The 55,763-nt window shown below is 44.5% G+C and carries 67 protein-coding genes and 1 pseudogene (1 of these 68 running past the window's edge); 23 read left to right on the top strand and 45 right to left on the bottom strand.

Annotation, left to right across the window (positions count from 1 at the left end; all coding sequences use genetic code 11):
* Positions 1-980 carry the beginning of an ATP-binding protein gene (locus OQJ86_RS06640; protein ID WP_265987261.1) on the bottom strand. The gene continues 1,366 nt to the left of window position 1, outside the view, so 980 of the gene's 2,346 nt are visible here — the first part of the coding sequence; its start codon is at positions 978-980; its stop codon lies beyond the left edge, outside the window.
* A gap of 400 nt (positions 981-1,380) precedes the next feature.
* On the opposite strand from OQJ86_RS06640, the gene OQJ86_RS06635 reads away from it, so the two are divergent.
* Positions 1,381-2,973: an ABC-F family ATPase gene (locus OQJ86_RS06635; RefSeq protein WP_038872740.1), complete on the top strand. Its 1,593-nt coding sequence runs from the start codon at positions 1,381-1,383 to the stop codon at positions 2,971-2,973.
* A 284-nt stretch (positions 2,974-3,257) separates the two neighbouring features.
* On the opposite strand, the gene OQJ86_RS06630 is transcribed toward OQJ86_RS06635, so the two are convergent.
* A complete protein-coding gene (locus tag OQJ86_RS06630; RefSeq protein ID WP_038875099.1) occupies positions 3,258-4,082 on the bottom strand; it encodes a formate dehydrogenase accessory sulfurtransferase FdhD in 825 nt (274 codons plus the stop codon).
* Positions 4,083-4,402: 320 nt separating this feature from the next.
* On the opposite strand from OQJ86_RS06630, the gene OQJ86_RS06625 reads away from it, so the two are divergent.
* The 10 genes from OQJ86_RS06625 to cobB all read left to right on the top strand — a co-directional run bounded on the left by OQJ86_RS06625 (position 4,403) and on the right by cobB (position 14,257).
* Positions 4,403-4,867, top strand: a complete 465-nt coding sequence (locus OQJ86_RS06625; RefSeq protein ID WP_042600795.1) for a DUF3305 domain-containing protein — start codon at positions 4,403-4,405, stop codon at positions 4,865-4,867.
* Positions 4,857-5,495 carry a DUF3306 domain-containing protein gene (locus OQJ86_RS06620; RefSeq protein ID WP_265987260.1) on the top strand — a complete coding sequence of 213 codons (639 nt, stop codon included), beginning with the start codon at positions 4,857-4,859 and terminating at the stop codon, positions 5,493-5,495. The genes OQJ86_RS06625 and OQJ86_RS06620 overlap by 11 nt, the downstream gene beginning before the upstream one ends.
* 310 nt (positions 5,496-5,805) lie before the next feature.
* Positions 5,806-7,467 carry a 4Fe-4S dicluster domain-containing protein gene (locus OQJ86_RS06615; protein WP_005441573.1) on the top strand — a complete coding sequence of 554 codons (1,662 nt, stop codon included), beginning with the start codon at positions 5,806-5,808 and terminating at the stop codon, positions 7,465-7,467.
* A gap of 9 nt (positions 7,468-7,476) precedes the next feature.
* Positions 7,477-8,109, top strand: a complete 633-nt coding sequence (locus OQJ86_RS06610; protein ID WP_265987259.1) for a TorD/DmsD family molecular chaperone — start codon at positions 7,477-7,479, stop codon at positions 8,107-8,109.
* A 73-nt stretch (positions 8,110-8,182) separates the two neighbouring features.
* On the top strand, positions 8,183-8,383 hold the full coding sequence (locus OQJ86_RS06605) for a twin-arginine translocation signal domain-containing protein (RefSeq protein ID WP_005427585.1): 201 nt from the start codon (positions 8,183-8,185) through the stop codon (positions 8,381-8,383).
* 10 nt (positions 8,384-8,393) lie between these two features.
* Positions 8,394-11,249 carry a formate dehydrogenase subunit alpha gene (locus OQJ86_RS06600; protein ID WP_265987258.1) on the top strand — a complete coding sequence of 952 codons (2,856 nt, stop codon included), beginning with the start codon at positions 8,394-8,396 and terminating at the stop codon, positions 11,247-11,249.
* Positions 11,250-11,260: 11 nt separating this feature from the next.
* Positions 11,261-11,869, top strand: coding sequence for a formate dehydrogenase FDH3 subunit beta (gene fdh3B / locus OQJ86_RS06595; RefSeq protein WP_005427693.1), 609 nt, complete (start codon positions 11,261-11,263; stop codon positions 11,867-11,869).
* A gap of 13 nt (positions 11,870-11,882) precedes the next feature.
* On the top strand, positions 11,883-12,935 hold the full coding sequence (locus OQJ86_RS06590; RefSeq protein ID WP_039977855.1) for a formate dehydrogenase subunit gamma: 1,053 nt from the start codon (positions 11,883-11,885) through the stop codon (positions 12,933-12,935).
* The gene (locus tag OQJ86_RS06585) at positions 12,919-13,335 is read left to right on the top strand and encodes a hypothetical protein (protein WP_038875061.1); all 417 of its coding nucleotides are present in this window, start codon (positions 12,919-12,921) and stop codon (positions 13,333-13,335) included. Before OQJ86_RS06590 ends, OQJ86_RS06585 begins: the two co-directional genes overlap by 17 nt.
* 190 nt (positions 13,336-13,525) lie before the next feature.
* Positions 13,526-14,257, top strand: a complete 732-nt coding sequence (cobB, locus tag OQJ86_RS06580; protein WP_045493699.1) for a Sir2 family NAD+-dependent deacetylase — start codon at positions 13,526-13,528, stop codon at positions 14,255-14,257.
* Positions 14,258-14,436: 179 nt separating this feature from the next.
* Here the strand turns inward: cobB and OQJ86_RS06575 are convergent, their stop codons facing one another.
* From OQJ86_RS06575 to potA, 5 genes are all read right to left on the bottom strand, one after another.
* Positions 14,437-15,474, bottom strand: a complete 1,038-nt coding sequence (locus OQJ86_RS06575) for an extracellular solute-binding protein (protein ID WP_038875062.1) — start codon at positions 15,472-15,474, stop codon at positions 14,437-14,439.
* A 243-nt stretch (positions 15,475-15,717) separates the two neighbouring features.
* On the bottom strand, positions 15,718-16,749 hold the full coding sequence (locus tag OQJ86_RS06570; RefSeq protein ID WP_265987257.1) for an extracellular solute-binding protein: 1,032 nt from the start codon (positions 16,747-16,749) through the stop codon (positions 15,718-15,720).
* 102 nt (positions 16,750-16,851) lie between these two features.
* Positions 16,852-17,622: a spermidine/putrescine ABC transporter permease PotC gene (gene potC, locus OQJ86_RS06565; protein WP_005389180.1), complete on the bottom strand. Its 771-nt coding sequence runs from the start codon at positions 17,620-17,622 to the stop codon at positions 16,852-16,854.
* A complete protein-coding gene (gene potB / locus OQJ86_RS06560) occupies positions 17,622-18,482 on the bottom strand; it encodes a spermidine/putrescine ABC transporter permease PotB (protein ID WP_265987256.1) in 861 nt (286 codons plus the stop codon). The genes potC and potB overlap by 1 nt, the downstream gene beginning before the upstream one ends.
* Positions 18,463-19,578 carry a spermidine/putrescine ABC transporter ATP-binding protein PotA gene (gene potA, locus OQJ86_RS06555; RefSeq protein WP_009706100.1) on the bottom strand — a complete coding sequence of 372 codons (1,116 nt, stop codon included), beginning with the start codon at positions 19,576-19,578 and terminating at the stop codon, positions 18,463-18,465. Before potA ends, potB begins: the two co-directional genes overlap by 20 nt.
* Positions 19,579-19,979: 401 nt before the next feature.
* Between potA and OQJ86_RS06550 the strand changes: the two genes are divergently transcribed.
* The 4 genes from OQJ86_RS06550 (at position 19,980) to ttcA (ending at position 23,378) form a co-directional block, all read left to right on the top strand.
* Complete coding sequence (locus OQJ86_RS06550) at positions 19,980-20,777, top strand: hypothetical protein (RefSeq protein WP_038872759.1); 798 nt, start codon at positions 19,980-19,982, stop codon at positions 20,775-20,777.
* Positions 20,770-21,606 (top strand): glucosaminidase domain-containing protein, encoded by an 837-nt coding sequence (locus OQJ86_RS06545; protein WP_265987255.1) that lies wholly within the window; start codon positions 20,770-20,772, stop codon positions 21,604-21,606. The genes OQJ86_RS06550 and OQJ86_RS06545 overlap by 8 nt, the downstream gene beginning before the upstream one ends.
* Positions 21,607-21,623: 17 nt before the next feature.
* On the top strand, positions 21,624-22,286 hold the full coding sequence (locus tag OQJ86_RS06540; RefSeq protein ID WP_038872917.1) for a DUF2987 domain-containing protein: 663 nt from the start codon (positions 21,624-21,626) through the stop codon (positions 22,284-22,286).
* Positions 22,287-22,484: 198 nt separating this feature from the next.
* A complete protein-coding gene (gene ttcA / locus OQJ86_RS06535) occupies positions 22,485-23,378 on the top strand; it encodes a tRNA 2-thiocytidine(32) synthetase TtcA (protein ID WP_038872920.1) in 894 nt (297 codons plus the stop codon).
* A 125-nt stretch (positions 23,379-23,503) separates the two neighbouring features.
* Here the strand turns inward: ttcA and uspE are convergent, their stop codons facing one another.
* The 10 genes from uspE to ccoN all read right to left on the bottom strand — a co-directional run bounded on the left by uspE (position 23,504) and on the right by ccoN (position 32,497).
* Positions 23,504-24,451, bottom strand: coding sequence for a universal stress protein UspE (gene uspE / locus OQJ86_RS06530; RefSeq protein ID WP_038872922.1), 948 nt, complete (start codon positions 24,449-24,451; stop codon positions 23,504-23,506).
* Positions 24,452-24,638: 187 nt separating this feature from the next.
* Positions 24,639-25,385 carry an FNR family transcription factor gene (locus OQJ86_RS06525; RefSeq protein ID WP_038872924.1) on the bottom strand — a complete coding sequence of 249 codons (747 nt, stop codon included), beginning with the start codon at positions 25,383-25,385 and terminating at the stop codon, positions 24,639-24,641.
* A gap of 90 nt (positions 25,386-25,475) precedes the next feature.
* On the bottom strand, positions 25,476-26,153 hold the full coding sequence (locus OQJ86_RS06520) for a sulfite exporter TauE/SafE family protein (RefSeq protein ID WP_038881923.1): 678 nt from the start codon (positions 26,151-26,153) through the stop codon (positions 25,476-25,478).
* A 9-nt stretch (positions 26,154-26,162) separates the two neighbouring features.
* Entirely contained in the window at positions 26,163-26,327 is a 165-nt protein-coding gene (ccoS, locus tag OQJ86_RS06515; protein ID WP_010447939.1) for a cbb3-type cytochrome oxidase assembly protein CcoS, read from the bottom strand.
* Positions 26,328-26,342: 15 nt separating this feature from the next.
* The gene (locus OQJ86_RS06510; RefSeq protein WP_265987254.1) at positions 26,343-28,706 is read right to left on the bottom strand and encodes a heavy metal translocating P-type ATPase; all 2,364 of its coding nucleotides are present in this window, start codon (positions 28,704-28,706) and stop codon (positions 26,343-26,345) included.
* 4 nt (positions 28,707-28,710) lie between these two features.
* Positions 28,711-29,187 carry a FixH family protein gene (locus OQJ86_RS06505; RefSeq protein ID WP_038881926.1) on the bottom strand — a complete coding sequence of 159 codons (477 nt, stop codon included), beginning with the start codon at positions 29,185-29,187 and terminating at the stop codon, positions 28,711-28,713.
* Between the two features lie 89 nt (positions 29,188-29,276).
* Complete coding sequence (gene ccoP, locus OQJ86_RS06500; RefSeq protein ID WP_038881927.1) at positions 29,277-30,251, bottom strand: cytochrome-c oxidase, cbb3-type subunit III; 975 nt, start codon at positions 30,249-30,251, stop codon at positions 29,277-29,279.
* The gene (locus OQJ86_RS06495) at positions 30,251-30,427 is read right to left on the bottom strand and encodes a cbb3-type cytochrome oxidase subunit 3 (RefSeq protein ID WP_009706108.1); all 177 of its coding nucleotides are present in this window, start codon (positions 30,425-30,427) and stop codon (positions 30,251-30,253) included. Before OQJ86_RS06495 ends, ccoP begins: the two co-directional genes overlap by 1 nt.
* A gap of 9 nt (positions 30,428-30,436) precedes the next feature.
* Positions 30,437-31,057, bottom strand: coding sequence for a cytochrome-c oxidase, cbb3-type subunit II (gene ccoO, locus OQJ86_RS06490; protein ID WP_038872939.1), 621 nt, complete (start codon positions 31,055-31,057; stop codon positions 30,437-30,439).
* Positions 31,058-31,069: 12 nt separating this feature from the next.
* The gene (ccoN, locus tag OQJ86_RS06485; RefSeq protein WP_033006505.1) at positions 31,070-32,497 is read right to left on the bottom strand and encodes a cytochrome-c oxidase, cbb3-type subunit I; all 1,428 of its coding nucleotides are present in this window, start codon (positions 32,495-32,497) and stop codon (positions 31,070-31,072) included.
* Between the two features lie 256 nt (positions 32,498-32,753).
* Between ccoN and OQJ86_RS06480 the strand changes: the two genes are divergently transcribed.
* The 4 genes from OQJ86_RS06480 (at position 32,754) to OQJ86_RS06465 (ending at position 37,020) form a co-directional block, all read left to right on the top strand.
* Positions 32,754-33,110: a hypothetical protein gene (locus OQJ86_RS06480; RefSeq protein ID WP_038881928.1), complete on the top strand. Its 357-nt coding sequence runs from the start codon at positions 32,754-32,756 to the stop codon at positions 33,108-33,110.
* 113 nt (positions 33,111-33,223) lie between these two features.
* Entirely contained in the window at positions 33,224-34,411 is a 1,188-nt protein-coding gene (locus tag OQJ86_RS06475) for an FIST signal transduction protein (protein ID WP_042600809.1), read from the top strand.
* Positions 34,401-36,131, top strand: a complete 1,731-nt coding sequence (locus OQJ86_RS06470; RefSeq protein WP_265987253.1) for an ATP-binding protein — start codon at positions 34,401-34,403, stop codon at positions 36,129-36,131. The genes OQJ86_RS06475 and OQJ86_RS06470 overlap by 11 nt, the downstream gene beginning before the upstream one ends.
* 442 nt (positions 36,132-36,573) lie before the next feature.
* The gene (locus OQJ86_RS06465) at positions 36,574-37,020 is read left to right on the top strand and encodes a phage protein (protein WP_265987252.1); all 447 of its coding nucleotides are present in this window, start codon (positions 36,574-36,576) and stop codon (positions 37,018-37,020) included.
* A 15-nt stretch (positions 37,021-37,035) separates the two neighbouring features.
* Here OQJ86_RS06465 and OQJ86_RS06460 read toward each other — a convergent pair whose 3' ends face one another.
* From OQJ86_RS06460 to OQJ86_RS06345, 24 genes and pseudogenes are all read right to left on the bottom strand, one after another.
* Positions 37,036-37,512 carry a hypothetical protein gene (locus OQJ86_RS06460; protein ID WP_265987251.1) on the bottom strand — a complete coding sequence of 159 codons (477 nt, stop codon included), beginning with the start codon at positions 37,510-37,512 and terminating at the stop codon, positions 37,036-37,038.
* 10 nt (positions 37,513-37,522) lie between these two features.
* Complete coding sequence (locus OQJ86_RS06455) at positions 37,523-38,428, bottom strand: endonuclease/exonuclease/phosphatase family protein (RefSeq protein ID WP_323054495.1); 906 nt, start codon at positions 38,426-38,428, stop codon at positions 37,523-37,525.
* Between the two features lie 213 nt (positions 38,429-38,641).
* Positions 38,642-39,163, bottom strand: a complete 522-nt coding sequence (locus OQJ86_RS06450; protein ID WP_265987249.1) for a hypothetical protein — start codon at positions 39,161-39,163, stop codon at positions 38,642-38,644.
* Between the two features lie 64 nt (positions 39,164-39,227).
* Positions 39,228-39,410: a hypothetical protein gene (locus OQJ86_RS06445; protein ID WP_265987248.1), complete on the bottom strand. Its 183-nt coding sequence runs from the start codon at positions 39,408-39,410 to the stop codon at positions 39,228-39,230.
* On the bottom strand, positions 39,391-39,618 hold the full coding sequence (locus tag OQJ86_RS06440) for a hypothetical protein (RefSeq protein WP_265987247.1): 228 nt from the start codon (positions 39,616-39,618) through the stop codon (positions 39,391-39,393). The genes OQJ86_RS06445 and OQJ86_RS06440 overlap by 20 nt, the downstream gene beginning before the upstream one ends.
* Positions 39,619-39,631: 13 nt before the next feature.
* Positions 39,632-40,045 carry a structural protein gene (locus tag OQJ86_RS06435; RefSeq protein ID WP_407029172.1) on the bottom strand — a complete coding sequence of 138 codons (414 nt, stop codon included), beginning with the start codon at positions 40,043-40,045 and terminating at the stop codon, positions 39,632-39,634.
* Between the two features lie 53 nt (positions 40,046-40,098).
* Positions 40,099-41,211, bottom strand: coding sequence for a hypothetical protein (locus tag OQJ86_RS06430; RefSeq protein ID WP_265987246.1), 1,113 nt, complete (start codon positions 41,209-41,211; stop codon positions 40,099-40,101).
* A 1-nt stretch (position 41,212) separates the two neighbouring features.
* Positions 41,213-41,953, bottom strand: coding sequence for a hypothetical protein (locus OQJ86_RS06425; protein ID WP_265987245.1), 741 nt, complete (start codon positions 41,951-41,953; stop codon positions 41,213-41,215).
* Positions 41,950-42,468, bottom strand: coding sequence for a hypothetical protein (locus OQJ86_RS06420; RefSeq protein ID WP_038889209.1), 519 nt, complete (start codon positions 42,466-42,468; stop codon positions 41,950-41,952). The genes OQJ86_RS06425 and OQJ86_RS06420 overlap by 4 nt, the downstream gene beginning before the upstream one ends.
* Positions 42,469-42,855 (bottom strand): hypothetical protein, encoded by a 387-nt coding sequence (locus OQJ86_RS06415; RefSeq protein WP_038889208.1) that lies wholly within the window; start codon positions 42,853-42,855, stop codon positions 42,469-42,471.
* Positions 42,840-43,037 (bottom strand): hypothetical protein, encoded by a 198-nt coding sequence (locus tag OQJ86_RS06410; protein WP_038889207.1) that lies wholly within the window; start codon positions 43,035-43,037, stop codon positions 42,840-42,842. Before OQJ86_RS06410 ends, OQJ86_RS06415 begins: the two co-directional genes overlap by 16 nt.
* The gene (locus OQJ86_RS06405) at positions 43,034-43,177 is read right to left on the bottom strand and encodes a hypothetical protein (RefSeq protein ID WP_102388836.1); all 144 of its coding nucleotides are present in this window, start codon (positions 43,175-43,177) and stop codon (positions 43,034-43,036) included. The genes OQJ86_RS06410 and OQJ86_RS06405 overlap by 4 nt, the downstream gene beginning before the upstream one ends.
* The gene (locus OQJ86_RS06400; RefSeq protein WP_038889384.1) at positions 43,177-43,488 is read right to left on the bottom strand and encodes a hypothetical protein; all 312 of its coding nucleotides are present in this window, start codon (positions 43,486-43,488) and stop codon (positions 43,177-43,179) included. Before OQJ86_RS06400 ends, OQJ86_RS06405 begins: the two co-directional genes overlap by 1 nt.
* A gap of 15 nt (positions 43,489-43,503) precedes the next feature.
* Positions 43,504-44,331, bottom strand: coding sequence for a major capsid protein P2 (locus tag OQJ86_RS06395; RefSeq protein WP_042602305.1), 828 nt, complete (start codon positions 44,329-44,331; stop codon positions 43,504-43,506).
* On the bottom strand, positions 44,331-44,459 hold the full coding sequence (locus tag OQJ86_RS06390; RefSeq protein WP_038889205.1) for a hypothetical protein: 129 nt from the start codon (positions 44,457-44,459) through the stop codon (positions 44,331-44,333). Before OQJ86_RS06390 ends, OQJ86_RS06395 begins: the two co-directional genes overlap by 1 nt.
* Before the next feature lie 123 nt (positions 44,460-44,582).
* A pseudogene (locus tag OQJ86_RS06385) lies at positions 44,583-45,342 on the bottom strand (hypothetical protein).
* Positions 45,314-45,763: a hypothetical protein gene (locus tag OQJ86_RS06380; protein WP_265987244.1), complete on the bottom strand. Its 450-nt coding sequence runs from the start codon at positions 45,761-45,763 to the stop codon at positions 45,314-45,316. Before OQJ86_RS06380 ends, OQJ86_RS06385 begins: the two are co-directional and overlap by 29 nt.
* A complete protein-coding gene (locus OQJ86_RS06375) occupies positions 45,753-46,286 on the bottom strand; it encodes a hypothetical protein (protein WP_265987243.1) in 534 nt (177 codons plus the stop codon). Before OQJ86_RS06375 ends, OQJ86_RS06380 begins: the two co-directional genes overlap by 11 nt.
* Entirely contained in the window at positions 46,279-46,590 is a 312-nt protein-coding gene (locus tag OQJ86_RS06370; RefSeq protein ID WP_042602301.1) for a hypothetical protein, read from the bottom strand. Before OQJ86_RS06370 ends, OQJ86_RS06375 begins: the two co-directional genes overlap by 8 nt.
* Positions 46,591-46,749 (bottom strand): hypothetical protein, encoded by a 159-nt coding sequence (locus OQJ86_RS06365; protein ID WP_167371695.1) that lies wholly within the window; start codon positions 46,747-46,749, stop codon positions 46,591-46,593.
* 56 nt (positions 46,750-46,805) lie between these two features.
* Entirely contained in the window at positions 46,806-48,662 is a 1,857-nt protein-coding gene (locus tag OQJ86_RS06360) for a hypothetical protein (RefSeq protein ID WP_265987242.1), read from the bottom strand.
* A gap of 2 nt (positions 48,663-48,664) precedes the next feature.
* Complete coding sequence (locus OQJ86_RS06355) at positions 48,665-49,048, bottom strand: hypothetical protein (RefSeq protein WP_265987241.1); 384 nt, start codon at positions 49,046-49,048, stop codon at positions 48,665-48,667.
* A complete protein-coding gene (locus OQJ86_RS06350; protein ID WP_265987240.1) occupies positions 49,045-49,311 on the bottom strand; it encodes a hypothetical protein in 267 nt (88 codons plus the stop codon). The genes OQJ86_RS06355 and OQJ86_RS06350 overlap by 4 nt, the downstream gene beginning before the upstream one ends.
* The gene (locus tag OQJ86_RS06345) at positions 49,308-49,499 is read right to left on the bottom strand and encodes a hypothetical protein (protein ID WP_042602297.1); all 192 of its coding nucleotides are present in this window, start codon (positions 49,497-49,499) and stop codon (positions 49,308-49,310) included. The genes OQJ86_RS06350 and OQJ86_RS06345 overlap by 4 nt, the downstream gene beginning before the upstream one ends.
* 142 nt (positions 49,500-49,641) lie before the next feature.
* On the opposite strand from OQJ86_RS06345, the gene OQJ86_RS06340 reads away from it, so the two are divergent.
* Both OQJ86_RS06340 and OQJ86_RS06335 read left to right on the top strand, forming a co-directional pair.
* Positions 49,642-49,908, top strand: a complete 267-nt coding sequence (locus tag OQJ86_RS06340) for a helix-turn-helix domain-containing protein (RefSeq protein WP_042602296.1) — start codon at positions 49,642-49,644, stop codon at positions 49,906-49,908.
* A 111-nt stretch (positions 49,909-50,019) separates the two neighbouring features.
* On the top strand, positions 50,020-50,490 hold the full coding sequence (locus OQJ86_RS06335) for a helix-turn-helix domain-containing protein (RefSeq protein ID WP_265987239.1): 471 nt from the start codon (positions 50,020-50,022) through the stop codon (positions 50,488-50,490).
* Between the two features lie 96 nt (positions 50,491-50,586).
* Here the strand turns inward: OQJ86_RS06335 and OQJ86_RS06330 are convergent, their stop codons facing one another.
* From OQJ86_RS06330 to matP, 4 genes are all read right to left on the bottom strand, one after another.
* Positions 50,587-51,801, bottom strand: a complete 1,215-nt coding sequence (locus OQJ86_RS06330; protein ID WP_265987238.1) for an HDOD domain-containing protein — start codon at positions 51,799-51,801, stop codon at positions 50,587-50,589.
* A 131-nt stretch (positions 51,802-51,932) separates the two neighbouring features.
* Positions 51,933-52,256, bottom strand: coding sequence for a hypothetical protein (locus OQJ86_RS06325; protein ID WP_038881993.1), 324 nt, complete (start codon positions 52,254-52,256; stop codon positions 51,933-51,935).
* Between the two features lie 113 nt (positions 52,257-52,369).
* A complete protein-coding gene (locus tag OQJ86_RS06320; RefSeq protein WP_038881990.1) occupies positions 52,370-52,681 on the bottom strand; it encodes a DUF3634 family protein in 312 nt (103 codons plus the stop codon).
* 11 nt (positions 52,682-52,692) lie between these two features.
* The gene (gene matP / locus OQJ86_RS06315; RefSeq protein WP_265987237.1) at positions 52,693-53,142 is read right to left on the bottom strand and encodes a macrodomain Ter protein MatP; all 450 of its coding nucleotides are present in this window, start codon (positions 53,140-53,142) and stop codon (positions 52,693-52,695) included.
* A 211-nt stretch (positions 53,143-53,353) separates the two neighbouring features.
* On the opposite strand from matP, the gene OQJ86_RS06310 reads away from it, so the two are divergent.
* Both OQJ86_RS06310 and fabA read left to right on the top strand, forming a co-directional pair.
* A complete protein-coding gene (locus OQJ86_RS06310) occupies positions 53,354-54,994 on the top strand; it encodes a S16 family serine protease (protein WP_038881988.1) in 1,641 nt (546 codons plus the stop codon).
* 70 nt (positions 54,995-55,064) lie between these two features.
* A complete protein-coding gene (fabA, locus tag OQJ86_RS06305; protein ID WP_038872958.1) occupies positions 55,065-55,583 on the top strand; it encodes a bifunctional 3-hydroxydecanoyl-ACP dehydratase/trans-2-decenoyl-ACP isomerase in 519 nt (172 codons plus the stop codon).
* Positions 55,584-55,763 lie beyond the last annotated feature (180 nt).

Raw genomic sequence — 55,763 nt, 5'->3', positions numbered from 1 at the left:
CTGTAGATCCAAGAATAAATGGTGCCTTTGCCTAGTGTTCGAATCGAGATTTGCAAAATCACGCCTGCGACAATCGCGCTCCATACATAGCGACGAATGGTCGATAGACGCAGCGCAATCACTTCTTGGCTGGTACTGCGACTGTTACGGTAAGCAAACTCTAAAATGAAGCTGATGGCAATAGAACCACCCAACACCCACCACGTGAAGATCTCGAGAATGATCAAATGCTGCAAGCTCGGGATTTCTGATAGCACGCGAAGAGAAAGCGTAATTGCAATCAACCACGCAATTGCTCTGTGCGCGCGGCTAATATACCAAATCAAACGAACCCAGATTGGCGGTTTAGCGACGTTATCTAGCTGCGTTTCGCGGAATAGGGTAATGATGCGCTTGCTATTGGTTAGCCACCACACCAAACCGAAGTAGATAAACAGCACTTTGATGCCAGCCCAAACGACCGGAATCGGTGAAATCAGAATTTCTTTAATCAGAGATTGGAAAGAACGAATCTGGAAGAACACCAAATATTCAACGTTAAGCTGAGTCTGACGCCACTCTTGCTTAAACTGCGTGACACCATAAGGACCAAAACCGGTCAATTTGTCGTGCGTGATCGGGTCGGTCAGCTCTAACAAACGTTCTTTGCTTTGACCTAGGCTGTTGACCGTAAGGTAACTGGATTGCGTCTCAAACCATTCTTTGTCTTCACCAGACTCACGGAATGTCTTTAAGTGTTGATCAAAGATAAGGGTTTGTTTGCGCTGCTCACTCATTACTGCATTGAGCAATTGGTTGACCTTACGTTTGTCTTGGTCAGACATAAACAAAGGTTCTGGCAGCTTGTTGATCTCTTGAGTGATCTCTTGTGCCACAGGGAGGATTTGAGGCTCAGGTTGGAATTCGTACTCCCACTCAGCGTGAGCAGGTAAAGAAAGCACGAGACCGACTAGCATTAAAATGCGCGCCATGAAATGCATAAAATTCTCTTAAAACTTATAAGGTTAGAGTTAGTGTAGTTGCTTTATCGCGATATGCGAGTTTTACCCAATGACCGTGCGTGATGTTGCGATTTCCTTTGAGAAACGGATGCTTAATAAAGGAATAACGTACGGAATTGATAAAAGGGGACGCACTATAAACCCAATTTCATGGGGTATGTCAATGGTTAGTCATGACGGATTTATGTCTCAGTTTTGAGTCGGTTAGAGTTAGAGACCTTAAAGTAGGCGCGGTTTATGTTAGCCAAATCTCAAAATTCAGCCCGCTAAAGAATGCTTTTTCTCATTAATTAATAAAAACAAAACTTGAAGTGTGTAGCCTTAAGCAGTAACGTTGCGCGGTTTTTCCCAATAAACTTGAATTGCTAAGGTAAAGGTTTTGATTTCCACAGCGAATATTACTCAACAATTTGGCGCTAAGCCGCTATTTGAAAACATCTCAGTTAAGTTTGGCGAAGGTAACCGCTACGGCTTAATCGGGGCTAACGGTTGTGGTAAATCAACCTTTATGAAAATCCTGAGTGGTGAGCTAGAGCAAACTAGCGGTAACGTAAGCTACGATCCGAACGAGCGCGTTGCAAAACTGAACCAGGATCAGTTCGCATATGAAGAGTTCACGGTTATCGACACGGTAATCATGGGCCATAAAGAACTATGGGAAGTGAAGCAAGAACGTGACCGCATTTACTCTTTGCCAGAAATGAGCGAAGAAGACGGCATGAAAGTGGCTGACCTTGAAGTTCAGTTCGCGGAAATGGACGGTTACATGGCCGAGGCGAAAGCGGGTGAGTTGCTTCTCGCTGTAGGTATCCCAATGGAGCAACACTTCGGTCTAATGAGTGGAGTGGCGCCAGGCTGGAAACTTCGTGTGCTTCTAGCGCAGGTTCTCTTTGCTGACCCTGATGTGATGCTTCTTGACGAACCAACCAACAACTTGGATATGGATACTATCCGTTGGTTGGAAGACACGCTAAACGCGCGTAACTGCACCATGATCATCATCTCGCACGACCGTCACTTCCTAAACTCAGTATGTACGCACATGGCTGACTTGGATTACGGTGAACTACGTGTTTACCCAGGCAACTACGACGAGTACATGACAGCGGCTTCCCAAGCTCGTGAACGTCTGCTGAACGACAACGCGAAGAAGAAAGCACAAATCGCTGAACTACAAACGTTCGTTGCGCGTTTCTCTGCAAACGCATCGAAAGCAAAGCAAGCGACATCTCGTGCGAAGCAAATCGACAAGATCAAACTGGACGAAGTGAAAGCGTCTAGCCGTCAAAACCCATTCATTCGTTTTGAACAGTCTAAAGAGTTGTTCCGTAACGCTCTGATTGTTGAAAACCTAAGCCAAGGTTTTGAAGACGATCTGTTTGCTAACTTCAATGCGATTTTTGAAGTCGGTGAGCGCGTTGCAATCATCGGTGAGAACGGTGTGGGTAAAACAACCCTACTAAACACACTTGCTGGCGTACTAGAGCCACGCTCTGGTGAGTTCAAATGGTCTGAAAACTCAAACATTGGCTACTACGCGCAAGACCATGCGCATGACTTTGCAGAAGATATGAACCTGACAGATTGGATGGGCCAATGGCGTCAAGAAGGCGACGACGAGCAAGTGGTTCGTGGTTTCCTAGGTCGTATGCTGTTTGGTCAAGACGACATTAAGAAGTCAGTAAAAGTACTGTCGGGTGGTGAGCAAGGTCGTATGTTGCTTGGTAAGCTAATGATGCACAAACCAAACATGCTGCTAATGGACGAACCAACCAACCACATGGATATGGAATCTATCGAATCATTGAACACGGCACTAGAGCAGTACAAAGGCACATTGTTCTTCGTATCGCACGACCGTGTATTCGTAGACTCACTAGCTACGCGTATCATCGAAATCCGTGATGGTAAAATCACAGACTTCAAAGGCACTTACTCTGAGTTCCTAAAATCTCGTGGTATTGAAGGCTAATCCTTCTTCCGAATAAAGAAAAAGACCTCATCGCGAGGTCTTTTTTTATGTCTATTCTTTGTGAGCGCTAATTCTTTGCTAGCGCTAGGTTGTGGCGTTCAATCCTTAAATTGCCTCATTAGATAAGCATAAATGCCAACGAGCCCGAAAGTAATGATCATCGAAACGATGATACCGCTTGGGGTGAGTAGATAATTCCACAGTTGATCGTTGTTCATCGTTCACATCCTTTGTGAATCCATATGATTGTTTAAGTCTAACTCATTTGGCGACCTAATGATGAGTTATTGATTTCCCTTTACGTCAAAATCAATTTTCTCTGCGCCTGTGAATACTTGGAAACGTAAACCTTTAGCACGAGCGATAGTGGTAATACCAAACTTCTTGGCTAGATCTAAGCCCATTTGCGTAACGCCAGAGCGAGACAGCAAAACTGGAATGCCCATTTGAGCGACCTTGATTACCATCTCTGATGTAAGGCGACCAGTTGTGTAGAAAATTTTATCTTCGCCGGTTTCTTGGTTAAGCCACATTTCGCCCGCGAGGGTATCAACAGCATTGTGGCGACCAACATCTTCCACAAATGAAAGTACTTTATCGCCTTTGCACACTGCACAGCCATGAACTGCACCAGCTTTCTTGTAAGTGTCATTATAGTGCGTCAACGCTTCTAACGAGGTGTATATCTCAGACTGTTTGAGTGGCATTTGTGGTACTTGATAATCTTCAAGCTGCTTCATTACGTTGCCGTACATAGTGCCTTGACCACAACCAGACGTGACGGTCTTCTTCTTCAATGCACCTTCAAGATGTTCAATGTTCTCTTTGGTGATAACCGCAGCTGTGTGCGTTTCCCAATCGATAATCACAGATTCAATCGCTTCAGGATCTGACAAGAAGCTCTGGTTCTTCAAATAACCCAATACAAGTGCTTCTGGGCGAGAACCGAGTGTCATCAGTGTGACAATCTCTTTCCAGTTCAACATGACGGTAAGAGGGCGTTCACACGCAATTTGCTTAGTCAACTTCTCACCGTATTCGTCAAACACTTCTACTTCGATGGTTTGTAGGGGATTTTCACTGGTTTTAATAATGTTTGGTTTTACCACAGTCATGTCCTGATGAATGAGAGAGCTCATGGACGCTCTCATTGATGGGTTCTTTTGTCTTAACAAGGATTACAAAGCAATTCTCATTCCAAAATAGCGGGTGTAAATGAAATTGCGAGGCTTTACGTCAAATGTCTGCTAAAACTGAGAGTTCGCAGTAATGACACAGACTCACACTGACGGCTAGACTAATTTTGTATAGAGAGAAAAGTGAGTTTGATTTGGCGCGTTTATTGCTTTGTAACGCTAAAATGGTTGAAAGCAAAGTACAAAATGTCCTTTTCTGTCTTCAAGCCTACATAGAACAAACTGGATGAGTTATGTCGAATACGAAAGAGTTCGAGAACAAATACGAAAAAACAGAAGATTCATGGCCAATTGGCGTTGATTTGGTAGAACACGAAATCAGCACTGGGATTTGGGTTACGACTCAATGGCAGCTTGCAGGTTTTGAAATCACGCCAACGGATGAGACTCAAGATGTGTGTTTACTGCAACTGCATAAAGATGAGCGCACTGATTACCGATTTAATCTAAGTTCTCAGCAACCTAAGTTGTTTTTAATTATGGATAATGTGGATTCTGGTGAAAAACCAATAATTCAATTGCTTACTGCCTCTCAAACGGTTGCTGCACAATATATGGATGGCGATAACCTAGTGTTGTCCAATGATATGCCATTAGCCATTCAAGCTTGGATGGAAGCCTTTATTGGGCGCCACGGTGAGTTGTTAGAAGTAAGACGCAAGAAACGCAAAGGAGCGGGTAGAGCAAATGGCAACTAGTTTTTTTAGCCGTTGGTCGAAACGTAAATTAGAAGAAACCACAACCGAGCCTACAGACGAGAAGGTTGTGGAGCCTGTTGAATCTACTGAACCAGAAACCGCGCAAGCTCATGAAGACTTAAGTACTGAAGCGCAAACATTGGCTACCGAGGCTTCTGTTAGTGAGACTGAAGCTAAAGGAGCAATGGCTCAAGAAGCATCAAGCGAAACTACTGATTCTGAAGAGATGTCCGTAGCGCAGCTATTGGTGTCTGAGGCCTCAGAGAGCGTTAAGAAAGCCGCACTGCGTAAGATGTTCTTATCAGAAGAGTTTAACGTTCGTGATGGCTTGGATGATTACGATGATGACTACAGTAACCTCAAGTCGCTTTCTGAAGGGGTGGCTGAAACACTTCGTGATTGGGTAAAAGAGAAAACGGAAGAAGAACCAACAGAAGAAACGACACAATCAACCGAATCTCATGAAGAAAGTGATATTGAATCGGCTGATGTAGAACTTGCTGAAGGTGCCGAAATTCCCGAAGAACAAAAAGAACTGGATATAAATACAGTATCTAGTGAAAATGATATTCCAGAGACAAAACTAGCCCCTGAAGAGGTGGGACAAAATATACCACACAAAGAATAGGTACATTTTGACTAAACGCTCAATGAACCGGCTGAGACAAAATGTCCCAGTCGTTTTTTTTATCCCTACTATTTCTAAGATAAATAGCTAACCTGTTGAAAATTAGTTGATATTTAATTGGCACGACATTTGCTGCCTGTTGCTCATTACCATTCTTGTTGAAGTTAGACCATTTGCCCAACAGGCAGTGATAACCCGGGTGGGACTACCTAAAAGGGGTAGTTACTGACGAGTTAATCAGCAGAATTGCCTGCGCTAACTACAATGAAAGATGGAAGAAACTATCCATGCGTATAAATGGAACTGAGCAATGTTGAAACAACTATTAGAACAAGCAACTTCCAATAACGGTAAAGCGCGTCTGTATGCGTTTGAGAATACCGTAGAGTTGACCAACCTTATTCCACCAACGGTGAGCTACGAGAGTGGCGGTAATACACTGATTGTTGGACCGACTGCCATCATTGAGAGTGCAGCCGCGCAGCTATCTCAAATGAACAGCCTGACACTTCTCTCTACAGACGGAGAGAAAGGCACCAATCCAGAACTGTACTTTGCAAACTCAGTTCAGGTTTCTGGTTTCCTAGGCACATTTGAAGTGCTTATCGAAAATAACGGTCTAACAAGCAACCTAGCAAAAGTCGCTATTAATAGTGATTGTTTCGATGTTGTTCTCGATCTTTGTCTAAGCAGCTGTATGTCAGAAGAGGTTCCGGTTCCGGGTTACTACCCAGTGGGACGCGGCTATCCAAAACTGGCTGAAGCGCTAGAAGAAATCCCAACATTAATGGGTACGTTTGATAAGCCAAAGTTCTTCCGTCTGGACACTGATCTATGTGCGCACAGTTCTCGTGGCGTAAAAGGTTGTGAGCGTTGTGTGGATGCTTGTCCTGCTGGTGCACTATCAAGTGAAGGCAGCGATAAAACCGGTCATCGCATCGAGATTAACCCATACCTGTGTCAGGGCGTGGGTACTTGTGCAACGGCTTGTCCGACAGAAGCGATTCACTACGCGCTACCTAACCCTGAAGATACGCAAAAATTCATTGAACGCACGCTAGCGAACTATGAGCAAGCGGGCGGTCTGGATCCTATCGTTCTTATCTGTAGCTCTCGTCACGAGACTTACAACGTGATGGCACTGAAAGCGCTACCAGATAACGTGATTCCAATTGTGGTTGAAGAGCTTCCTTCTATCGGTATCGATACATGGTTCGCCGCTCTAGTTAATGGCGCGACGCAAGTGCTATTTGCAGCTTCTCGTTTTATGCCTGCAACCATCATTCGTGTTCTAAATAACGAAGTAGGTATCGCGCAAGAGCTATTGGATCAACTTGGTATCGCAAAAGAGACCATCGATATCCTTTACTTGGAATCGCTTCGTGAAGGTCCTCCAACACTATGTACAGATTCATTCGACCTTGCTCTTGGCGATCTTCAAGGTAACAAGCGTCAACGTTTGTTTACTGCGCTGGATGCAATGTCTTCTTCTCGTATTCCGGTTGAGAACATTGTTGAACTGCCTGCGAACGCGCCTTACGGCAATGTTTCTTGTGAGAGCAAAGATTGTACGTTGTGTATGAGCTGTGTGGCGGTTTGTCCTACACGTGCACTTCATACCGACGGTGAATCTCCATCACTTAAATTCGTTGAACAAGATTGTATTCAATGTGGTTTGTGTGAAAAGGCATGTCCAGAGAAAGTTCTGACTCTAACGCCACGTATGAACTGGGTGAAAGAAGAGCGCCAAAAAGCGGTTGTGATTCACGAGGAGAAAGCAGCGGAATGTATTCGCTGTCATAAGCCATTCGCACCTCAGTCTATGATCGATATGCTACAAAATAAGTTACGCGGTCACTCTCATTTCTCTGATGAAGCGGCGATCAATCGCATCGCGATGTGTGAAGACTGCCGTGTGATCGACATGTTTGAGTCGATGGCAGAAGACCCAATGAAACAACTGAAATACTAGGAGCTCGCAGTGGATACACAACGAGAACAAGAACAAACACTGAGAACAGAGATCTACTTGGTTTTGTCAGCGCTTTTCCGTAGCGCTCCAAGTGAGGAGATGATCGAGTTCCTGACTTCGCTAGAAGTTGAACCATCAGAAAGCGCAATGCAAAAAGCGTGGATTGCACTTCAGCAAGTGGCGAAAGATTCGAACCGCGAAGCGCTCGAAGATGAATACCAAGATCTTTTCATTGGTATCGGTCGTGGTGAAGTGATGCCATTTGGCTCATGGCACATGACGGGTGCAATGATGGAAAAACCACTGGCTGAAATTCGTCACGATTTGGAACTGCTTGGTTTCGAGCGCGATGAAAATGTGAAAGAGCCGGAAGACCACATCGCAGCACTTTGTGAAGTGATGTCGATGCTAACGGGTGAAGAAGAAGACCTTCAACAAACGGTGTTTAACAAACACATCGCACCTTGGTTTAACTCTTTCACTCAGCAACTAGAAAACGCAGAGAGCGCGAACTTTTATAAGCCCGCAGCTCAACTGTGTGAGGCGTTCTTAACACTGGAACAAGTGCGCTTTAGCGTGAACACCAAAAGCAGTAAGCACAAATTAAAAATTGATGTGAAAAACGTCACTGATTACGAGTAATCGATCAGTACTTGGTCATATCGATAGAGGGGCAATAGCCTCCAAAGATCTACCGTAAGGTAAGGAAGCAATGATGAAAGATAATAAAGAAATAAACACAAGCCGTAGGGATCTCCTGAAAGGCTTAACGACTGCAGCCGTAGCTGGTGCGGTTGTCGCTGGAACAACAAAAGTGGCAAGCGCTTCAGAAACGGTTGAGCCTTCTGAAAAAGACGTGAAGAAGAAAGGGTATCGTGAAACTCAACACATTCGCGATTACTACGACACACTTTAGGAGATAACGGATGAAACTTGTCAAACGCTCCGACAGTGTGAGCAAAGAAACCAATCAGCTTGGCGTTTCTCGCCGTGCATTCATGAAAAACACCTCGCTTGCTGCTGGTGGTGCGGTTGTAGGTGCTAGTCTTTTTGCACCGGGCATGATGAAGAAAGCACAAGCTAAATCGGTGGATCCAGAAGCGAAAACAGAAGTAAAACGTACTATCTGTTCTCACTGTTCTGTAGGTTGTGGTATCTACGCTGAAGTTCAAAACGGCGTGTGGACAGGTCAAGAGCCTGCATTCGACCACCCATTCAACGCTGGTGGACACTGTGCAAAAGGTGCAGCACTACGCGAACATGGTCACGGTGAGCGTCGTCTTAAATACCCAATGAAGCTTGAAAACGGTAAGTGGAAGAAGCTTTCTTGGGATCAAGCGATCGAAGAAATCGGTAACAAGGTGATGGACATCCGTAAAGAGTCGGGTCCAGATTCGGTTTACTGGTTGGGTAGTGCGAAGCACAACAACGAACAAGCGTACATGTTCCGTAAGATGGCGTCGCTTTGGGGTACCAACAACGTTGACCACCAAGCGCGTATCTGTCACTCAACAACCGTAGCAGGTGTAGCAAACACTTGGGGTTACGGTGCGATGACCAACTCTTTCAATGACATGCACAACTGTAAGTCAATGCTGTTCATTGGTTCAAACCCTGCAGAAGCGCACCCTGTTGCGATGCAGCACATCCTAATCGCGAAAGAGAAGAACAACTGTAAGATCGTTGTTGCGGATCCTCGTCGTACTCGTACCGCTGCAAAATCGGATCACTACGTGTCTCTACGTCCGGGTTCTGACGTTGCATTCATCTGGGGCGTGCTATGGCATGTCTTCGCGAACAACTGGGAAGACAAAGAGTTCATCCGTCAACGCGTATTCGGTATGGATGAAATCCGTGCAGAAGTGGCTAAATGGACACCAGCAGAAGTTGAGCGCGTAACTGGCGTTCCTGAGTCTGAAGTTTACCAAACAGCGAAACTGCTTTCTGAAAACCGTCCGGGTTGTATCGTGTGGTGTATGGGTGGTACTCAACACACGACTGGTAACAACAACACTCGTGCTTACTGTGTACTTGAGCTTGCGCTAGGTAACATCGGTAAATCAGGCGGCGGTGCAAACATCTTCCGTGGTCACGATAACGTACAGGGCGCAACTGACCTTGGCGTATTATCTGACACGCTACCAGGTTACTACGGTCTGTCTGAAGGTTCATGGCGTCACTGGTCGAAAGTGTGGGAAATCGATTACGAATGGATCAAAGGTCGTTTCGATGACAACGCTTACGGCGGTCAAAAACCAATGAACAGTGCAGGTATCCCTGTATCTCGTTGGGTGGATGGTGTTCTTGAAAACAAAGACAACATTCGTCAACGTGAAAACATCCGCGCCATGTTCTACTGGGGTCACGCAGTAAACTCTCAGACTCGTGGTCCTGAGATGAAGAAAGCGATGCAGAAGCTGGATATGATGGTTATTGTTGACCCATACCCAACAGTCGCAGCGGTAATGAACGATCGTACTGACGGCGTTTACCTGCTTCCTGCAACAACTCAGTTCGAAACGCACGGCAGTGTGACAGCATCTAACCGCTCACTTCAGTGGCGTGATCAGGTTATCGAGCCACTGTTCGAATCTAAACCTGACCACGAAATCATGTACCTGCTAACTAAGAAGTTAGGTTATGAAGATCTGCTGTTCAAAAACGTACGCGTACAGAACAACCAGCCAGTGATCGAAGACATCACTCGCGAATTCAACAAAGGCATGTGGACCATCGGTTACACAGGTCAAAGCCCAGAACGTCTAAAAGCGCACCAACAAAACTGGCACACATTCCACAAGACATCTCTGGAAGCAGAGGGTGGTCCTGTGAATGGTGAGACTTACGGTCTACCTTGGCCATGTTGGGGCACACCAGAGATGAAGCACCCAGGCACACACATTCTGTACGATACGTCTAAGACTGTTGCAGAAGGTGGCGGTAACTTCCGTACGCGTTTCGGTGTTGAGTTTGAAGGCCAAAGCCTACTTGCTGAAGACAGCTACTCAAAAGGCTGTGAAATCAAAGACGGTTACCCAGAGTTCTCTGACAAGCTAATCAAACAGCTTGGTTGGTGGGACGACCTAACGGCTGAAGAAAAAGCAGCAGCGGAAGGTAAAAACTGGAAAACTGACCTGTCTGGCGGTATCCAACGCGTAGCAATCAAGCATGGTTGTATCCCGTTTGGTAACGCAAAAGCGCGTGCGATTGTTTGGACATTCCCAGACCGAGTGCCGCTACACCGTGAACCGCTATACACGCCACGTCGTGACCTTGTAACGGATTATCCAACTTGGGACGACAAAGAAGCAATCTTCCGTGTACCAACGCTTTACAAGTCTATCCAGAAAGAAGACAAGTCTGGCGAATACCCAATCATCCTGACTTCTGGTCGCTTGGTTGAGTACGAAGGTGGTGGTGAAGAAACACGTTCAAACCCATGGCTTGCTGAACTTCAACAAGAAATGTTCGTTGAAGTGAACCCGAAAGACGCAAACGATCTTGGCTTTAAAGATGGCGATGACGTTTGGGTTGAAGGTGCAGAGAAAGGCCGCATCAAGGTGAAAGCGATGGTCACTCGTCGTGTTAAACCGGGTCTGGCGTTCATTCCGTTCCACTTCGGTGGTAAGTTCGAAGGTGAAGACCTACGTCCTAAGTACCCAGAAGGTACGGATCCTTATGTTGTTGGTGAAGCAGCCAACACGGCAACCACTTACGGTTACGACCCTGTTACTTTGATGCAGGAAACTAAAGTAACCCTATGTAACATTCGTAAAGCGTAAGGAGTCTGATAATGGCACGAATGAAATTCCTATGTGACACCAAACGCTGTATCGAGTGTAACGGCTGTGTTACTGCATGTAAGAACGAAAACGATGATGCACTTGAGTGGGGTATTCAACGTCGTCGCGTGGTAACACTGAACGACGGTGAACCAGGTGAAAACTCAATCTCTGTTGCTTGTATGCACTGTACAGATGCGCCTTGTATGGCGGTTTGTCCAGCTGACTGTTTCGAGCACACAGAAGATGGCATCGTTCTTCACAACAAAGATCTTTGTATCGGTTGTGGTTACTGTCTGTTTGCTTGTCCATTCGGTGCGCCTCAGTTCCCGAAACAAGCGTCATTCGGTGAGCGTGGCAAAATGGACAAATGTACTTTCTGTGCAGGTGGTCCAAACACAGAACCAGGTTCTCTAGAAGAGCGTGAGAAGTACGGTGCGAACCGTATTGCTGAAGGTAAGCTACCTATGTGTGCGTCACTATGTTCAACAAAAGCACTGCTAGCGGGTGATGCAGAGAAAGTTTCTGACATCTTCCGTCAACGTGTGGTTGAGCGCGGTGCGAAAAACGCAGGTTGGACAGACGGTAACGATCTTTCTTACGACGCAACCAAAAGCTAAGTAGGAGAGACACATGTTAAATACTCTTAAACGTGCGTCTCTTGTAATGCTGTCTATGATGACAGCATTACTGCTGACCTTCACGATGCCAGCGTCTGCGCAAGAAGACACATCTCCAGTGGTACAACAGGAGATGACGCAACTTGCAGGTGCAGATTTTTGGCGTCAGGTCAAAGAGGGGCAAGAAGGCTATACCACGTCGAAATCAGCGGAACACGGTGTGCTGATCAGTACTCCGGGTGAGACTTGGTACATTCTTAAAGAGAAATGGATGTCTCCTGCGGGCGCTGTTGCAATTTTCGGCAGTATCGCAATGGTTATCATGGCTTACGTATTCGTTGGTCCTCTGATGCTAAGCAAACCACGTACTGGCAAGAAGATGAAACGCTGGTCTCGACTAGACCGCGCACTGCACTGGAGCATGGCGTTTACCTTCTTAACGCTGGCATTCAGTGGTTTGATGCTGGTTTACGGTAAGCACTTCTTGAAGCCGTACGTACCAACTGAGTTTTGGGGCTTCGTCGTCATGTTGGCGAAGCAGTACCATAACTACATGGGTCCTTTGTTCTTTATCTTGCTGATGTTTGTTCTGTTGAAATGGTGGCGTAAGTCCATTCCAACAATGACTGACATTCGTTGGTTCATGAAAATGGGCGGCATGGTTGGTAAGCATAAAGGTACGCATCCATCGGCTGGTTTCTCAAACGGTGGTGAGAAGGCGATTTACTGGCTGTTGATCTTCTTCGGTGCTATTGCTGCAGTGAGTGGCTTAGTTCTGGATTTCCCAATTTTCGGCCAAACTCGCCGCGATATGGAACTATCTAACCTTGTTCACGCGATTTCAGCACTGATTCTGATCTGTGGCTTTATCTTCCACATCTACATCGGTCTATTCGGTATGGAAGGTGCACTAGAAGGTATGGTTACTGGTGAAGTTGACGAGACATGGGCGAAAGAGCACCACGACCTTTGGTATGAAGAAGTGAAATCTAAAGAAGCGATGGGTGAGGCTGACACAGCTCAAACGGACGTAAAAGGAGCGAAGACGAATGAACAAACCTCATAACGGGATTTGGGTTGCCTACATCCTGAGTTGTTTTACCCCGTTTACGTTTTTGATCTCAGGCGTTATCGCAATCATTTACGCGGGTTACCGTTTGGATAAAGGTGAAGACAGTGACGTAGTGAATTCACATTACTACGGCTTGATTCGCACATTCTTCCTGTACTTCACGTTCTTTGTTGTTCTGATCGTAACAGTGGCAACATCGAATGGTGTATTGGTTGGCGTAAGTGATTATTGGGTGCACAGTACCTTGTTAGACACGGTTGCTTATTTCATTCCTTGGGTAGGTATGCTGTTCGCAACGCTTGCGATTCTCGTGTGGTTCCTACGTATGTACCAAGGTATGAACCAACTGCGCAACAATATGCCGCACAGACCGTCTACAGGTCCAAACCTTTAAAACGGTCTATCTGTTCAAAAGCCTCGCAAACGCGAGGCTTTTTTATTGTAGAAAATCTTCTTAATGTCACCAGTTTTTAAGCAGAAATTAGAGGCAAATCAGCAGGCTTACGACCATGGTCTAATCCTTATTGCTATTGTTGTTTTTGTATCGGTGTTAAGCTTAATAAAAAGAGCAACAAGGATAGGTTATGAATTTCCCATACAGAAATATTGTCGTACTTACTGGCGCTGGCATCTCGGCTGAGTCTGGTATTCAAACATTTCGAGCTCAAGATGGTCTTTGGGAGAATCACCGAATAGAAGACGTGGCAACGCCAGAAGGTTTCGACCGCGATCCGGATCTTGTTCAAAGCTTTTACAACCAACGTCGTTCAAAGCTTCAAGGCGAAGATATCAAGCCGAATGCGGCCCATATCGCGCTAGGACGCTTAGAAGAGCAGTTGGAAGGCAAAGTGACTATCATCACTCAAAACATCGATAATCTGCACGAGAGAGGCGGTAGCGCTAATATCATTCACATGCACGGTGAGTTACTCAAAGCGCGTTGCAGCGAATCCAATCAAGTCATTGAGCATTCAGAAGACATTGAGACTGGCGAGTTATGTCATTGCTGTCAAATTCCGGCTCAAATGCGTCCACACATTGTTTGGTTTGGTGAAATGCCACTGCGTATGGGTGAGATCTATGCTGCATTGGAAGAGGCGGATTTGTTCATCTCTATCGGTACTTCTGGTGTCGTCTATCCAGCCGCAGGCTTTGTACATGACGCGAAGATGCATGGTGCACATACGATTGAAATCAACTTGGAGCCAAGTGCTGTCGAGAGCGAGTTTGAAGAGAAGCGCTACGGCAAAGCAAGTATTGAAGTGCCAAAATTGGTTGACGAAATTCTTGCTCTGGAAAACGAAGCCAGCGCTTAATAAAACGGGCAGAACCTTCTTTAACAAAGGCATCGAGTGATTCGATGCCTTTTTGTATTTTGAAACGTTGTATTCTGATGCTTTGCAATTCGAACAGTATAGATTGAGCTACAAAGCGCGATCTTCAGATACAAGAAAAGCGGCCTAAGCCGCTTTTCTACACTATTTCGACAGACTGATTAGTTGTCTACTTTTAGCTTTTGGAAGTACTCATCGTAAAGCACACTTGCTTCACCAACTTCGTCTTGCCATGTACCGCTGTCCATCACTTCTTGTGGTGGGAAGATGCTTGGGTCGTTAGCAAATTCTTTCGGTAGTAGGTCGTGCGCTGTTTTCACTGGAGTAGGGTAACCAATCTCTAGTGCAATCTTAGCAGCATTCTCAGGACGTAGTAGGAAGTCGATCATCTTATGAGCTGCATCAACATTCTTCGCGCCAGCTGGAATTGCTAGGCTGTCCATCCAGAAGATAGTGCCTTTTTCTGGCCAGATGATGTCGATGTTCGCGCCTTCTTGACGAGCCATGTAAGCAGAACCATTCCAAAGCATACCAAGTGATACTTCACCTGCTAAGTATGGGTTCGCTGGGAAGTCTGAGTTAAATACCAACACGTTTGGCATTAGCTTTTTCAGTTCTTCGTAAGCTGCTTTGATCTCGTCTGGGTTAGTCGTGTTTGGTGAGTAACCAAGCTTAGTCAATGCAATATGGAATACTTCGCGAGAATCATCCATCAGCATTAGTTGACCTTCCCACTTGCTATCCCAGAAATCGTCCCACTTAGAAACCGATGACTTGTCTAGCATGTCAGCATTGATACCAATACCGGTCGCACCCCAAATGTAAGGGATAGAGTAGTTGTTGTTCGGGTCGAACGGCTTGTTTAGGAAGTTAGTGTCTAGATCAGCAAAGTGAGAAAGCTTCTCTTTGTCGATCTTTTGCAGCATGCCTTCTTTACGCATTTTAGATACGAAATAGGTAGACGGTACTACCAAGTCGTAACCAGAACCTTGGGTTTTCAGCTTTGCGTACATGCTCTCGTTAGACTCGTACGTAGAGTAGATAACCTTAATTCCAGTTTCTTTTGTAAAGTCTTCAAGAACTTCGTTTGGAATGTATTCCGACCAGTTGTAGAAATACAGTTCTTGATCAGCAGCCATTGCAGGGGAAGCGATTAGCGTCGCTGCACACAGTGCGCTTGCGTAGAATTTACTTTTCATTTTATTTCCGTTTTGTTCAGCAACAGGTCAATTCAATACTAGTAACAGATACCGATTTGAGCCAAGTTGCGATAAGCACAATCCTGTTTATTTGAGCACGAACGTTAAACATCATGTCTTCATCGACGGAGAATGTTGAAGCTGTGTCAAATAAACCTAGCAACGTGTAATTATATCAGTCAATTACGAAAATAGGCAGCGTATTGCTGCCTATTTTCATTTACTAGATGGCTTATTAAGCGATTATTGGCCCGCTTTAAGCTTTAGGAAGTAATCTTCGTACTTCGCTGTCATGCCCCCAACAGAGTCTTGCCATTCAACACGGTCAAGATCTTCTTGAGAAGGGAACAATGGTGCAACGTCTTTAAACTTAGCGTTAGACTCTGCAACAGCAGTCAGGTAACCCGTGTCAGCCGAGATTTGCTCTGCGATTTCTGGACGTAGTAGGAAGTCGATCATCTTGTGAGCAGCTTCTACGTTCTTCGCACCAGAAGAGATTGCAAAGTTATCAACCCAGCCGATACCGCCTTCTTTAGGGAATACAAGCTTTAGGTTCATGCCTTCGTTTTGAGCAGCTGCCGCGCTACCATTCCAAAGCATACCAACGCCAACTTCGCCAGACATGTATGGAGCGCCTGGGTTATCAGAGTTGAATACTAGAACGTTTGGCATAAGCTTTTGTAGCTCTGCGTACGCTTCGTCGATTTGTTTTGGATCCGTAGAGTTACCTGAGTAACCTAATTTACGTAATGCGATATGGAAGACTTCACGAGTGTCATCCATCAGCATTACTTGACCTTCAAGCTCAGGTTTCCATAGGTCAGCCCAGCTTTGGAACTCGTTTGGATCGTACATGTCAGCGTTAACCGCTAGACCTGTAATCGCAACAACGTGTGGAATAGAGTAGTCGTTGTTTGGATCGTAAGGCTTGTCTAGGTAGTTAGTATCTAGGTTACCGAAGTTTTTCAGTTTAGTCTTATCGATCTTTTGTAGCATACCTTCGTCACGCATCTTCGCTACGAAGTAAGTGGAAGGTACCACTAGATCATAACCTTGGTTATGAGTTTTTAGCTTTGCATACAAGGTTTCATTCGACTCGTAAGTCGAGTAGATGACTTTGATGCCAGTTTCTTTAGTAAATTGTTCTAGGATATTACTGTTGATGTAAGGACCCCAGTTCATAAATACTAATTCTTTATCATCCGCTGCCGCTGTACCAGAGAACAGAGAAAGCGCACATGCACTACCAGCTAATAGAGTAGCCCATTTTTTCATTGACGTTAGCTCCAAACCAAACGTTGTCCAATTTTGGACGATAGATAGAAAAACAGAATGGCATGTAACCATTCTGTTTCGTGATGTTAACGGATGCGGATTCTACTTTACTTTTTCTCTTGCTAGCAACTGAGAAATCACTACCAATACCAAAGAAACAATCAACATGACCGTTGCTAGGGCGTTCACTTCTGGTGAAATACCCACCTTAACCATTGAGTAAATCTTCAATGGCAAGATTTCGTAAGTTGGACCTGTTACGAACGAGCTAATAATTACGTCGTCCAGAGATAGGGTAAAGCTCAATAACCAGCCCGCAGCTACCGCAGGTTTTGCAAGAGGAAGAATGATCTGTTTTAAGATTACCCATTCACTCGCGCCTAGGTCTTTCGCTGCTTCCAACATTTTCACATCAAAGCCATTTAGTCGGCTGTACACTGTTACCACAACGAATGGTAGACAGAAGGTGATGTGAGCAATCAATAAGGTAAAGAAGCCAAGCTGTGCACCTAATACAAGGAACAAAGCAAGTAATGAAATCGCCATAACGATATCTGGTGACATCATTACAACAAATAACATGCCGTTGACCGCGCCTTTACCTTTGAACGAGTAACGGAATAGGGCAACAGCCGTTAAGCTACCAATGATGGTTGCCGCTGTTGCAGAGAATACCGCTACGTTCAATGAATGCCATGCAGCCTGCATTAGGCTGTCGTTGTTTACTAAGGTTTCGTACCATTTCGTGGTGAAACCACCCCATTTCATACCAAATTTGTTAGCATTAAATGAGTTAACAATTAAGACGATAATTGGTAGATACAGAAAAGCATATACCAGCGCCATAAAGCTAAATCTAACTGTGCGTCCCATTAGTCTAGCTCCACTTTCTTATTCAATAGTTTGCCTGCTCTGTAGTAAGCATAAAGCATAACAGCCATTGCGAAGGTGAGGGCGATACTGGTCGCAGCACCAAATGGCCAGTCACGAGCGTTCAATACTTGGCTCTTAATTACGTTACCGATCAGTAGGTTCTTCGCGCCGCCAAGAAGGTCAGAGATGTAGAACATACCCAGTGCAGGTAGTAGAACCAATAAACAACCGCCGATAATGCCAGGCATTGTTAAAGGCAAAATCACTCGCGTAATGGTTTGAAACTTGTTCGCACCAAGATCTTTTGCCGCTTCAATGTAAGTGTTGTCTAGCTTCTCAATTGCCGAATAAAGCGGCAAAATCATGAACGGAAGCAGGATGTATACAAGACCGATCATCACTGCCGTTTCTGTATACATTAAGCGTATCGGCTTATCGATGATTTCCATTGCCATCAACGATTTGTTTAAGACACCTTGTGTACCAAGAACAATCTTTAGCCCGTATGTACGGATCAGAGAGTTTGTCCAGAACGGTACGATAACCAAGAACAACATAAACGGACGCCATTTTTCAGGCATTTTCGCTACGATGTAAGCAAATGGATAACCGATAACCAAACACAACAATGTCGCGATGATCGCCATGTAGAAAGAGTGCATCAGCACCTTTGCGTACAAAGGATCAAGTAGGCGAAGATAGTTGTCGAATGTAAACGTTAATTCAATGAGGTTCGCTTCATCACGCATCAAGAAACTTGTACCGATAATCATTAGGTTTGGTACTAACACAAACAGTGTTAACCAACCAACGATTAGGGTAATGATCGCGTTCTGAAGATTAAGCTTCTTGCTTATCATTTAGTACTACCTCCCAGCTCTCAACCCAAGTGATAGCGACTTTCTGGCCGAGTGAGTGGTCCACATCTGGATCATCTTCGTTAAAGAATTCGCTTACCATCACGCGCATGCCAGAATCCAATTGAATAACTGAATCTAGCGTCATACCTTTATAGGTACGCTCGGTCACGTGACCTACGATGCCTTTTTCTTCAGACTCTTTAATCTCTTCGATACGCAAGTCTTCTGGGCGAAGTAGTACTTGAAGTTTGTCACCGGCCTGTGCTTCTTGATCGTAGTAAACCACCGATTCAACACCTTCAATTTCTGCACGGATACGTTTCTCATCGATACGATCTAGCATGGTTGCGTTGAATACGTTGATCTCACCGATAAAGCGAGCAACAAATAGGTTCTTAGGTTCTTCGTAGATCTCACGTGGAGAGCCATCTTGTTCGATAACACCGTCGCGCATAACAATAATACGGTCAGACATCGATAGGGCTTCTTCCTGATCGTGCGTAACGAAGATAAAGGTAATACCAAGTTGACGCTGAAGCTGTTTAAGCTCGATTTGCATTTGCTTACGTAGTTTGTAATCAAGTGCAGATAGAGATTCATCTAGCAGCAGTACTTTTGGCTTGTTCACAACCGCACGCGCAATCGCGATACGTTGTTGCTGACCACCAGAAAGTTGATGAGGCTTACGCTGTGCCATTTTTTCTAGACGAACCATGCGCAGCGCATCCATTACTCGTGGCTCGATCTCTGCAGCAGGTGTTTTCTGCATGCGAAGACCAAAAGCAACGTTTTCGAATACGGTCATATGAGGAAAGAGTGCGTAACTCTGAAATACCGTGTTGACGTGCCTTTGCTCTGCAGGAACCTGTGTTACATCTTGGTCATCTAATACGATTTGACCGTTGTCTGCCGTTTCAAAGCCAGCGATCATGCGTAAAACCGTTGTCTTACCACAACCAGATGGGCCAAGAATCGTCAGAAACTCACCATGATTAACATCCAGATTTAAATTACCGATGATTTCCTTGCCATCGAAACTTTTGCTAATACCAGATAAACGAACTACTGGCTTTCCTGCTTGCTGTTTAGCGTTCAACGTCTGTATTTCTCCCACGTTCAAATTGGGTTATATCCCATTGATGTGACATTAGTCATTCACTTTTGAGGCGCGCATCATAATCACCAAAATTGTGAAATCAAAGCATTTTCTTATCTTGAAACAGAAAAAATTTTGCAGGCAAAAGTAAACATTCCTTACCATACTGTTTTTATGGGGGTATTTACGCTTTCGCTATCGTTTTGTAGGGTTTTAATTTCGCCAGCAAATGTTTTCAATTTCATAGATTTGCGAGTGGTTAATTATCGACCAAATAGAAGATATTGCAAGTATTGAGGCCGAGATCTGATTTTAGACTTGGAAAGATTTCTTTATAATGACGCCCTTATTAATTGGCTGGTTTTCCAGAAAAAAATTTACAAGTTAGCCTTGGATAACATATGAACAACGATTTTGAGAAAGATTTCAATTTAGGAGGGAGTGTAGAGCGAGCTCTTTCTGGCAAGTATGAACTAAAAGCGGGTGCTGTTTTTAGCGAAGCTTGGCGCACGACCATTCAACAATTTTTGTCCTTCTCGCCAGCGATCATCTTGTTGCTTTTCGTTCAGTTGGGCATCTTCTATATCGCATTGCAACTTCAATTAGGTGACCCAGGTGTGATTCTTGATGCGTTGCAAGACCCTGAGTCTTTTACCACTGACATAGTCTCTGCTATTTATGTCGCTAACTTTAGTTACGAAGTGATCAGTGCGCCAATTTATGCGGGTATCAGTTTGATGGCTATGAGCCATGTCGCTGGGTTGAAAACAAAAGTACGTCACGTTGGTAAAGGCCTACAATTCACGGTGCCAGTGATTTTAGCGACGCTATTTAGTCTAATGCTGCAGGGCGTAGCTGGGATGATTTTCCCTCTGCTATCGTTATACCTTTCTTTAGCTTTTAGTCATTCTATCTTATTGATTTGTGAGAAAAGAGTGCCACCAATGCAATCATTATTATTGTCTCTTCGTGCAGTCAACAAGAAGATTTTTGTTCTTGCAGGGCTTTACTTGGGCGTGATGTTGATGTTTATTATTGCTGCAATGTTCTACGGAATTGGCTTGATCTTCGTGCTACCGTTCTTCTTCCATTTGAAGGGAATCCTGTACCGCGAAATGTTTGGTATCAAGTTAAAGATCGTAGCGACACAGCAAAATGATAACGATCACGATGGTAACTCTCAGGTGTTTGATGCCTAAATCTTTAAAATCAATGAGTTTACGAGTGGCGGCTATCACAATAGCCGCCACTTTTGTTTCAGTAGGACCATATTTGCACTACGACCGCGAATATCGCAATGCGATTGACTCGCAGGTGGTACACGGCCCGGTAACACACCCAGACTTGTCTAACCTCCCTTATATTGGTGACATTCCTGATTTCAACTCGATTAAGGACACGAAAGATAAGAAGACAGCGTTCTTTGACTTCCTTCGACCGAAAATTACGTTAGAAAATCAGCGCATAGAAAAAGAGCGTGCCTTCTTAACGGCTTTGAAACTTGGCGAGTTAAGCTCAGAACAAACTTCATATGCTAAACGCTTGGCTGCACTTTACTCTTATCCATTACAAGACGAGACGGTAACGGAAACTTGGTTGGATGAAATGCTTAAGCGAGTTAATGTTTTGCCTGAGGCTTTGGTGTTAACACAGGCTGCGAATGAATCTGCGTGGGGCACCTCTCGTTTTGCAACCGAAGCAAACAACTTGTTTGGTCAATGGTGTTATAAGAAGGGCTGCGGAATCGTCCCTGCGAAACGCGGTGCAGGTAAAACGCACGAAGTAGAGAAGTTTGACACTGTACAAGAGTCTGTACATGGCTATTTTATGAATGTGAATCGTAATCGTGCGTATGTTGATTTACGTGATATTCGTGCGAATTTAGAAGGGAAACACAAGGATTTGTTATCTGTGGCGACGGCATCAGAACTTACTCACGGTCTGCTTGCTTATTCTGAACGCGGTATCGCTTATGTGAATGACTTGCGGGCGATGATTCGTCACAATAACGCTTACTGGACACAATAAAAGAAATAACGGATCGGATGAAGAAGTTAAGCCTAAGTTTACTGGGTAGTGCGGTACTGATCTTGGCATCGCCTATCACTCACGCTCAAGAATACATGTTTACGTATTCTAAACTTTACACGCAATTAAAGAACAATATTAAAGACGGCCATGATGACGTTAGAGTCGGTGTTTTCTTTGTTGATTCTGATACAAAACAATTGTGTGAAATCGAAAAAGCATGGATGGAAAAGGAAGAGCATTTTGAGGAGTTTGTGATACCAACTTCGAAAGAGCTACCGCTTCCTATAGATAAAAACCTAAAGTCAGCGAATCCACTTGTCTTTGTACAAACGCCCAAAGATACACGCTGTGATTACTCTCTTGTAGTCATGACGAAAGAACCGTTACAGGGTAGCGTTACGTACGAAGAATTGAAGCCTTTGATGCCTCAAATGCAAGCCTTACTTGAAGATCTTGGAGGTATGTTTGCGGGTTGGTTTACGCCCCAAGTACAAGGTGTAACCATGGAGTTCGCTAACGAACTTAATGATACTATTACGTTCTCTAATGGGGCTCAAAAAGCGATTGTTAATGGGAAGGTGCAAGTCGCAATGAGTGAAATTGGCGAGGGTGGTCATATGACATTACCTCAACCAACGACTCGTGTATTACCTTATCTACCGAATGCAAAAAAATAAGCATAAGAAACCGAAGAAGAGCTGCAATTGCGGCTCTTTTTTTGTTTATAACGTTCATGACGCTGTTTTTGAGTGCATTTATTGATGAGTCCGTCACACAAACATTTAATCCTGCGCAAAAAGCTCGTATAATCCTCGCCCCATAGAAATCCAAGTTAGGAAGCCCTAGTCGATTTATCGGCGATGTGAGAGCCCGCAATGAACCAAGTAGATACAAGAAAAGAAACCCTAGAATTCAACAAGCTTCAGAAACGTCTTAGAAGACATGTTGGAAATGCCATTACTGATTACAACATGATCGAAGAAGGCGATGTTGTGATGGCATGTATTAGTGGTGGTAAAGATTCATTCGCGATGCTTGATATCCTGTTGAACCTACAAAAGGCAGCGCCTATCAAGTTTGAAGTTGTCGCAGTTAACCTTGACCAGAAACAGCCAGGTTTCCCTGAGCATATTCTTCCAGACTACTTTGAAACGCTGAACATTCCTTACTACATCGTAGACAAGGACACTTACTCAGTGGTTAAAGAGAAAGTGCCAGAAGGCAAAACAACTTGTGGCCTATGTTCACGTCTTCGTCGTGGTACACTTTATTCGTTCGCAGAGAAGATTGGCGCGACTAAACTGGCGCTTGGTCACCACATGGATGACATTGTAGAAACAATGTTCTTGAACATGTTCCATGGCTCACGCCTTAAAGCGATGCCACCAAAACTTCGTTCAGATGATGGTCGTAACGTAGTTATTCGTCCCCTGACTTACTGTCGTGAAAAAGACCTAATCAAATACGCAGAACATAAAGAGTTCCCAATCATTCCTTGTAACTTATGTGGTTCTCAAGAGAACCTTCAACGTCAATCGATTAAAGCGATGTTGATCGATTGGGATAAGAAAACACCTGGTCGCGTAGAAGCTATCTTCAAGTCAATCCAGAACGTAAGTCCAAGCCAGCTTGCTGACCGTGAACTCTTCGACTTTGTAAACCTACCATTAGATCGTGAAGGTAACCGCGAAGAATACGAATTCAGTGAAGCAGTGGTATCTTCGACAAACATCGACGAATCGATGTTTATCGATGTAACCAACATCTAATTCGAAAAGAGGAGGCGAAATAAGCCTCCTTTTTAATTTGCGTGCCTTAAGGCCGTGAACAGAATAAAAAATCCCCCAACGAGTGGGGGATTTTCATTTCTATATCATTTCGAAAACAAGCGCTGTTATGTCGCTGTATTCGGATCGAGCGGACTGATGTAACCGTTTGGTTTTAATGCCAGTACGTCGCAATTGATTTTATCAATCACATGCTCAGCAGTGTTACCAATAAACACCGCAGAAAGCCCCGTACGACCTGTCGTACCAAGAATCACCATCGCTGCACTTAGTTTTTCTGCTGTTGCTGGGATAATGTCTTCTGGCAAGCCTTGCTCGACGATCGTTTGCTCTTCATCAAGACCATGTTTCTGGCGAAGTGCTTTCATTGCGGTTAAATGATGCCCACGTACAGCGTCTGTATAGGTTGTAGGATCAAATTCCGGCAACTCAATTGTAATGTTGGCTGGCGTAACAGGGTACGCATTAACAAGGTACGGGTCGGCATCAAGTCGGTTACTGATTTCTTTAAGACGCTCTACCATCGAATCATTCAAGTCAATATGTGTTGGATTTTCCGAACCAACATGAACAGAAGCGAGTATCTTCGCATGCTCAGGCCAATCAGCGTTCTTAATTAAAAGTACAGGGATAGGGCACTTACGCAACAAATGCCAATCTGTAGGAGTGAAAATGACGGATTCTAGAACGTCGTGCTTACGCGTTCCTTTAATAACGATGTCGTGACCGCCAGCAAAGACTTCAGCGATAATCGCTTCATAGGGGCGATTATGCCAAACAACACAAACATCAAAGTCGAAGCTATCGTCTAAATACGGTTGGGCTATCTTACGCATCCATTGTTCACGTTGGTGGATAACACCGCGACGCATAGCATCTCTTTCATCGACCGACAGCATTGAGGTCATGTCATACGAAAAATCGTAGATTGACAGAAAGAAAGTGATTCGGCTTCTGGATACACTTTTTCGAGCGAGTTGAACCGCTCTTGCAAGTGCTGGCTGCTCATCATTATTGATGTCAGCAACAACAAGGATCTTACTGTATATACTCATATCTAAGCCCACTTATTATTGTAAAACCAAATACTGAATATAAAGTAAATCAGTATATTGGAGTACACAAGGTACATTTTTACTGTAGCTCAGTTTGAAGAAGAATTTGAGGACTTTCGAAGGGATTTTAGAAGAAATATGATGTAGCTCATTTTCGAGCTACATCAATTGATAGGGCAAATTAAAATTAGTCTTTGCTAACGCCTGCAAGTTCCATCAATGCATCGTGATCTAAGATGGTGATGTACTTACCTTTTACGCTCAGAATTTCAGATTTCTGGAAGCGGCCAAGTAAACGGCTAATGGTTTCTACCGTTAGACCAAGATAGTTACCAATGTCACCACGAGTCATGGTTAAACGAAATTCACGAGGACTAAAGCCGCGCTGGGAAAAACGTGTTGATAGGTTGTACAGGAATGCAGCAAGACGTTCTTCTGCATTCTTTTTAGAAAGAAGCAGAATCATTTCTTGGTCGCCTTTAATCTCGTTACTCATCAAACGCATGATTTGTTGGCGAAGCTTAGGCATTTTTCCTGATAGGTCATCAAGGATTTCGTATGGAATCTCACAAACCATAGAAGTTTCAAGCGCTTGAGCAAAACTTGGGTGTTGGTCACCTGTTATTGCGTCAAAACCTACAAGGTCACCAGCTAAGTGAAACGCAGTGATTTGCTCATCGCCTTGCTCTGTAATGGTGTAACTCTTTATCGTGCCAGAGCGGATAGCGTACAGAGATTTTAGCTCATCACCTGCTTTAAAAAGCTCTTGGCCTTTTTGGATTGGCTTTTTACGCTCGATGATTTGATCCAACTGATCCAGCTCAGACTCGTTTAGAGTGAACGGAATACAAAGTTGGCTAATGCTACAATCTTGGCAATGAATCGCGCAACCACCTGATTGGATACGCTTTGTTGCAGGTTTTTCAGAAATCATAACAACCTTTCACTATTTGATATACATCAATATTTTATCACCGCTTACTTCTAAAGGGTAGCAAAAAAATTATTGAAAACGACTTTCATACTATATGAAACCGAGCATTCGCATAGCTCCGGCGGCAGTATACACGCCATAAGTTATTAAGATTAACGCTGAGATGTTTCTAAATATTAACGACTTTTGCAACTTCTGAAAGTGGCTCGCTCCGTATCCGATCGCGAGCATCGATGGAAGAGTACCAAGACCAAATGCCAGCATGATCATCCCTCCACTTAATGCGCTTCCTGACACTGCTGACCAAGTGAGAGCCGAGTACACTAAGCCGCACGGTAACCATCCCCAGATAAACCCAAACGGGAGGGCATGTAAAGGGTGTTTGAGTGGGAGTAGGCTCCTACCGGCAGGTGAAATCAATTTCCAAAGGGACTGCCCAAGTTTTTCAATAATCAGCAGGCCTTGCCACCATTTAGCAATATATAAAGCAACCAAAATCATGAATATAGCCGCAATAAAGCGGAGCCACGCTAATGATTGGGTTAATCCACTCAGTTCAGACAAGCCAGAAATAGCCCCACCAACCATTGCTCCAACACAACCGTAGCTAGCGAGGCGTCCAATATTGTAGAAGAGAGGGATAACAGGTGAAGGCTTAGTGTTTTTTGTGCCCATAGAGAGTAGTGACGCGATACCACCACACATCCCCATACAATGACCAGCCCCGACCAAGCCAATCATAAAAGCACCGATAAAATCTGGACTCATAGAGTAACGTTACGGTTTTTTGTTATTTGGTTTTTCATCTTCATCGAGAAGAATGTTGTGGCCTTGTCGCTCTAGATCTTCAAACTGATCACTGCGAACGGCCCATAGGAAAATAGCAACCGCCACACAGACCAAAACAATGGCGATAGGGATTAAAATGTAAAGACTTTCCATGTTAGCTCTCTTACTTTACTTCTCTTTAAGCAGTCGCAATGAGTTGGATACTACAATGATAGAACTCGCAGACATACCAACAACGGCAACATAAGGTGCGACAAGACCTGCAACTGCCAATGGCAAAATTAGCAGGTTGTAACCTAAAGACCAAGCCAAGTTTTCTCGGATTATCTTTCTTGTACGTATCGCAAGTAATCTTGCTTCTAATAGCTTCTCTAAATTATCGCCTAGAAGGGTCATATCTGCAGAAGCTTTGGCGACATCCGTACCACCACCCATCGCAACGGATAGGTGTGCACCTGCAAGAGTAGGTGCATCGTTAATGCCATCACCGACCATCATAGTGATGTCGTTTTTATCTAGTCCTTGAAGATACGCGAGTTTGTCTTCTGGTTTTGCTGAGGCGATCACATGGTCAATACCCATTTCGTTAGCAACTGGTTGAGCGTTTTGCAAAGAATCACCTGTCAATAGCGTTGTCTTGATACGTGCATCCGCAAAACGCTGGATGAATGCTTTGCTCTCTTTACGAATCGGGTCACGGTAATAGAAGGTCGCAACGTGTTTTTCGTCGACGGAGAGATAGACGGCGTTGCTTTCATCTCGGTTCTCACCAACCACAAAAGTAGCACTGCCGATCTTTACTGTCTTATTGTTCCAATTACCTTGAATGCCAGAACCAATGATGTTTTGAACATTACTTACAGTAACGTCTTCTTGACCAAACCCTGAGAATGCCCGAGCAATAGGATGGTTTGCGTGCGCTTCAAGTGCCGATGCGATCGCAAGTGCTTCACCTTCGTTAAAGCTAGCGAAGGTTTGAGTTTGATTAATTTCGATGTCGCCTTTGGTCAGCGTACCTGTCTTATCTACGACAAGATGATTAATCTTACACAACGTTTCGAAAACATGGCCTTTACGTAGCAAAATACCAAAATTACCCATTCGAGAGGTTGCACAAGTTAGTGCGGTTGGCGTTGCTAAGGATAGGGCGCATGGACAAGTCGCTACCAAAACAGACAGCATAATCCAGAACGCATCATCAGGTTTGGTTTGGTGCCAGTAAAGCCACGTGCCAGCTGAAATGATTAGAATCGCGCCGACAAAATAACGTGCTACTACGTCGGCAATTTCGGCGATTTTAGGCTTAGAATGCTGAGCTTCATCTTGAAGACGAACGATATTAGAAATCATCGAATCTGCTTTTGAATTCGTCACTTCGAGATCGAAAGACTCCTCGCCATTCAATGTGCCCGCATAAACGGCATCTCCCGCCTTCTTAACTACATGAACAGACTCTCCGGTCAGCATAGACTCGTCGATATGGATACGACCAGAAATCACTTTGCCATCGGCAGGAATATGTTCGCCAGGAAGAACGCGAATGCGATCGCCGACCTTTAGTGTTTTAACTGGGATTTGTTCACCGTCTAACGTGGTGGCAATCGCAGGGATGAGTTTAAGAAGGTTACCGCTAGCAGCCGCGGCTTTGCGACGAGCACGCATTTCTAAGAATCGACCAACCAACAAGAAAAAAGTAAACATCGAGATGGATTCAAAGAATACTTCACCTTGCTCTGTCACCGTTGCGACTAAACTTGCCACATAAGCAAAGATTAATGCGATGGACACAGGAACGTCCATACCAAGCGTTCGTCCTCTAATACTTCGCCATGCATTGAGGTAAAAGGGAAGCGCAGAATAGAGCAGTACAGGAGTTGCGAAGATTAAGCTTACCCATCGGAAGTAGTTTTTAAACTCCGGCTCTAAATCGCCAAAAACTTCCAGATACAACGCCACTGCTAACATCATTACTTGCATGGTTGCAAGGCCTGCAATGCCTAAGCGATACAGGTATTGCTTCATTGTGTGGTGATATGCGGCTTCTTGTTTATCCGCTTCAAAAGGTGCAGCCTTATAACCGAGTTTGTGAATCACAGAGAGCAATTCGCTGAGACGAACTTGTGTTTTATCCCACGCAAGTAAAGCTCGGTTCGTGGTGGTATTTACACGGATAGACACTAAGCCTTTTACGCCCGAGACTTGCTTTTCGATTAGCCAAGCGCAAGCTGCGCAAGAAACGCCATCCAAGGAAAGCGTGACTTCAGAGGTGTTCTCATTATTACGAACAAACTCCGATTGCACTTCTTCATTATCATAATGAATCAGCGCTTGGAGCTGTTCCGGAACTAAATCTGCTTTTTCAGCTGGTGCAGTGCGGTATTGGTAGTAGGAGACGAGCCCACTCTCGACAATGGTCTGTGCCACAGTTTCACAACCCGGGCAACACATGTCGCGAATTTCACCCAATATTTCTACTTTGAAATCCGTGTTGGCTGGTACATCTTCACCGCAGTGATAACAGGATTTACACATAGACTTACTTCATTAATATTGTTGGTTGTGCAGGGAATTCAACTCGACCTTGAATCATCCATTCTTTGTTGTGTGGTTCAAGTTCAACAAACCAAGGACCTTGAATAGAGTCTTCTTGCGTCAAACGATAGTTGCCTTTCGCATCGGCAGTGAGAAGCTTAGTAAAATCACGGTCTGGCAACGTGCGGTGTGTAAACGTCGCGGTTAGCGCAGGGAAGTGCGGCAGTTCCCCTTTGTTAAAAGAGATAACTACCGTGTTATCATCTGATGAAACGGTAGCGTTAAGACCAAGGTCTCGAGCGACATTCATTTTACTGATGTCGATGTTGATACCTTTGCCTTTTTTATAGTAATCCTCAGCGACCAAAGATACCGAGTTGTTGGCGAATACGACCACAGTAACGATTGTCCAAATCACCACAGTTAGAGGTAGGATGATCAGGAACCACGGCCAAAATTGTTTATACCAAGGCTTTACCATAAAAAAGTTCTCAACAGCTAAATGAAAAAATGTAAGGCTTTAAATTTAAAGGAAAGACAGCCCCTATGAAAGGGGCTGTTATTGAAATGTTACTTATTGTCAGAGTTGCTTAAACTCCAGACGTATGCCGCGACAAGTTGAACTTTGTCTTCGCCTAGAATGTCCTTCCAAGCTGGCATCACACCAGAGCGACCGTTCATAACTGTTTCTGTTACTGCAGCGCGTGAATCGCCGAATAACCAGTCTTGGTCAGTTAGGTCAGGTGCACCTACAGCAGGGTTACCTTTACCATCTGTGCCGTGACAAGCTGCACACACTACAAAGCGAGCTTTACCAGCTTCCGCTTCACGTGCGTTCACTTTACGACCAGATAGGCTTAGCGTGTAGCTTACTACTTCTTGAACACCTTGTTCGCCAAGTGCATCTTTCCACGCAGGCATCTGCCCGATACGGCCTTGCATGATAGTAGTAACAATAGCTGCTGGCTCGCCACCGTATAACCACGCGTCGTCAGTTAGGTTAGGGAAGCCTTTCTGACCGCGAGCATCAGAACCGTGACATTGCGAACAGTTCTGTAGGAACAAACGTTGACCAACTTTAATCGCTTCAGGATCTTGCGCAATCTCAGGGATAGGGCGTAGACCTTCTGCATTATGAGCAAGTGCACGGAACGCTTCTCCGAAGTAAGCATCTGCATCATCAAGCTCTTTAGCATATTGGTTAAGCTGCTTGTTTTCTTGTGCTCGTGCGATGGCTTCTTTAGATTCTTCCAACGTACGTACGGTTTGATCTGAACTCTGCCAGTTGAGGACGCCTTTAAAGCTACCTAGACCTGGAAATAGAGTTAGATATACAGCTGCAAACACAAACGTGCTCACAAATAAGTATGTCCACCATTTTGGCAGAGGGTTGTTAAGCTCGCGAATACCATCGTACTCGTGGCCCATGTCTTCCCCTTCCTCGACGCCCATTTTATCTTTAGCGCACCAAGTCAAGAGGATCGCACAGCCTACCAGCGTACCGACAGTAATCACGATAATCCAGAGACTCCAGAATGTAGTCATTACTTCTTCACTCCTTGGTTATTTGGGGTCGTTTTTTGCTCTTCGTCTGCAAACACCAAGTTAGCATCTTCCTCGAAACGTGCTTTACGTTTCTTACCAAATGCCCACCATACGATGCCAATGAAACTCGCGAAGAGTACTACGGTATAAATACTATGAATTGTACCGAAATCCATGTAACCCCCTTACTTCATTGCATGACCAAGAGACTGAAGGTAAGCGATGATTGCATCCATCTCTGTTTTACCTTCTACATCTTTAGCCGCATTCGCGATTTGTTCATCCGTGTACGGAACACCGAACTGGTTGCGGAATACTTCTAGTTTCTTCTGCGTCAGTTTGCCGTCTAGTACGTTCTCTTCTAGCCAAGGGAAACCAGGCATGTTTGATTCAGGTACTAGTTCACGAGGATCAATAAGGTGAACACGATGCCACTCATCAGAGTAACGTCCGCCTACACGAGCCAAATCTGGACCAGTACGCTTAGAACCCCATAAGAATGGGTGTTCCCAAACACTTTCACCGGCTACAGAGTAGTGACCGTAGCGCTCTGTTTCAGAGCGGAACGGACGAATCATCTGACTGTGACAAACGTTACAACCTTCACGGATGTAGATATCACGACCTTCCATTTCCAGAGGAGTGTAAGCGCGTAGGTTTTCTACAGGCTCCGTCGTTTGCTTCTGGAAAATTAGAGGAGTGATTTCTACGAGCGCACCCCAACTAATTGCAAAGACGATGAAAATTGCCAACAAACCGACATTACGTTCTAGGATTTCGTGGCGATTATTCGAATTATTACTCATTCTTTAATCTCCTTATGCCGGTTGAGGGATAGCTTTTAGGCTTTCTTTAGGCGCCGTTACTGTTTTGTACGTGTTGTATGCCATTAAGAACATACCGAATAGGAAGATGAAACCACCTAAGAAACGTACGAAGTAGAACGGGTAAGATGCTTCTACAGATTCTACAAAGCTGTAAGTCAGTGTGCCGTCAGAGTTAACTGCACGCCACATTAGGCCTTGCATCACACCAGAAATCCACATTGCTACGATGTAAAGAACTGTACCGATAGTTGCCAACCAGAAGTGAACATTGATTAGGCTAACAGAGTACATGCGCTCTTGACCAAATAGACGAGGAACAAGGTGATATACAGAACCAATGGAAACCATAGCAACCCAACCTAGAGCACCGGAGTGAACGTGACCAATGGTCCAGTCGGTGTAGTGCGATAGTGCGTTTACAGTCTTGATAGACATCATTGGACCTTCAAAGGTAGACATACCGTAGAAAGACAACGAAACGATTAGGAAACGTAGGATAGGGTCATAGCGAAGCTTATGCCATGCGCCAGACAGCGTCATGATACCGTTGATCATACCACCCCAAGATGGAGCAAATAGAACCAAAGACATCACCATACCTAGAGACTGAGTCCAGTCAGGTAGTGCTGTGTAATGCAGGTGGTGAGGACCAGCCCAAATGTACAGAGAGATCAGTGCCCAGAAGTGAACAATAGATAAACGGTAAGAGTAAACAGGACGTTCAGCTTGTTTAGGGACGAAGTAGTACATCATACCAAGGAAACCAGCGGTTAGTAGGAAACCTACCGCATTGTGTCCATACCACCATTGAACCATCGCATCCACGGCACCGGAGTAAATCGAGTAAGATTTACCAAGCGATACTGGAATTGCCATACTGTTCACGATGTGAAGTACTGCTACTGTGAGGATAAAGGCACCGAAGAACCAGTTAGCCACATAGATGTGAGACGTATTACGTTTGACCAATGTTCCAAAGAACACGACCGCGTAAGATACCCATACAATCGCGATTGCAATATCAATAGGCCATTCTAACTCAGCGTACTCCTTACCTGAGGTAAAACCTAAAGGTAGGGTGATTGCTGCGGCTAGGATAATTGCTTGCCATCCCCAAAAGGTGAAGGCAACGAGTGGGCCACCAAAAAGACGTGTTTGACAGGTGCGCTGAACAACATAATAAGATGTTGCGAACAGAGCACTGGTACCAAACGCAAAAATTACCGCATTAGTATGCAGTGGACGTAAACGACTGTACGTCAACCACGGCGTATCAAAGTTTAGCTGTGGCCAAACTAATTGAGCGGCAATCAAAACACCAACAGCCATACCAACTATGCCCCATAAAATGGTCACAAGGGTAAATTGGCGAACGACTGTATAGTTGTAGTTTTGTTCAAGCTGCTTTACTTGGCTCATTTGCATGCTTCCAATTTCTAATTAACTACACTTTACTTCCAACACGACTTGCGTCGTAACACCACCCAAGTAAACTCTAGAATTTAAGTGTTATCATCACTTTATTTCCATTGCTGACTTTAATAAAAAGTGGCATTTTCAGCGAGTCACTATACTTGAATTAACAATTCAATGACAGAGTAGTAACCTTACTAGGCCTCTGGAAATCATTTTTTATTTAAAAAGTTTGAAGTTTGTAACAAGGATATTAGGAATTATGGCTGCACAAAAGTTAACAAAGGCAAGACTTGCACAAATCTTAATCATGCTCAGTCTTTTAATTGGTGCATTTTTCTGGAGAACCTTTACTTATGAGACGAGTAGCGTTGTGGATTGTTCACAAAAACAACGATGTGATGTAACAATCGGAACAGAAAAAATCACGATAAACAAGGGTTCTGATGGCTTTTCGATCGAAAGCACAGAAAATGGCAGTATAAAAATTGATCTAAATCAATCTGGTGAGTTTATAGATCTGTCGGATAAATATCGCCAGAGTAATTGGAGTGATATTTCTGAGACTCGAGTAATTAATTTCAAAATAAGCGAAAACATTGTCCAAGTTCATTTATAAATCAGATCTGACGCGAGATAATGACGCTTCTTTATACAATTATTACTTTATTGTCTAGCGCTATATTGTCGTAATGGTATAACGGTTAAAGATCACACAATAATTAAACTCGTATGCAGTGCCAATCATTATTTACTCATATTACAGACGAATATTTAGCGATTAAGAAATTTCGCACGGAACTCTTTGAAGAGAACCTCTCTCACCTCATCTGCTATTACACTGAGGAGTATGACTTCCGTGCTATTCAATCAGCGTTTCGAGAGCTGTTTCCTAAACAGTCCCTCCACGGTGCGAGCTCGTGTCAGGCAATTATGACTAACCAAGGTTACCATCGTGGACCAGTCATCGCCGTTCTGGCTATCTATGATTCGGGGCCACATTCCTATGGTACTGGAATTTCGAAATGTGGTGATTCTGTCGATACTTATGTGGATGAAGCGCTGAACATGGCCTTATCTCATGCTAACCGGCTCGGCGAGGTACCCAACCTTATTCTTTTACATGCCACGCCAGGAAATGAAGAGGCTGTAATTGAAGCGATCGATCAGCGGTTTGGTACTTTGGTTCCCATTATTGGCGGCTCTTCTGCCGACAATAACATAGAAGGGAACTGGTCTATTATAACCACGCAAGGAAGTGAAAAAGCTGGCATTAGCTTAACACTATTTTATTCATCTCAACCTGTCGATATTGCGTTTAGTGCAGGGCATTCCCCAACGGATATTACGGGAACTGCAACGAAAACCCATAACCGATGTTTATTAGAAATTGACGGTGAGCCAGCACTAGATGTTTATCGAAGATGGACAAACCACCAAAATAATCAACCAGATAACGAACAATTTCTGTTTACTAATGCCAGTGCTTACCCGTTAGGTCGTGTTGCCGGGTACTTATATGAAAGGCCTTATTACAAGCTGTCCCATCCCATTCGCGAGACCTCACACGGTGGCATCGAGTTGTTCACAACTATCGAAGAAGGCGAGCAATTAACGCTAATGAAAGGGAGTAGGGAGCATCTAATTGCAAGAGCTGCAAGGGTTGTTAATGCCGCTTTTAATCAAAAATTAGAAGAGTCTCGAAAAATAGGTGTGATCAATATCTTTTGTGCTGGTCCTATGTTGCACTTAAAGCAAGATATAAACAGTGTTTGCGAACAAATTAACCAAGAATTAGAACACCTGCCTTTTATTTGCCCATTCACATTTGGTGAGCAAGGAAGATTCATTGGTGGTGAAAATGGACATGGAAACTTGATGATATCATCAGCGATTTTCCATAAACCTTATGAAAAATAAATATTTAGAGATATATCAACAAGAAGCGTTGCAAGAAGCGTTAGTCGAACTTAAAGAAGCAAGGCAACGAGAAAAACTTCTGGCAGATGAAAACAAAGCCATTCTATCTGCTATCTCTGCAATGAGTGAGGCTCGAAATCGACACGAGATATTTTCCGGCCTTAACAACGTACTTAAAAAGTACATCAATTTTGATGACTTCATCGTGATCACTCGAGACCATACTAGAGACGCATTTAAAACCTTAATCTCTACAAATAGTGTGTTCGATAACTTAGATTGGTTACAGGGTAGCGTTTCCGAGCGAGCTTTAAACGGTGAGTGTATTTTACTGTTTGAGCCGCTAAGGTTACGTGAGTTTGAAAACCTTAACAGCTTCATACAAAGCCATGTTAATTCAGTTGTCTTAACTGGGATTAGAACCGAGGTAACCCAAAATATCATCTTATTGATCGGTGCTCAAAAAGGGCATTTTAGCATCGAGAACAAAGAGACATTAAGACGCTTTAGCCCCTTAATTGAACGCGCTGTTATAGATATTGAAACCAAAGAGAAGTTACAACGTATCGTTGACGTGCGTACATCTCAACTCGCCAGAGCAAGAGAAGAAGCGGAAAAGGCAAACCAATCGAAATCTGAATTTCTTGCCATGATGAGTCATGAGATTCGAACGCCGTTAAACTCGGTATTGGGAATGTTAGATATACTGCGCCAATCCATGCTTACCGATGACCAGTCCGAAGTCCTTGATCAAATGGAATGCTCGGCAGAACTCCTATTAGCGATCATCAGTGACATCCTTGATTTATCTAAGATAGAGTCGGGCAGCTTTCAATTAAATGAACAGTGGGTTGATTTGAGTGACGCTGTAACATTTGTTATTTCCCAACAAAAACAAGTAGCTACCAGTAAAAATTTGAACTTTAATTTAAGCTTCGGATTAGAAAAAAGTAAACAATATTGGATAGATTCCACCAGGCTTTCTCAGGTGTTGTTCAACCTGATCGGGAATGCCATAAAGTTCACTGACTTTGGTGAAGTTAATGTTACGGTCGAAGAACAAAATAACGAACTTAAAGTTTCAGTTATGGATTCCGGTATAGGTATTCCAAAGGCAAAATTGAATCACTTATTTACTGCATTTCATCAAGGTGATGGATCAATCACGCGTCGTTTTGGTGGTACAGGTTTGGGGCTTGCAATTACCAAACATTTAGTGGAAATGATGCGTGGTTCGATTTCCGTGAGCAGTAAAGAAAATGTCGGGTCTCATTTCTCTATAAGGATTCCAGTTCTCACACGTAGTAACCAAGAGCGCCCAGTAAAGATTGAAGCGAACAGACCATCGAAGGCTCTGAATATACTTATTGTCGAAGATACCGAATCAAATCAGTTGGTGATCAAACTGATTCTAAATAAGTTGGGACATAATGTTTGTATAGCAAACAACGGATCTGAGGCCATCAAATTCTTGGAGCAAAATAGCCAAGAACTCGACATGGTACTCATGGATGTTTCAATGCCGGTAATGGATGGCATAACAGCGACAAGACTTATCAGGAAAAAAAAGATTTCAATTCCCATTATTGCTCTGACTGCCCATGCGTTGGAGAGTGATAAGAGCATGTGTTTGAAGGCCGGAATGGATGGCTTCATTTCAAAGCCAGTTCGCAGGCAAGACATTTATGAAGTGATTCAGTCACTAGTAGAAACTGCATAGCTCCTTAATATAGATCTTAACAATCGCAAGATTATTAAGATCTATATTAAGTATTTTATGGTAAATCACCATTATGTTTAATGAACCTAACAAACGATGTCTGAATTTGAAATCTGAAAGGGATAGGAGACCAATGTAGAGAAGATTTGGCGTACGCCTATATTATATTTAACATAATATACATAATGCGCACTGGGGCAGGGTTTGTTAACAAAGGCTAACTATTTGATTAAGCGTTTCATAAGTGTCTGATAACCAAGCTGTAATTTTTAATTTTGTGAGTTTCCATAACTCAAGTTACTTGTACTATTCCTAACGATTGTTTTGTGCAATCTACAAAAAAACGCCGAAATCCCCGACCGCAACATTATGAAGCGTTCTGTATCGGCAAAAACAACAAGAAAATTAATTTTAGTCAGTTATCCAATATGCGAGCGTTGTCATGTTTCACGAGTCATTCCGCACACTCTTTTGGCGAGAGTTTAAATCTATTAAGCAAGGCGCTGAATATTTTCACGTGTCTAAACCGACGATTACCCGTTGGCTTGATGGCACGGTTCCAATCAATCCAATGGCAGAAAAACTCATGCTGATTAAGTCGCTTGGTTACTTGCCTAATGATTTACGTTGGTCTGGTTTTCGTGTTTGCGAGAAACGCGCCATCATCATCACGCCGTCTGGTCGTGAGTTCAGTCCGAAAGAATTGGAAAGCTTTGTGTTCTGGCGGGACGAGCATCGTCAGTTTGTTGAGAAATTTGGGCATATAGACCAACCAAAGGCCTACCCAGCAAAAGAAAACGTCTTACCGTTTCGTGGTGGTCATAGACTTAAAGCCGCTGGCTGGGTGCCAAGTAAAGATAAGAAAAAGCAAATAAAAAGCCGAACTTAAGTTCGGCTCTCAATGCTATTGTGAGTTTAATACGTTTCTAAACTGGTTGATTTTCAAATGAATACTTGGGTCTTCCAGTACTATATTGAACGTAGATATTAGCTCTTCTTGAGTCATGCATGTAAAGCTACGGTTATTACTTTTTATGTAAACGGGATAACCATTTACACACTGTTGCATCGAAAATAAAGGTACGCTTAAATTTCCGTCGAGTTTAATTCTTACCAGCTTATAGCCAGTTTTCTTTCGGTTTTTAAAGCGCTGGTTATAATCGAGACCCGCTATTATCGCCCTTGCGGTGTTATCTATTAGAGTTTCTTCATCAGATTTCTCAAATTCATCCGCGTAATCAAAGTTGATTTCTAGACCTAGAAACTCTTTCAGGTTCGATTCAATAGCATGCATAACGCTGCGTACCTCGTCGCGATATACCAGAACCTGCTCAGCCGCTTCTTTGCCTTTCTCAAGGCTACCTCTAAAATCAAAAGACATATTTATTACCTCAAGGTCGAGTTATTTCGCAAATAATTGGTAGATGGTCAATGAAGTGTCTAGTTTCATTATAATCATTTAATAGATTTCTATCTTGTACTATGTACGTTTTCGTCTCATCTAGATGCCAATATCCCTCATTTAAAAAGCTACCGGACATTAGAATTTGATCGTATGAATGCCAAACAGTGCCGAGGAACTGTTTGTATTTATGTGTTCCAGAAGGAAATGTGGATGAGCTATGTGTGTGAGTATATTTTTGCTCCGAGACGATAGTTCTCCAAAATGGATTGTAGAAATATTCCAGAGGATAAAGTCTTACAGCATCGTGGCAACGGCTAGCTTTCATGCATTCGTTGAGGCTTTTATCATAAGGGTTATCATTAAAATCACCCATAACGACAACGTACTCGTTATCCCTCATGTACCTTTGGGCATTATCATATACTAGATTAGCTGCGGCTATCCGCCTTGCCTCTCCATCCCCGTTAAGTCGACTAGCCCAGTGGCATAAGTATACAAAAATTGGTTTTTCATCATTAATGCTATCAATTCGTACTACTTGTGCACCTTTGACTGTGTTTGCAGTCATTACCCTTGATTGACTGCCTATATACTCAACACTGATTTTTTCTGTATTGTAGATGACTGCCATATCATAACGAGTGCGCCCAACTGAATGAGTCAAGCCCATTATAGAGAAGTTATCGGAATTGAGGCGGTTTCTAATTTCAGTAACATCAGTTGATGAAACTTCACAAAGCCCAAGAAAATCACATCCATAAGTGTACAGTAGGTCGTTGATATACTCACACAAGCGATTGTAATTTTCACCACTCGCATTTGACCTTGCTCTAGCGGCTGCTGGTGACAACGCAATATTCCACCACCCAAGCCTCAATGAATATAAAAACATGGCTGTAAGATTCTAAAAATAAAGTGAAATTTACCTTACTTTATACACTTAAGACAAACACTTTTAAAATAAAAAGCCGAACCCCATCGCTAAGGTTCGGCTTTCTGTAGGCTTCTTGATTTTGGTGGACGTCGATGAAAACGAATTGGAAGCCTGTCGAGGTCAATCGACCTGCCAAATGTATTGGCTCCCTGCCCGCTGTGTAAATCATCATTAGCTATCGTTTGAAGTTTGTCGTTGAACATCATCCTTATCATCACGGTTTTCATCTAAGGGAGTATCTTTACTCGTATCTTTATGATGTTCTGCAACCCACGACGCGAATTCTTCTGGCTTTTTCTCTAAACAACTAAGTAGGTAAAGGAGCAGAAAAATTGACCCTAGTGCAATAGCCGCAAGACTGACGTTTCCAAAAATTGGCAATAACACATTTACATTCTTTAAATGATATTTGGCTACAGAGCATTGCGTATAGGCCTTGCTATCTAACTTACACTCATGCTCAAGTATTTTTTCTATATCAATCTGTTCAATTCTTTCCGCTTCGTAAAGATTGAACTTTCCCTCCTTTTCCATAGGCATAAGAACCAAAGTAAGTTGCATAAAGGTTATTGCGCCTACAGTAAGAAAGAATACGCCAGCCTTACGCCAGCTTTCTGCGTGGGTTTTGTGATGAAATGACCACTCGCAAAAAATTCCTATCCACTTGTACGAGCTAACAAAAAAAGCTTTCATGATTTTAAATCCATTCAATTACATGGTGGATAAATTATCATGAAAGCAGTTGTTTATAATATGACTATTTTCGCACACTCTTGGTTTCCATCACCAAGACTCGTTCACGCATGTCTTGAAGTCCCGTTGTAAGCGCTTTATTGATACTTATCTGATACTTAAGATTCATCCCCATAAGCGCAAACATCACAAGCGATTCAGACGAAAAGCCCAGACCAGATAAGGCGTTAACTAGGGCTGCTTCCATCCAAGCCCCCTACACTTTTTGTCGGTTTCCAGCTGTCTGGCAGTGCTTCATAAACACCGATAACTGCCGGAATAGCCAAGCCAATCGCACCCCCAAGGTTTACACCCGTTTCGGTAATTTCGACACTGAATAAATGCCCGTAGCCTGTCGCTGCAGCGACGACCGAACCCAATAACGCCAAGCCTTTTAATGTTGAACGTTCAAACATGTTTGATTTCTCCCTAAATCAGTTTCACACCTTTAATCACGGTGTCTTTGCTGTAATGGCGCCCGACTTCCATGATGCTCATGGCGTGCAGGACTTCGACTAATAGCGGCATGTTGTTGACCAAATCAATGCGCTCATCGATGCCAACCCCAACACGACCCGCGACGAACTGCGCGTAATTGTGGGTTTTGTTCTCGCTTGGTGGCGCAAATCGGTGAATGATTTCGCTTAGCGTGAACAGTTCATGCCTTTGCTGGTAATTGCGCAGCAAGATAGCGCCCGCACGAAAGCCCCATTCAGGTGCTTTAAAGGTTTCGAATGCCTTATCTCGTGACGGTGTCACCTTGCCTTTCCATGCGTTGCCAGCAATACGAATGTTAAGCGGGTTATTGATGCGCACCCCGCGAACGCTTGATGTGGTTGTCATGGTAAAAGCTCCCATCCCTAGAATGACAAATACAACCAATAGCCACGGCATAGTTACACCGCCTGATAGTTGGCTGAATTGAAGTAGTTCAAATGTACGGGCGTTTTCGAGTAGTACGCCATCAAATGACCATGCGATTGACCGCCGACGGTATCGCCAACCACACGCACCGTTTTGTAGTCGGTTTTGGTGATGGTCGCGGCATTAATCGGCGTTTCGGTCGAGGTTTCTGTGATTTGGCAGTTACAGAAAATCAGATGTTTTTCCATACCAAACGGCATTGGAAAGCGCCCCACATCCATGTTTGTGCCACCTGTCAGTTCAGCTTTAGATAGGCGCCCTAGCGATTCAACACAGCGCATTGCTTCTTGTGCTGGCTCGCTTGGCGTTAAGTCAGGAACTGTGTTTTTCTGGTCTGGATTGAGGAACACACCCGCGCCAGTGAATGCGCAGCTTTTGCCGCCGTTGTTCATGTCTGACTCAACGAAAAACGCATAAATGCCCCCTGGTTTAAACTTCAAACCGTGTAACCATGTATGCACAAACTTGGCAGGTTCAGGACGTGCGGAAAAGGTTTTGCCGACGTAATCAACAAAGTCGCCGTTTTGGTCGAGTTCCACGACACCAAAGCGGTGATAAACCGTGTCGTCATGCATCTTGAGGTATGCGGAATAAGACAGGTCTTTACGCTGCGTTTCGCCGTTCTCATCGTTGTACAAGATTTCGTTTTCAACTGGCGCGGTAAACACGCTGAAATGAATCACCTTGGCGTCACCAAAGCCCATCAAGAAGAACGCCGCTTTTGCGGTTGGGTCGCGCTTCTCGACTTCACTGCCGATGGTGTTATAGAACGCACTGTGTGCATACGAGGAAGCCGCTTTAATTTCTACGCCCCAGCCCACTGGCGCAGGACGGCCAAGACTACGACCTAAGTGCATTTCACTGGCGCTTTGGTTGCTGTACGTGAACATGCCCGTTGTCCAGCGCGCATAGTGTGGCAAGTTCCAATTAATATCGACTTCACCCGCTGATAAATCAGGGTTTACCAGTAGGTTTTTTGGCAGTTCACCGCCCGCTTGAGACTTGGCAAAGTCGATACAATCAGCCAAGTATTCGATTTTGTTGCGTGGGCTGCCGTTTGGCAGGTTCTCGCGTACTTCACCCATGCTAAATCTCCATTAATGTGACTTTGTCGCCCGCTGCGCCTGTTAACGTCATAGCGGCTTTGCTGGCAATTTCGATACGTTCGCCCGCTTCCAATTCAAAGGCATCGACAAACACCGATTCCGTATTGGACTTGGCAGCCTTGATGGTGATGGCTTTGCGGTCGTTGTTCTGTGTGATGTTATGTGGAAACACGCTCACCGCTTCGGTGATTAACTCGCTGCTGGCTTCTTCGGCCACGCGCACCACTTGTGCCGCTGAAATACGAATCGCTGGCATAGAAGAAATCTTCATCGACGGCACGCCATCAAGTACCACGGCTGGTAATGATGCGATGTTGAGTGGTGGCAATTGGCTCACCGCAAGTTGCTGATTTGGGGCGATGGCCATCGCTGGCATGTCCTGAATCGTCACTTGCTGGTTTTCCGCAATCTGCATTGGTGGCAAGGTGTTAATCTCGACACTTGGCAGTGCTTGAATCACCACGCTTTGGCCTTCCACTGGCGGCGTGAACGTACCAAAACCAAACTGGATTTCGATTTCGTTATCGATGCGGCTAGAGATAAGCAAGCGCCCTAGCTGCTTTCCCTCACCAACGTTAAACACCGCCGATTGGCCGAGCGTCACACGCTCGCCACTGACTTCGCGATAAACGTCGATTTCACCTTGCGCCGCTTTTAAATACAGCCAGTTGCCGTCTGGCGTAAGCGGGATTTGTTGCCCCGCAATAAGATGTGTATTCATCGTTTCACCATTACAAAGCCAAGCATCAGCACCAACACAATGGCAACGGCCATCATCATTTTGCTGGTTTCTACTTGGCCGCCGTCCTTGTTGAACTTGGCAAGCTCCATCATTGATTCAAGATTCTTGGAGTTCTGCGCTGCTTGGCTTCCCGCCATGCCTGCCAACATGTTGAGGTTCTCACTGTTGGTTGAGGCGTAGGTTTTCAGCGAAGCCCCCGCGAAATCGGCCACTTCATCAATGGCGGTTTCTGCCATGTCGCGGTTCATGTCCATGGCTTCGAGAGAAACACGCTGGTTGCTGGCAATGACTTCCCCGCCTAACTGAAACGCTTCTTCCCCAAGCTCCAACGCCGCATCAATCGCGCCGTGGTCAGTCACGGTCATGTTGGCGTTTATGGTTGAGTTGTTGACACCAGACAGCGCAACGCCGAGGTTATCGCCCTCAATGGCATTTTGGCCGCTCGTGTTGGTGGTGTTACTGGTATTGGTCGATTTAGACTTGGAACGTCCCATCTAAAAGCCCTCCAAATCGAGGCGAATGAAATCGCCATCGTGTTTTTGTGTGACGCCAATGCGACGAACCAAACGCGCGACACCCTTAAACGCGGTATCTGCGACTAAGTTGGTCATGCCCGCTGCTTTGACGGTCTTGCATAGCTGCTTAATGCCCGAGGCTAAACCGTGCCCCGTGACTGCCCACAAGTAATAGCTGTCACCGTCACGTTCGCCCGCGATATACAAATCGCATTGGTCACTGGTTAAGCGATACAAAGACACGCGACCATCCTTGACCGCTTTGCAAAGTGCTTTGTATTCATTTGGAACAGCGCGAAACGCTGGCTTGAGTTTGCCAAGCGCTGGCGCTGAATGAGTCATGACTTGAATTACTTCTTTTTCCATAGCCACAGCCCCACAAGTACCGCCACCACAATGGCAATCAACGTGGTGCGGTCGATGCCGCTGCCCATGTTGATGTTACCCATTGAAAGGTTGCCGCTGGATTGGCCTGTTGCGTCACTGCTGGCTGACGCCCCCGCACTGATAGGCATTGAGCCGGAGTTTGTGAGTGGAAAACCCATCATAATTTGAAGCCTCGTTTATAGAGGATGTAACACACGAGAAGTAAGCCGAGCACCAAGCCGATGCGGTCGAAACCGCCCGTTACCTTGATGCCTGCCCATGCACCCACTGCGCCTGCAATTAGGTATGGAATAAACGGCATTACTTCGCTCCCTTCGCGGCAAAAAACACCACAAGTAACAGCACCAATAACAGCGCACCACCCATCGCGAGATAAGTCGGGTTTACCCCCGCAAATGCGGAGGTATTCACAGGCTCACCGGAGGGTTGCTGGTAGTCGTTATTGTGCTTGCGCTGTTCGTCTGGGTTACTGGACTCAACACGCTGCGCTTCGTTTTGCAACTTAATGCCGAGCCAGTCTTTACCAATGTCAGTCACGTCGGTCAGTAGTTCGCCGCCCGCTTCTAACACGCCATCCCAGACGCCGCCCCAAGTAGTATTTGGTTGCGCCATCACCATAACGCCCCCTTACTGCACTTTAGGCACAGACACTTGTTCGATGGCTTCAATCAGTACCGGAATACTGCCCGCAGCGGTCTTTTCCACTTCAAACGCCAGTTGCTTCATGGCTGCCGTTGGCAAACGTGCTTCACTGCCAAAGCCGCAGCGCGTGAAATCAATCGAGAAGAACCCCGCATTCTGCTCACGGCCAGCGGATGCTAAATCAAAGGCGTTATCCGCTTTGTTGACGTTGATTTCTTCACGTTCATCACGCAGAACACGCACACGTTCGATGCTGGCGTCTTTAAAGTGAACACGCTTTAGAGACAGCGCCGCGCTACGCTCGGCAAAGTCAAACGGCGTGCGACCGCTTGAGGCTGCATACCATGTTTGTGAGTAGATACGAGGCATGTAGATGCGTTGCGATTGAGCCGCTGTCGTATGAGCACGAGCGCGAATCATTGGCGCTGCTTGACCAGACTTGGCTTTTAGCTGGATGTACATAAACCAGATTTCGCCCTGTAGGGTGACTAGCTCACCTGTACGGATACCCAGTTTGGTGCGCATCGTCATATCTGAGAAGTTCAGAACGTAACGACCTGCTTGCACGTACTCTTTTTTGTGCTCTTGCAAGTCGATAAGGTCTTGCGCCGTCACATTAACGATTTCACGGCCATTCACTTTGATGGTGATGCGCTCAATGTCTGACGGGTCAGTAATGTCCGTGACCAATTCAATGTTTTGGTACGTAGGACCAGACACCAAACGCAATGTTGCTTGGTTGCCCCAGTTAACGCCTTCTACTGGGTCAAGTTCACGAGGACGAGGGTTAAAAGGTTGTTTTAGTGCTTCCATTAAAACCACCCCATATCACCATTGATTACACGGCGAGCTGGGTCTAGAAACCCAATGTTGTTAATCGCTGCAATCACAATAAGCGTGATAATAAGCGCTACAAGTAGGTTCTTGTGTTGTTGTTTCATACTGTTCCTTTCGGTTGTACACGGTTAAAAAGTGATTCCATGAAACAGCGAATTGATAAGGCTTGGAAGTTGGAGAAACCTATAGGTTAAGCGGTTAACCTATAGGTTGAATGAGCGTTGAAATTAGCCGTGAATCTTACCCGTCAGGCAGTTAAACGAGGACTTTTCGACGTTGCCGATACCATCACGAACCAATAAATATTCGGCAATGGGTTTGCCCATTACGGCTTTGTTGTGCTTGGCGGATTTCAGCCCTGCCAACGTATCGACACACAAGCCCTTTTTATCAGCAAGCCAGCGTGCGTCTGCCATCGAGTTAACCGCACCAATCCACCAAACGGGTGATTGCTCGGTGACGGTTTTCGGTACTTCCTGACCACGTTGGAAAATCGAATGCAGCACCAGACCATACTGACGACCACCACGCCACAGTTCGCCCGCCTTGCCTTTGAGTTTGCCGGACGTCTCCACACAACTGGCGAGTTCTTCAATCACCACATGCAATCGGTCAGCATCACCATTACCGACCGCCCACACCGCAGCACTGAAAAACTCCAATTCATCACCGCATGCCCCCTCACTGGGTACATACGCCAACTTAAACGACTTGCCACGCTTTCGAGCCAACACCAAAGCTTTGACGAACGCGACACGCGATGAGGTTTCAAGGCACATTTGCCCGCGATACTTCGCACCCGCATAATTTCGATATGGGTCAAAAAAAAACCGCTTGCGCGGCTTTCGGTACTAAACCCAAGTGCTTAACGGCGGAGGTTTTACCCCCGCCAGTACCCGCCACATAAATCACATGCTCTGCATCGTGTGACGGGTTCGAGTTCACCGGATTAGGGAATTTAAGCGGCGTCTTTTTGGTTTTGCTCACGCTGTTTTTTCTCCTCTATGGCTAACAGTTCCTTTTGGTGTGTCATGGTCTTTTTCGCGCTGTAGACCAAAGACAGCACAGCTAGACCTAACACGGCTTCTTCCATGTAATTACCGAACAGAGAAGTGACCGTGTCACCATGCTTTTCAAGCACTGGCAAGGCTGCATCAATCACTGCCGCTTTGCCTTTTTCATCGAATTCAAAGTCCACGCCCGAAATGATGCTGGTTGCTTGCTCGGCAATAGTAAACAGAACAGACAGCGCCCCTTCGAACATTTCACCCGCGGGCTTTTCATCGTTGGCCGCTTCGGTTGGCGCATCAATTACAGCCGCTGATTCGCTTTGCTCAAGACCACTAATGACCGCTGAAAAGTCGCCCCAATCGTCGGTTTCTGGTTGGTTTTCAAGTTCACCCTGCATTGGCTGGCTCTCCCTGTTCGGTTGGTTCGTCGGTTGCTTTCTTGGCTGGTATCAGTTGGCGTACTGCCCAGAGCAAAAGCGCGACAATAGCGAGTCCGGCCAATACCTTTTTAACCGGAAAAACACGCTGTTTAGCGGGCATTGGTGATTCGCTTTCTTGTACTTCAACCGTTACCACTTCATTTTTCTCTAAGCTAGGCGTATCAGTGCTTTCAACGGTTTCAACCACTGGCTCAACCGTTGGAATGTTACTCTCATTAGTGACGGCGTCACTCGATTCTGGCGTGCTCAGTTGTTCAACCGATTCAACCATGTTGGATTCAACAAACGAGTTAATGCTTTTGCTCATTGGACTGTTTCCGCAGCTTGGACACTTGTAATAAAGCAGCCCCAAATTACGCCCGTTTTTGGTTGGCTCACCTTCAGCAATTAACTTGCCTTCGCCGACACGGTGAACGGTGGCGTGGCTGCTACAAACTGGGCACGAAACGTGCCCACGAATTGGGTTTGGGTGTTTACTCATCGGCAACGGCCTCAACATCAGAAAGCTGCTCGATGTTCGCTTGAACACAGGCGCGGTACTTCTCACGCGCTTTGTTGTTCAGTGCCGTTAGCTGCTCAATTTGTTGAAACAAAGACGGCGATAAACCAAACGCTTCAAGCGAGATGTTTTGCGAGAAAATCATCTTACTGGCGCGCTTCATGATGTCGTTCATGTCCATTTTTTTAAACTGGCTCAGTTCCTGTTCAACACTGGCGTTAAGTTTGTCGGCTGCGTCCAAAGCTGCAATTGCTTGGTGACATTCATTAAGAGATAGCATTTTCATTTAGTTAGCCTCGGCTGGTAGTTCGTCGGTATCGGGTTTCTTCTGAATTTGTTTGTTTACTTCTTTCATCCAGACCAGCAAAAGACGCCAGAACACGCCTCCCTTGCTGCGTTTTACTTCCTTTTCCATCGCATCGGTGATTTTGTCGATGTTGCTCATTGCGGTTTCCTTTCCTAGTTTGCTGAAATCGTTTCGCAAGCAAGTACCCAAACGGGCTAATCAGTTAAGCGGCAATAATCAAAGTAAATGTCCATGTCATTGCTCTTTATGATGTTGAAATCAGGCTCAGGTGGCATTAGTTGATGTAACTGGCTTTTCCAGTTGGCTTGGCGTAGCTGGAATTGTTCAAACTGTTCGCCATAGAGGTGCTTTGCGCTGGCGCGGTAAAGTTCAATATCATCGCCCGCGACTTCTTTCGAACACTTCATTGACCAGCCACGCGCACCGTGTGCCCAGTAAAGGAACTCATCAGCTTTGCCTTGCGCGTCATCACCTTCGAAGACGATAGAAAATTGGTTTTGACTGCTGGCGAACGTGCCGCGCTGCTTGATTTCTTGGCGCAGTTCTCGCGCTTCGGTATCGAGGCGTTTGATCAGGTGGTTAAGTTTCACCACCGCACTGACTTTGCCCTGCTTTTTGTTGATGTCGATGGCTTTAATCGCTTCATCTTTCTTGATTTGTTTGCGCTTGATTTCGCGCTGCATTGGCTTGCGCCATTGTTCCAACATGTAGCCGCACTCTTTAATGATGCCCGTCATGTTGTCCACCTCGAACGAGGCTAAAACATCCCAATCCGGTGCGCGGCTACAGCGCGAAATGTTGTAACGGTTGCCTTTTATCAATCCTTGGTCGGCGTTGTCGCCCTTGGCCGCATAGCCAACCGCTTTAATTAGATAACCGGCGGCGGCTTCACTGAACTTGATTTTCTCTAGGTGCGCCATGCCATTACCCCAAAGCTGCTCGATACGTTTCGCCCAGCCAGCAAAGTGATGGTTTTCCACGCGCCAGTTCAAAAGAACATGCACATGCGGGTTTGGTTCGCCGTCTTCATTGGCTGGCGACTCGGCAACCCAGATGTAGTGGAAGTCAAAAGGCTTTTTCGTTGCACCGTGAATCTCTTCAACATGCTTGATGCCGTCGTCATCTTTCCAAGCGGCTTTTAATGGGCGTCCCAACCTACCCGACACTTTGATTTTGCTACCATCAAGCCCAAGCTGATTGGCATCGGTTGCCGCATATTCGAAACCGCGCTGGTACATCTTCTTTAAACCATCCAAGAAGCGGGAAACTTCCGCGCCAATCGTGGTCTGGATTGGGCAATATGGCAGACCTTCATCCGTCACAGCCTCACCGCCAAAGATGCGCTCGCGCTGTTTTGGGGAAAAAGTCAAAGTGAGAAATGTGCTGAATCCACCGTGACACGCTGCGACATATGCGCCCGCTTCAAAGATTTTCTTTACAGCGCGAGGCGTGAGTTTTTCCGTGAATCGCTCACCACTTTGCGGCGCTGGCGCGTCAGATGGGCTTGGGTGAAACTTCACTTGCATCTTGGTTTGTTTTGCCCAGCTTCTACGCATCAAATAAGCGCGACTTTTGCCAATTGGCTGCCATTCCAAGCGTTTGTTTTCGTTCAGAATCCAGCCTGTTTGCGATTCTGGGCGTGCTCGATATTCATCGGTCACGTTGTCGCCACAAAACGACTGCGTTTTGTGGCGCGGCGGCAAGCGTCGAGAACGGGTAATTAAGCGGTCTATCTGCTTTCGTTTTCCGTGTCCGACTTTTGCGCCCTTTGACGAGCCTAGTCTTTTCTGGACTTCGTCCAGCGCTTCGCGCCCAAGTTCTGCACTTTGTTGTGTGCGAATGAAGTGGATTTGCTCCAACGCTTTAAGCTTTTGCAACTCTGAATCGAGACACTGGGTATTTTTAGCACTAAAAAAACCGCTTTCGATAGCGGTAATGTTTTTCTCAGTGATGGTGACATCTTGAGCTAACGCCGTTATAAAGCCCACATCTTGTGGGCTTAGTTGATTGGTGAATGGGCGTGGTTCTTGCGCCTCATAAAGATGCTTCACTGTTAAGCCTCCACGGTGGAAGAATCCGCGCCCACTTGGGGCGCTTCATCTTGCTTGCGGATTCTTTTAGACTTGAGCACTATGCGCTCGGCAACAAGTGCATTATTGCGTTCTATTGCTTGAAAAAGGCGCATCTTTCCATATCTTGACGTCGTCAAATACGCAAAAGCCCCAAAGCTTGACGGGAATACTTCAACCCACTGGCGAGACTCAAGTTCTAGCTTTGCGGCCTTTAACTGGAAGGCTAAGTTGGTAGCTCGACACTCACCGATTAGAAACCTAAGTTTCCCATAGTAGCGAGCAATATTGATGATATCGCCCGAACGATAAGCGCATGACAAACCTTTGTAGTTATTCTTTACTGTTTCTTGCTCTGCTAGTTTCATGATGCTACCACCTCAACTTGAGTTAGTGGTTCACCATGATTTTGCGCGCCTAACGTTGCCATATGTTTCGCTACTTGGCGAAGGCGTGGAAGCGTATCGGTGTTTGCTTCAAAACACGCTACCAAAGTGCTGCCTTGGTAAAGCCATAATGATGCTTCGATGATTTCCAGTTCAAAACTGTCGAAGTAAATATGAATTCCGTTGCTTTGCGATGCAACAAGCTGGTTTTTGTTGCGGCGAGATTTCCAGATACTAATATTCATGCTACTACTCCCTGACGAAAACGTGCTGGAATGTAGGTTTGCTCTTTCTTTGGGAAATGCTCTGCAAACTTCTGGCGTAACTCTGCAACTTTACGCAAAGAATTAGCCGTTTTATTTGGGTCTGGGTTTTTGCACCCTGCCATATCTGGGCAAGGTAAGTGAATGGGGTTGGTAACGATACGTTCCATGTTCTAGCCTCCGCAAGCTGTTGATTTCCTGTCTCAAAAATAACGTTAAGGAAATCTTTTTGGCCGCGCAAGTCGCTTGCGTTAGTGAAAGACGCGATACTATCCACTAAAATTTAACAATACAGTGAAGGGATGCGGGAACATGACTAATTATACAAACGTGCTTTTAGACCAACTGAAAACCCAGTTAGAGCTTACCTCTGACTATCAGTTGGCTAAGTTTTTGGACGTTGGGTCTAGTAGAATTAGTAACTACCGCAATGGACGCAGTGTACTTGATTGGGAAATGGCGTTTAAAATTGCCGACTTATTAGAACTCGATGATCAAGATGTTGTGTACGGTTTACTTGATGAAAAGACCGTAAACCCTCGCCTAATCAATGCTTTACAGTCACGCGCACCAGTCTAACCCCCTATTAACCCTTTTATACATAATGCGCACTTAGCGTGTAAACCCAAAGCGATAATGTCCTAATATTTCCAAGTGAATCTGTCCTATGTTTGCTTGGAGGTATTTAGGATGTTAGTTACGATGAACGACCATGAGTTGCAACGTTTCTCCATTATCCAAGATGTATTAAACAATAAGTTAAAGCGCCGAGATGCCACTTCCATTCTTGGAATAAGCTATCGACACTTGTCTCGCATACTTAAAGCTTTTAAGGAACTTGGCGTTGAATCCCTAGCTCATGGCAACCGCGGTAAACCTTCGAGTAATCGCATCAGCGATGACACCAAGCTCCACGTACTCAAACTTATCTCAGAATACTATCTAGATTTTGGCCCAACGCTCGTACATGAAAAGCTTACAGAGGTTCACGGATTTAATATCTCCTTAGAAACGCTTCGCCAATGGATGATCTCTGATGCTCTTTGGGTTCCACATTCCAAGAGAAAACCTCGAATTTACCAACCCCGTTACCGACGTGACTGTTTAGGCGAACTCATTCAAATTGATGGCTCTCACCATGATTGGTTTGAAGGACCGTGACGACGTAACCTTGTGTTATTCAGTTCTATTTATTGCGACATTAAAAAAAGCGACTTGATATAGTCGCTTTAAACTTTTTTTGACACTGTCGCTTCTTTATATCATGAGCGTCATCTTCCCTGGAGCACTCATTCTAATTGATGATAATGCTTCCGCCGATATCTGGACGTTAGCAAACCAAAATGGTTTGTGCTTTTCTGCAAACACTGCACTTCTTGATAATCCATCATAGATTGCATATGCCCTAGCCTGCGCTAATGCTGCGCCATAGACACTACGCTCTAAGATGGGTTTGCTTTCAATGTCTTCAAGAACAGCAACTTTTATATGTTCTACATTCTTCGGCCAATGAAAGTTTTCTAAAAGTCTTTTAGTCACCAGCGCTTCCATATCGACAATGACTTTAGGCAAGAAAGCGGAATTTGGTCGGACATCTGCACAGGCATAATACTCATCTTTCCTGTTCGTTTTTCTATAGTTCAGCATGACTTCAATGAGTGCGTCTTCAAACGTATCTGTGAAGTGATTAATCAATACGATGCTACCTAAGCTACGAAGCGTTCCGATCAAAACACCACAATCGGAATCTTGAACATCTGCCGATTCCAATCGCATTTTGGTGACGTTGGCAGTCAAAACCAATTGTTGCCAAAACTTGGGAGTCAGGATTTTAGTATTACTATCTGACCATCTCATCATTGGGCGCGCCATTAAAACTGGGAATAGTTTGCGGCAATTTTCAATTCCAAGGCGACCAATCGCGACTCTTGCATCTGAACTAGTTTTAGCGGCACTTCCTCGCTCACGCAGTCTTGAGTTTTCAATCAGGTCTATAATCGTTGAGCTTAGCTGATGGCTATTGTTAGCCAAGTCTGTCAGTTTTGAAAAGCTTAGAGATGGAGAATAGGCAAACGATGCGAACAGCTCAAATGCGGGTATAATGCTCGATAATTTATCAATTGGAAGCGTTTCAAGCTTTTTCATTAACATTCGATCGGCGACTTTCGATACATCGCTGATGACTTTTTGCAGTGTTTTCTGCTTGTCTTCCACGATTTGGCGCTTTTCTTTTACTCGCTCTTGTTCGCACATGAGAAGTATTCTTTGGTTGCGCGTGATTCTGTCTTCTTCACTAAAGATCACGTCGTCACAATATCGCCCCTGTAAACTAAGGAGCTTATCCACTTGTGACTGATCCACTTGGTGATTCATACTAGCTAGCCACTTGGCATGTCTAAGTTCGACTTCTTTCGATACCTTGACTGCGATGTCCATTGCTTCTGGTGTATAGTTTTTCTGCGTGAGCAACAAACTGCTATTCCTAACGTTGTTTTTATTTTCCTGTTGGCAAGTTTATCTATAAAGACACAAGCAGTAAATGAAATGTGACATTAATTCCACTTATAAATATATCCAAGTTATCGAAATATTATTAGTGAATGCTAATCACTCGTTGTTATGTGAAGTCGTATGTATTTTTCCGCAAACTTATAACGATATCGTTTACCAATTTTTAAGTTTGATTTTGCAAATTTACATACGCTTTTATCACCACTTTCCTTTACTTTTTTAATCTTCGCAGTCTTACCTTTATGCTCCATCTCAATCATTAGGTCACAATAACCTTCATAGCTATCAAATCGTCTATTGGTCTTCTTTTGCAATTCTGTTTTAATTTTCTTTGCAATGGGGTTCGTTTCTGAATCATCGGCTTTCGCGGCTGATGCCCCAATTAAAAAACAGATTAAAGTGACAGTGTATCGCATGGAGCTTCCTTATGATTCATAAAAGAAAAACTCTAACTTACTGACTTAATAGATATAAAACGGGGCGCAATTAATGCGCCCCATTTAACAAGAATAAGTAACTGATAGTTTTCTTAAGCTCTTTTTTTTCCTTTGCCTGACTTAAAACCTTGATGAGGGAAGACGTTACGAATTCGCTGCTGCACTTTCTTCGGAACTTGTTTCGAAAAGGTCAAACGCATTCCTGTTCGCTGATTATAAACTTTCATCTCACCATCAAAAGGGTCATGCTCAGCAATGTCTTGCAAGTTGTGTTTAAAGGAAGGAGGAATATGACCTTTCACTTTTGTAATGTGCCCTTTCTCAAACGATATTTTTAAGACAGGTCTATCTACAGCGATAAGCCAAAAAATAACAACAGCAGCAATCAAGATTACATAAAGCATTTGATACTCCATTAACTAGACAATAGTTTATTTAAATCTTCTTTAATCGAGGTTACTTTTTGACTGGCCTTCTCACTGCGAGAAGCTTCTGAGAGTAAATATTCAATTGCGTCAGAGAGTGTACAACCTAACTCGTTCGCACGATTTGACAGTTTCTCCCAAACTCGATAGTCAAGATCAATCGATTTCTTTTTGGTATGAACTTGTTCAGCATTGAAATGGCGTTTACGCTTGGCACGAATTGCCTGTTTGAGTTTATTCTCTAACTCTTCAGACATATGATTTTCAATCCAAGCAAGCACTAAAGTTGGTTCATGTTCTAATTTTCGTAGTTCTGCAACGGCAGCATCCGCTTCACTGGTATCAATATACTTGGTGATCGACTCACCATCTTTCCATTTTTGGATCAGATATTTCCATTTCCAACCACACTCTAGATTTTCAAGTTGCTGATATTTCATCCTTTCGACCCTTAAAACACATCTGGTGACAGCGTAACCCAGATGTTGCTATACAGCAATTAAAACTCCATAAAGTATCGATGTTGATCACTCATTTGTCGAAGGTTTAATCATATGAATATTCAGTATTTTTATATTGCTCAAATTCTCGCTATGGAGTTATAGGACGTTTCGTTATAATGACCTCAACATTGAATTAAGACGATTATTAATGAACCAACTTGACTGGCAAGACGTAACTCCTTCATTTAAGCCATATGAAGCACTATTAGAAACCGCCCCATTTCTCCCTGCAAAGACGTTCACTGACCTACAACCTCGCTTGACGGCAACGTTGAGTCGATTTGCTCGGGTAAATGGCCTCACAAGAGTCCTACTCGTAAACTGCGCAGATAATGCAATTTACCGTGAATTCGTTAGAGAAGCTGTAATCGATATTGCGTCTTTGCCAGTGGTTTCAACAGAGTCTCTAGACGCAAAAGATCTATTTGATCGATATAGCGTCAATACTGAAGGTCAATCAACTTTCGAGAATGGCTTATTATCGAAGGCTCATGGTGGCTATCTAATCGTCCCTGCTAACCTCATTTTGGCAAACGCAGTAAGATGGCCGAGTGTGAAAGCTGCGATACAAGGGGAAGCTTTTGCTCCGATTAACTTAACCCCGAATCGTATTGCATCCTCTCCTTTTGTAGCTCAGCATTATGACGTTAAGTTGATCATCACAGGTGACCGAACTCAATTGGCAGAGATTGAGTTTGTAGATGACGATTTTTCTACGGGAATGACTATGTACACCGAAGTAGAAGAAGATATTCACATCTCTGAGCGTAGCCTCGCTCTTTATTTCGGCTTAGTGAATTGGATATGTAAAAAATATCAGCACCCTAGTTTGGACGATTCGGCATTTAGACGCTTAATGCTTGCCGGTATGCGTTATACGGAAGATCAACATTACCTACCTCTTGGTGTTCTTTGGCACAATCAATTGATTAGTTTAGCCAGTCAATATACTGAATGTGACACTATCAATTTTACATCGATTGATGCTGCCATTGATGACAAATACTATCGTGAGTCATATCTACCACAGCGCGCCGTTGACGACATTCTTGATGGACAAGTGATCATTGAAACTACCGGTGAACAAGTTGGGCAGATCAATGGCCTAACCGTTATTGATATGGCCGGACACCCTGTTTCTTACGGAGAGCCTGCTCGCATTTCTTGTGTGATTCATTTTGGTGATGGTGACATCTCCGACGTTGAACGAAAAGCGGAATTAGGCGGTAACTTGCACGCCAAAGGTATGATGATCATGCAAGCATTCTTGAGCTCGGCGTTAAACCTTGATGAGCCTCTGCCATATTCTGCATCTATTGTATTTGAGCAATCTTACAGTGAAGTTGATGGCGATAGCGCCTCATTAGCGGAATTGTGCTGTTTGGTGAGTGCCCTGTCTGAGTCTCCCGTTGACCAACAAATTGCGGTTACCGGCGCGGTTGACCAATTTGGCCGTGTCCAAGCCGTTGGCGGCTTAAATGAAAAAATCGAAGGTTTTTACCAAGTCTGTAAGCACCAAGGCTTTACCGGGGAGCAAGGGGTTATTTTACCTAAGTCAAACCTTAAACACCTTGCGCTACATAAAGATGTAATAGAAAGCATTAAAAATGGCGAGTTCCATATTTGGTCGGTTTCTACGGTAGATGAAGCTATCCCAATTCTGATGTCGAAGCCGTTCCGTGGTGAAGATGACAGCATCATTGGCAAGATCGCCGAACGTATTGAAAACTTTGAAAGACATGAGCATCCTTTAGGAATTGTGGAGCGCATCAAAAACTGGTTTGTCTAGTACTGATCGGAGTTGTTTAGCGTACACGTGTTCACTAAGATGCAGCTATCAAAAATTGGAGTAATTGATAATGCAAAACAAACGTGATTCTTATAACCGTGATGATCTTTTAGCCTCTAGCCAAGGAGAGCTGTTTGGTCCTGGTTATCCACAGCTTCCTGCGCCGAACATGCTAATGATGGATCGCATCAGTAAAATGTCTGAAACTGAAGGGGATTTCGGTAAGGGTTTGATCCTTGCAGAGTTGGACATTACTCCGGATCTTTGGTTCTTTGATTGCCACTTCCCTGGCGACCCGGTAATGCCAGGCTGTCTTGGTCTAGATGCAATGTGGCAACTGGTTGGTTTCTTCCTCGGTTGGGTTGGCGGCAAAGGTAAAGGTCGTGCTCTAGGTGTCGGCGAAGTTAAATTTACTGGCCAAATCCTACCAACAGCGAAAAAAGTAACGTACGAAATCCACATGAAACGCGTTGTTAACCGCAAGCTTGTAATGGGCTTAGCTGATGGTCGTGTATGTGTTGATGGTAAAGAGATCTACGTTGCGAAAGATTTGAAAGTTGGTTTATTCCAAGATACTTCTAGCTTTTAATCTCCTGCTTACAGATTATTCTTAAGGCTCCTTTTTGGCTGTCTCTTGATCACAAGTCTAGTGATCAAGAGACATTGCGAGTTCGTAGCCTTCAAGGATGGTCTGTAGTTTAAACCATCCTTCCCAAAGCACCTTTATTGAAGCTCTACCCGTCCTCTTGGTATCTTTCCAACCGCCTAA

The sequence above is a fragment of the Vibrio sp. Sgm 5 genome, from assembly GCF_026241575.1.
Taxonomy (GTDB): domain Bacteria; phylum Pseudomonadota; class Gammaproteobacteria; order Enterobacterales; family Vibrionaceae; genus Vibrio; species Vibrio jasicida.
Note: the sequence above shows the minus strand (reverse complement) of the source record. Positions and strands in the feature narration are given on the sequence as shown.

Coding starts and splice junctions, on each gene's coding strand:
- OQJ86_RS06340 (WP_042602296.1), top strand. CDS start 49,642: ATGACTAATTATACAAACGTGCTTTTAGACCAACTGAAAACCCAGTTA.
- fabA (WP_038872958.1), top strand. CDS start 55,065: ATGCAAAACAAACGTGATTCTTATAACCGTGATGATCTTTTAGCCTCT.
- OQJ86_RS06420 (WP_038889209.1), bottom strand. CDS start 42,468: ATGGGACGTTCCAAGTCTAAATCGACCAATACCAGTAACACCACCAAC.
- OQJ86_RS06480 (WP_038881928.1), top strand. CDS start 32,754: ATGGCTGCACAAAAGTTAACAAAGGCAAGACTTGCACAAATCTTAATC.
- OQJ86_RS06345 (WP_042602297.1), bottom strand. CDS start 49,499: ATGGAACGTATCGTTACCAACCCCATTCACTTACCTTGCCCAGATATG.
- OQJ86_RS06320 (WP_038881990.1), bottom strand. CDS start 52,681: ATGCTTTATGTAATCTTGATTGCTGCTGTTGTTATTTTTTGGCTTATC.
- OQJ86_RS06460 (WP_265987251.1), bottom strand. CDS start 37,512: ATGTCTTTTGATTTTAGAGGTAGCCTTGAGAAAGGCAAAGAAGCGGCT.
- OQJ86_RS06445 (WP_265987248.1), bottom strand. CDS start 39,410: ATGGAAGCAGCCCTAGTTAACGCCTTATCTGGTCTGGGCTTTTCGTCT.
- OQJ86_RS06625 (WP_042600795.1), top strand. CDS start 4,403: ATGTCGAATACGAAAGAGTTCGAGAACAAATACGAAAAAACAGAAGAT.
- OQJ86_RS06380 (WP_265987244.1), bottom strand. CDS start 45,763: ATGCAGGGTGAACTTGAAAACCAACCAGAAACCGACGATTGGGGCGAC.
- OQJ86_RS06590 (WP_039977855.1), top strand. CDS start 11,883: ATGTTAAATACTCTTAAACGTGCGTCTCTTGTAATGCTGTCTATGATG.
- matP (WP_265987237.1), bottom strand. CDS start 53,142: ATGAAATATCAGCAACTTGAAAATCTAGAGTGTGGTTGGAAATGGAAA.
- OQJ86_RS06510 (WP_265987254.1), bottom strand. CDS start 28,706: ATGTGTAAATCCTGTTATCACTGCGGTGAAGATGTACCAGCCAACACG.
- OQJ86_RS06310 (WP_038881988.1), top strand. CDS start 53,354: ATGAACCAACTTGACTGGCAAGACGTAACTCCTTCATTTAAGCCATAT.
- OQJ86_RS06470 (WP_265987253.1), top strand. CDS start 34,401: ATGAAAAATAAATATTTAGAGATATATCAACAAGAAGCGTTGCAAGAA.
- OQJ86_RS06325 (WP_038881993.1), bottom strand. CDS start 52,256: ATGCGATACACTGTCACTTTAATCTGTTTTTTAATTGGGGCATCAGCC.
- OQJ86_RS06450 (WP_265987249.1), bottom strand. CDS start 39,163: ATGAAAGCTTTTTTTGTTAGCTCGTACAAGTGGATAGGAATTTTTTGC.
- OQJ86_RS06605 (WP_005427585.1), top strand. CDS start 8,183: ATGAAAGATAATAAAGAAATAAACACAAGCCGTAGGGATCTCCTGAAA.
- OQJ86_RS06425 (WP_265987245.1), bottom strand. CDS start 41,953: ATGAATACACATCTTATTGCGGGGCAACAAATCCCGCTTACGCCAGAC.
- OQJ86_RS06440 (WP_265987247.1), bottom strand. CDS start 39,618: ATGTTTGAACGTTCAACATTAAAAGGCTTGGCGTTATTGGGTTCGGTC.
- OQJ86_RS06430 (WP_265987246.1), bottom strand. CDS start 41,211: ATGGGTGAAGTACGCGAGAACCTGCCAAACGGCAGCCCACGCAACAAA.
- potB (WP_265987256.1), bottom strand. CDS start 18,482: ATGATAAGCAAGAAGCTTAATCTTCAGAACGCGATCATTACCCTAATC.
- OQJ86_RS06615 (WP_005441573.1), top strand. CDS start 5,806: ATGTTGAAACAACTATTAGAACAAGCAACTTCCAATAACGGTAAAGCG.
- OQJ86_RS06495 (WP_009706108.1), bottom strand. CDS start 30,427: ATGGATTTCGGTACAATTCATAGTATTTATACCGTAGTACTCTTCGCG.
- OQJ86_RS06475 (WP_042600809.1), top strand. CDS start 33,224: ATGCAGTGCCAATCATTATTTACTCATATTACAGACGAATATTTAGCG.
- OQJ86_RS06365 (WP_167371695.1), bottom strand. CDS start 46,749: ATGAGCAACATCGACAAAATCACCGATGCGATGGAAAAGGAAGTAAAA.
- OQJ86_RS06410 (WP_038889207.1), bottom strand. CDS start 43,037: ATGATGGGTTTTCCACTCACAAACTCCGGCTCAATGCCTATCAGTGCG.
- OQJ86_RS06435 (WP_407029172.1), bottom strand. CDS start 40,045: ATGACAACCACATCAAGCGTTCGCGGGGTGCGCATCAATAACCCGCTT.
- OQJ86_RS06335 (WP_265987239.1), top strand. CDS start 50,020: ATGTTAGTTACGATGAACGACCATGAGTTGCAACGTTTCTCCATTATC.
- ccoO (WP_038872939.1), bottom strand. CDS start 31,057: ATGAGTAATAATTCGAATAATCGCCACGAAATCCTAGAACGTAATGTC.
- OQJ86_RS06620 (WP_265987260.1), top strand. CDS start 4,857: ATGGCAACTAGTTTTTTTAGCCGTTGGTCGAAACGTAAATTAGAAGAA.
- ttcA (WP_038872920.1), top strand. CDS start 22,485: ATGAACCAAGTAGATACAAGAAAAGAAACCCTAGAATTCAACAAGCTT.
- OQJ86_RS06390 (WP_038889205.1), bottom strand. CDS start 44,459: ATGAAACAACAACACAAGAACCTACTTGTAGCGCTTATTATCACGCTT.
- OQJ86_RS06465 (WP_265987252.1), top strand. CDS start 36,574: ATGTTTCACGAGTCATTCCGCACACTCTTTTGGCGAGAGTTTAAATCT.
- OQJ86_RS06520 (WP_038881923.1), bottom strand. CDS start 26,153: ATGAGTCCAGATTTTATCGGTGCTTTTATGATTGGCTTGGTCGGGGCT.
- OQJ86_RS06395 (WP_042602305.1), bottom strand. CDS start 44,331: ATGGAAGCACTAAAACAACCTTTTAACCCTCGTCCTCGTGAACTTGAC.
- OQJ86_RS06370 (WP_042602301.1), bottom strand. CDS start 46,590: ATGAAAATGCTATCTCTTAATGAATGTCACCAAGCAATTGCAGCTTTG.
- OQJ86_RS06505 (WP_038881926.1), bottom strand. CDS start 29,187: ATGGTAAAGCCTTGGTATAAACAATTTTGGCCGTGGTTCCTGATCATC.
- OQJ86_RS06455 (WP_323054495.1), bottom strand. CDS start 38,428: ATGTTTTTATATTCATTGAGGCTTGGGTGGTGGAATATTGCGTTGTCA.
- OQJ86_RS06575 (WP_038875062.1), bottom strand. CDS start 15,474: ATGAAAAGTAAATTCTACGCAAGCGCACTGTGTGCAGCGACGCTAATC.
- potC (WP_005389180.1), bottom strand. CDS start 17,622: ATGGGACGCACAGTTAGATTTAGCTTTATGGCGCTGGTATATGCTTTT.
- fdh3B (WP_005427693.1), top strand. CDS start 11,261: ATGGCACGAATGAAATTCCTATGTGACACCAAACGCTGTATCGAGTGT.
- OQJ86_RS06600 (WP_265987258.1), top strand. CDS start 8,394: ATGAAACTTGTCAAACGCTCCGACAGTGTGAGCAAAGAAACCAATCAG.
- OQJ86_RS06405 (WP_102388836.1), bottom strand. CDS start 43,177: ATGCCGTTTATTCCATACCTAATTGCAGGCGCAGTGGGTGCATGGGCA.
- OQJ86_RS06375 (WP_265987243.1), bottom strand. CDS start 46,286: ATGAGTAAACACCCAAACCCAATTCGTGGGCACGTTTCGTGCCCAGTT.
- OQJ86_RS06550 (WP_038872759.1), top strand. CDS start 19,980: ATGAACAACGATTTTGAGAAAGATTTCAATTTAGGAGGGAGTGTAGAG.
- OQJ86_RS06570 (WP_265987257.1), bottom strand. CDS start 16,749: ATGAAAAAATGGGCTACTCTATTAGCTGGTAGTGCATGTGCGCTTTCT.
- OQJ86_RS06545 (WP_265987255.1), top strand. CDS start 20,770: ATGCCTAAATCTTTAAAATCAATGAGTTTACGAGTGGCGGCTATCACA.
- uspE (WP_038872922.1), bottom strand. CDS start 24,451: ATGAGTATATACAGTAAGATCCTTGTTGTTGCTGACATCAATAATGAT.
- OQJ86_RS06350 (WP_265987240.1), bottom strand. CDS start 49,311: ATGAATATTAGTATCTGGAAATCTCGCCGCAACAAAAACCAGCTTGTT.
- OQJ86_RS06415 (WP_038889208.1), bottom strand. CDS start 42,855: ATGGAAAAAGAAGTAATTCAAGTCATGACTCATTCAGCGCCAGCGCTT.
- OQJ86_RS06525 (WP_038872924.1), bottom strand. CDS start 25,385: ATGATTTCTGAAAAACCTGCAACAAAGCGTATCCAATCAGGTGGTTGC.
- OQJ86_RS06400 (WP_038889384.1), bottom strand. CDS start 43,488: ATGGCGCAACCAAATACTACTTGGGGCGGCGTCTGGGATGGCGTGTTA.
- OQJ86_RS06355 (WP_265987241.1), bottom strand. CDS start 49,048: ATGAAACTAGCAGAGCAAGAAACAGTAAAGAATAACTACAAAGGTTTG.
- ccoS (WP_010447939.1), bottom strand. CDS start 26,327: ATGGAAAGTCTTTACATTTTAATCCCTATCGCCATTGTTTTGGTCTGT.
- ccoN (WP_033006505.1), bottom strand. CDS start 32,497: ATGAGCCAAGTAAAGCAGCTTGAACAAAACTACAACTATACAGTCGTT.
- OQJ86_RS06540 (WP_038872917.1), top strand. CDS start 21,624: ATGAAGAAGTTAAGCCTAAGTTTACTGGGTAGTGCGGTACTGATCTTG.
- cobB (WP_045493699.1), top strand. CDS start 13,526: ATGAATTTCCCATACAGAAATATTGTCGTACTTACTGGCGCTGGCATC.
- ccoP (WP_038881927.1), bottom strand. CDS start 30,251: ATGACTACATTCTGGAGTCTCTGGATTATCGTGATTACTGTCGGTACG.
- OQJ86_RS06585 (WP_038875061.1), top strand. CDS start 12,919: ATGAACAAACCTCATAACGGGATTTGGGTTGCCTACATCCTGAGTTGT.